This is a genomic window from Corallococcus sp. NCSPR001, from assembly GCF_017309135.1.
Classification (GTDB): Bacteria; Myxococcota; Myxococcia; order Myxococcales; family Myxococcaceae; genus Corallococcus.
Window position 1 is genome coordinate 6,170,241 of record NZ_JAFIMS010000002.1, and the last position, 57,671, is coordinate 6,227,911.

Below are 57,671 nucleotides of genomic sequence, written 5' to 3' on the forward strand. Positions count from 1 at the left end.
GTGAGCCGCTTGGGCAGCTCCACCTCGGCGGCCTCGCTGCCGCCGCCCTCGCTCACCGCCTCCACCTCTTCGTGGGAGGCGCCGGTGGTGATGAGGCGGTACTTCTGGGACGCCTCGCGGTCGTGCTGGGCCTGTTCCGGATCCAACCGCGCGATGAGCTGCCAGAAGAGGGCCGCGTGCTCGCGCTCCTCGTCCATGACGTGCCGCAGGATGGCCTTCGCCTCCTCGTTGTCCGTCGCGTCCAGGTGCGCGGCGTAGAGGTTGATGGCGTCCAGCTCCGCCTCGATGTTGAGCCGGATGGAGCGGGCCAGTTCGGAGTCCGTCAGCTTCCGGGGCACCAGCGAGTGGAACGGGTTCGTCTGCGGCATGAGGACCTCGGCGACCAGGGCCGGGCTGGAGGGCGTGCGCGAGCATCCGTTTGGTCGCGAGCGCGGTCAACCGAATCCCGCGGGGGGTGCGTTGCGCGTGAACACCTGCCTCCGCCATGCTCCCGAGCATGGAGACCCCCTCGCCGCTCGCGCAGCTGCTCCAGGCCCTGGACGCGGGGGACCTGGAGAAGGCACGGCTCGCGGCCGTGGCGCTGCAACGCGCCAACGCCCACACCCACCAGGTCGCCGCGGAGGTCCTCCACGAGCTGCGTCAGCCCCTGCTGGGCGCGAAGGCCTACGCCCAACTGCTGGCCGAGGAGGCAGGCTCCAGCGGCCCGCTGAAGCTGCTGCTCGCGCAGGTGGAGCGGATGGAGCAGATCGTCTCCGACTTCATCCGGCTGGCCAGCGAGCGGCCGGCCCCGCAGCAGCGGCTGTCCCTGGCCGCGCCCATCTGGGCGGCGGCGAAGGTGTTCAGCGTCAACCCGGACTCGGCCCGCATCTCCCTGGAGGTGGAGGCCCCCGAGGACCTCACCATCCAGGGCAACGCGCGGCTGATTGAGCAGCTCACGCTCAACCTGCTCAACAATGCTCGCGACGCCATGTCCGGCCGGGGCCGCGTGAAGGTGACGCTCGCGCGCGAAGGCGCCTCCGCGGCCCTCTACGTGTCCGACTGGGGACCGGGCATCCCGGACGAGCTCAAGACACGCATCTTCGAGCCCTACGTCTCCGCCAGCAAACGCGGCACGGGCCTGGGGCTCGCCGTCTGCCGGAGAATCGCGCAGGAGCACCAGGCGCAGATTGCGTTGGTGCCGCCCACGACGCTGCGCGAAGTGCCGCCCCCGGCCACGGTGTTCCGCGTGCTCTTCCCTCCCACGGACGCGCCGCGCCCGCCGCGCAAGCGCCTGCTGGTGGTGGACGACGAGGGCATCATCCGGATGGTCTTCAAGGACCTGATGGACAAGGAGTGCGAGGTCATTGAAGCGGCCACCGGCGAGGCCGCGCTCGAAATCCTCCGCTCGTCCCGAGTGGACCTCATCGTCACGGACAAGAACCTGCCCGGCATCTCCGGCCTGGAGCTGGCCCAGCACGCGCGGAAGCTGGACCCCGCGTCGCGCGTCATCCTGATGACGGGCTACCCCTCGCTGGTGACGACGCAGCAGGCGCTGCAACTGGGCGTGGTGGACTACCTGCTCAAGCCCTTCGACGACATCCGCCAGGTGCGCGCGCTCTTGCGGCAGGCGCTGTACACGCCGGCCGCGCCGCCCGTCCCCGCCCCCAGCGCCGCTGTGCGCCGGGTGGACGTGCTGGAGGACAACCCGGCCACCGCGCGGCTGATTTCAGAGGCGCTGACGCTCCTGGGCCTGGAGGCGCGCGTCGTCGCGGGCGCGGAGGTGGCCACGATGGAGCCGCCCGTGGGCGTGGTGGTGTCGTGGGACTTCGCGCCGGCCTACGGCAAGAAGGCGCTGGAGCTGGCCCGGGCCCTGAGCCAGGGCGCGCCCTTCGTCGTGCTGGCCGAGCACCTCACCATGGACACGGCGCTGGCGTCCCTGCGCGCCGGGGCCGCCGCGTGCCTGCCCAAGCTGCTCTCCGACACCTCGGCGCTCAGCCGCGAGCTGGGACTGGCCTTCAAGAAGACCGCTTCCTGAAAAAGACTCCAGCCCCGGGCGCCCCGCTCTCGCGAGGCCCACCGGGGCCGGAAAACCCTCTACGGAGCTACGGAGCCTGGATGCCGGCTCAGTAGTCCATGTCGTCGCCGCCGTACTCCGGCATGGCGCCGCCACCCGCGCCGCCCTTGGACTTCTTCTTGGGGCGCTCGGCGATCATCGCCTCGGTGGTGAGCAGCAGGGACGCCACGGAGGCGGCGTTCTGCAGCGCGGTGCGCTCGACCTTCGTCGGGTCGATGACGCCGGCCTTCTCCAGGTCCTCGTAGACCTCCGTGCGCGCGTTGAAGCCGAACGCGCCCGTGCCTTCCTTGACCTTGTTGATGACGACCGCGCCCTCGATGCCGGCGTTGCTGGAGATCTTGCGCAGGGGCTCCTGCAGCGCCTTGCGGATGATCTCCACGCCGAAGTCCTGCTCGCCGCCCAGCTTCAGGCCGTCCAGCGCCTTGAGGCTGCGGATGTAGGCCACGCCGCCGCCAGGGACGATGCCCTCTTCGACGGCCGCGCGGGTCGCGTGCAGCGCGTCCTCCACGCGGGCCTTCTTCTCCTTCATCTCCACTTCGGTCGCCGCGCCGACGTTGATGACCGCCACGCCGCCCACGAGCTTCGCCATGCGCTCCTGGAGCTTCTCGCGGTCGTAGTCGCTGGTGACCGTCTCAATCTGGGTGCGGATGAGCTTGATGCGCCCCTCGATGTCCGCCTTCTGGCCGGCACCGTCCACGATGGTGGTGTTGTCCTTGTCCACCGTGATGCGCTTGGCGCGGCCCAGGTCGGTGAGGGTCAGGTTCTCGTACTTGTGACCCAGCTCCTCGCTCACCACCATGCCGCCCGTCAGCGTGGCGATGTCCTTGAGCATCTCCTTGCGGCGGTCACCGAAGCCCGGCGCCTTCACCGCGGCCACGTTCAGCACGCCGCGGATCTTGTTCACCACCAGGGTGGCCAGGGCCTCGCCCTCGATGTCGTCCGCGATGATGAGCAGCGGCTTGCCCGAGCGCGCCACCTGCTCCAGCACGGGGATCATGTCCTGCATCGACGAGACCTTCTTCTCGCTGATGAGGATGTAGGGGTCGTCCATGACGACCTCCATGCGGTCGCGGTTCGTGACGAAGTACGGCGACACGTAGCCACGATCGAACTGCATGCCCTCCACCACGTCGAGCGTCGTCTCCAGGCCCTTGGCCTCCTCGACGGTGATGACGCCCTCCTTGCCGACCTTCTCCATCGCGTCCGCGATGGTCTGGCCGATGGTCTCGTCTCCGTTGGCGGAGATGGTGCCCACCTGCGCGATGGCCTGCTTGTCCGTGGTCGTCTTGGACATCTTCTTCAGCTCGGCGACCACCACCTCCACGGCCTTGTCGATGCCGCGCTTGAGGTCCATGGGGCTGTGGCCCGCGGCCACCAGCTTCAGGCCCTCCTCATAGATGGCGCGCGCGAGCACGGTCGCCGTCGTGGTGCCGTCGCCGGCCTTGTCGGAGGTCTTCGACGCGACCTCCTTCACCATCTGCGCGCCCATGTTCTCGAAGCGGTTCTCGAGATCGATCTCCTTGGCGACGGTGACGCCGTCCTTGGTGATGGTGGGCGAGCCGAAGCTCTTCTCGATGACGACATTGCGGCCCTTGGGACCGAGCGTCACCGCGACCGCATCCGCGAGGACCCGGACGCCGCGCAGGATGGAATCGCGCGCGGACTGATGGAAGAAGATTTCCTTCGCTGCCATCGTAACCTCCTAGAATACTTGGGGAATTTCTGAGAATGGGGATGGCCGTTAGCACTCGGCCATGTCGAGCGCCAACATAAGGGCCGCATCGACGATGTCAACGGAAAGGGGCAGGCGTGTGGGCCTGAGGACGCCTTCCGGCCCGCTCGGGTGGGGGCCCGGGACGCCCGGGGAAGGCCCTACTCCGCGAAGCGCACGAGGTTGAGCAGTTGCCCCATGTCCAGGGGCTTCTGCAGGGTGATGGCCACGCCCTTGCGCAGGCCCCGGTCGGAGATGTTGGCGTCCGTGCTGGCGGTCATCATCAGGACGGAGATGTTCTGGAAGCGGGGGTCCGCCTTCAGCATCTCCGTGAAGTGGATGCCGTCCAGGTGGGGCATCAGGTAGTCGGTGATGACCAGCCCCACGGGGTGGCGCTCCATGATGTCCAGCGCCTGGAGCGCGTCCGACGCCGAGAACACGGTGTAGCCATGCATCTCCAGGTAGCGAGAGAGCATGGTGCACAGCTCGTAATCGTCATCGACGACCAGGATGTTCACGGGGTTCGGGCCAAAACGGGGCGCTGGAAGGTAACAGCGACGCCGGTCGTTGACAACGCGAAGGGCGGCTTCTTAGCTGCCTGCCCGTATGGCGAAGCGCATGGCGAAGCAAGGGGAGGCGCGGGACATGGACGCGCGGCTGGAGGGGGTCGCGGACGCCTTCGAGGCGAGGGACTTCGAGGCCGCGCTCGCCAGCGCCGACGCCCTGCTCCGGGACGTTCCGGATTCACCAGAAGCCCTGCACTACCGGGCCGCCGCGCTGGTGGAGGTGGGCCGCCTGGAGGACGCCGGCAAGGCCTATGGCGCCGCCCTCAAGCTGGCCCCGGAAGACCTGGAGATCCTCTTCGGCGCGGCGGAATTCCTCGTGTGCCGCACCGGCGAGGACCGCGAGGCGGTGGAGGAGGGGCTGGAGTGGTGTGGCCGCGGGCGGAAGCTGGCGCAGCGGGCGGACGACGTGGAGCTGGTCTACGAATTCCTCCTCCTGGAGGGCATGGGCCTCAACCAGCTGGGGGAGTGCGAGTCCGCGCTGAAGATCCTGGACCAGGCGCTGACGCACATGCCGCGCTCTCCGGACGCGCAGTTGGAGCGGGGCATCGCGCTGTTCGAACTGTGCCGCTTCGCACCCGCGCAGGAGGCCTTCGAGCGGGTGCTCAAGGACGCGCCGGACGAGGCGTGGGCGCACCACTACCTGGGGCTCGTCGCCGAACGGCGCGGGGACGCGAAGGAGGCGAAGAAGCGCTTCGCCCGGGCGCAGGCGCTGGCGCCGGAGGAGCTGCCGCCGCCGGTGGCCCTGGAGGAGGCGGCGTTCGACCGCGCGGTGGAGGACGCGATGCGCGCCCTGCCCTCGCAGGTGAAGCAGTACATGGACAACGTGACGCTGGCGGTGGAGGACCTGCCGTCGGATGAGGACCTGCTGGGTCAGCAGCCGCCGCTGTCGCCGTGCATCCTGGGGGTGTTCCGGGGCACGCCCGTGGGCGAGCGCAGCGTGATGGACGCGGCGGATCACTTCCCGCCCTCCATCGTGCTGTACCAGAAGAACCTGGAGCGCTTCGCGCGCACCCGCGAGGAGCTGATCGAACAGATTGGCATCACGGTGATGCACGAAGTCGGTCACCTGATGGGTCTGGATGAAGACGACCTGTGGGAGCGGGGACTGGACTAGCGCCGCTCTCCCCTGCCCTGATGCGCGCCATGCATGCATGGACGAAGCTGGGGCTGATGGCGGCGGTGCTGGGACTGACGGGCTGCCTGGGCGGCGGCGACGACGACGGGCCGCGCACGTGTCCGCAGGTGGTGGTGTTCGCGCGCTCGGACAGCGAGACGTGCAAGTCCTTCCCGACGCCGTGTGACGTACCGGAGGGGTACGTCGAGTGCTGCGGCGGCCTCTTCGGGGGCTGCGCGGGGAACGTGTCGGGGAACACCTGCGTGGATGATCCGTCTGACACGTGCCAGCCCGGCGGCAGCGCGGACTGCCCGGGCATCTGCCAGTCGACCAGCGGCGGCTGACCGGGTCAGGCGGCGCGCGAGCCCTTGTCCTCGAAGTAGGCGCGGCGGGCTCGGGCGCAGGCGGGGCACTGCCACTGCACCAGGGTGAGGTGGCGGTCGCCCAGGACGATGGCCTCGTGGCGGAGTGAGTCCCGTGGGGCCTCGCGGGTGGCTCCGCAGGCGCAGCGCAGCCGTCCCAGCGTGGACAGCAGCTCCTGCGGGCTGGTGATGGGGATGGCGGACCCGGCGCTGTCGCCCCGGTGGTCGGCGTCGAACTTGCGCGCGAAGGCGCGGCGCCGGCCCCAGGCGCGGCCCTTGCGCCAGAGCTCCACCGGACCGCCCTTCACGACGACGAACATGAGCAGGCCGCAGACCGCGATGACGCCCAGGAGGACGGCGCCGGGGACCGCTGGGGGCTCATGCCGGGCCCGGCGGGCGGACCGGCTCCCGAGCTGGACGTAATAGCCGCGATGCTCCTCGGTGGAGCGCAAGGCCTTCACGTACTCCGCGATGCGCTCCGGCGGGACGGAGTCCGCGAGGCTGCGGTAGCGGTAGTCGAGCACCAGCGTCTTTCCGATGGGGCCCGTGTCGGACTCGAAGTGGAAGGCCGGATCGTCCACGGTGCTGTGCTCCCTGCGACCGGGAAGGGGCTCATCGGCCTTCAGCGTGATGCGGTGACGGGCGAAGACGGGGTGCCCCATCTCGAGCGGAAAGGCGCGGCGGGAGTAGCTCGGCTCCTTGAGGTACTCACGCAAGCCGTGCGCGGCGAAGTCCCGGTGGCCGTCGGCGGACCAGAAATCCTCGATGCGGTAGTACTCGCGCACGACGAGCACGTTCTTCGCGGTGTCGTCGTCCACCGTCAGGGGCTTCTCGACGGCGATCTTCGCGTCCGTCTTCGCGTAGTAGTTGACGTAGTAGCGGGACAGCTCGGCCAGGGACGTGCTCGCGAGCGAGCGGCGCATGGCGTTGGCGGATTCGCCCGTGCGGGTGGTGACCACCTCGAGCGTCGCCGGCCCGTCGCGCTTCGTCGCGACGTACGTCTCTTCCACGAAGACGGAGGGCTCCTTCAGCGTGGGCGCGGGGATGACGGAGAGCGCCGTGGTGCCGGGGGCCACGATGAGGGCCCGGCCGTAGGGAGGCGGTTCGTAGCGGTCCAGTCCGCCGCGCTCCAGCGTCGACGTGGGATCCACCCACAGCTCACGGCCGTCCACGGTGGCGTGGACGATGGCGTGGTCGAACGCGGTGGCGGTGGGACGCAGGCCGTCCAACAGCCGCGTGATGTCCGTGTTCACGAGCGCCGGCTGCGCGTCGATGCCCAGCCCCTTGAGCAGCGCCACCAGCAACAGCGACTTGTCCTTGCAGTCGCCGAAGCGGCGCTGGAGGACCTCGTCGGGCGGATGGGGCTGGTGGGAGTTGGGGCCCATCTCGATGCCCAGGTAGCGCACCTCGTCCTGGACGAAGCGCAGCGCGGCGACGAAGCGCGCCTCGGGCGTGGGCTCCTTCGCGAGCCGGCGGACCTCCTGATCCAGCGCCTTGGAGCGCGCGGGCACCTGGAAGAGGGACGAAGCCCAGCGCGCGACGTCGTTCCAGTCCTTGTATTCGCTCAGCTGGACCCACGGGTAGACAGGCTGCCATCCGGGGACGTGGTCCTCGGAGCGGACGGCGGGCACGTCGCGGCGCTCCAGGATGATCTCCCGTTCGCCGCCCAGCATCGACTCCGAGCGCGACAGGCCCGGCGCCGCGAAGTCGCGGATGAAGAGCGTGCGTCCCCTCCCCTCCGGCCACAGCAGGCGGTAGGAGAAGTGGACCACGCGGAAGGGCTGGCCCGCGGTGACGGCGTCGGAGAAGCGGCCGCCGAAGACGGGGTTGGCCCCTTCGAGGGAGTACGCCACCTCCACCGTGTCGCCGACGCGCACGTCACGCAGGAAGGGCACCACGGAGAGGGCGCCGTTGTAGAGCCGGTTCTGGAGTTCGGTCTCCTGCTGGATGACGCGGGCTTCGGAGGGCTGGAAGACGTCCTCGCGGCGGCCGTCGCGGATGCGCCAGATGCCGTGGATGGTGAGCTTCTGGTAGGTCGGGTCGAAGCGGATCTGGATGTCCGTGACGCGGTCGATGCCCTGCGGCGCGAGCACCTTCCGGGCCGCGTGCACGTACTGCTCGCGCGAATGGCCAGACACGCGCACCTGTTTATCCGTCAGCAGCCAGGCGACGCTCGTCTCGTCATCCCCCGCGGTCTTCGAGCCGGACTCCGGAGGAATGGGGAGCGGCTTCACCCATCTGGCCGGAGGGCCGACCCGGAAGGGCAACGCCGCCGTCGCCGCATGCGCGCTCAAGGACAGACACAGACACAACAGCAGGACGGACACCGGAAGAAGGTCCGGTGCCAGGAGGACGGAACGGAAGATTCGGCGCATGGCGGAAGGGCCTCATCATGGAACCCGGATGACGCGCCGGGCAAGACGCCCCCAGGGAAACCAGGCGAGCGTCCCCGCTCCATTCACCAGTGAAAACCGTCATGCAGGCCAGGCCTGGAATCGCCGAGACACGGGCTAGGGTTGCGGCCCTCGGATGGAAGGCCAAGGAGGCTTGGGATGATGGTCAACGTGAGGCAGGTCGCGACGCGGCTGAAGAGTGCGTTCCTGGCGGACCCGGAGCGGTTCTATACGAACGAGACAGGAGCCTGGGTGGCGGGGATGCCGACGCCCCAGGACATCCGGGTGACGACGGGCCGGGAGCCCTTCTGGATCAACCTGGGCTACTGGGAGCACGTGGAGAAGGTGGACGACTCCAACGTGGAGCGCGTGGGGGAACTGTTCCGGTCCGCGCAGGCGGAGATGGCGCGCCTGTTGGCGAGGACGGCGAAGCTGGGGCCTGGGGATGCGGTGTTGGACTGCGGCTTCGGTTACGCGGATCAGGACCTGCTGTGGGCGGAGGAGTTCAAGCCCGCGAGCATCCTCGGGGTGAACATCACGCCGAACCAGGTGAAGGTGGGCCGGGAGCGCGTGAAGCTGACGGGGCTGGAGGGCGTCGTCCGTCTGGAGGTCGGGAGCGCGACGGCGCTGCCGGGGCCGGAGGGGGCGTTCGACGTGGTGTTCGCGCTGGAGTCCGCGATGCACTTCCGGATGCGGCAGGACTTCCTGCGCGAGGCCTTCCGGGTGCTGAAGCCGGGAGGCCGGCTGGTGATGGCGGACATGGCGCAGAAGACGGACCGTGAAGCTGGAGCAGGACTCCGCGCGCGGCTGCGCTACCGCTACTGGCGCGGGCTGATTGCGTTCCCGGAGGAGAACGTCTGGTCGACGGAGCGCTACCTGTCGGAGCTGCGCCGGGCGGGGTTCCAGGACGCGAAGGTGGAGTCCATCGCGGACGACGTGTACCCGGCGGTGAACACGGCGCTGGTGGCGCTGCGGGGCATGACGCAGCTGGAGCGCAATCCGGGGAGCACGTCCCTGCACCAGGTGCGCGCGGACGTGCACAAGGCGATGCGGATGACGACGGAGCAGCTCCAGTGGCCCGCGCTGTTCAACTGCGACGAGTACGCCGTGGTCTTCGCGCGCAAGCCGTGACCGTGGTTGACGGACCGGGGCGGAGCGGCGGTAATCGGAAGCGGTAGGGCCTCCGGACCTGGTGGCCGGCCCGGTCTTCAAAACCGGTGAGGGGCTGCGAGAGCAGTCCCTGGCGAGTTCGATTCCCGTGCCCTACCGCCACACTTCCTCTTTGATTCCGACGTCCCTCGGATGAGGACTGGAGCAAGGCACACCGAAGTGCTCGCGATCGAGAGCGATTATGGCCCCCAGGGCATCAACGCGGAGGCTGGTCCCGTGGGCACTCGCGGCAATCCTGCTGACAGGCGTGGTGGGGCAGAGCGGATGCACCCATGGGCGTGGTCTTGTCATCGGACGCATTACACCTGAACACTTCCGCTTCAAGACAATCGTCGCGGTAGACGCCGAAGAGATGCGGCCTGATGGCTGGCGGGCTGTCTGCATTCATGCACGCATCACGGAAGGCGGCTCAGGAGCTACCGACGTGTGTAGATTCGAAGTGGGAGTTCCGATCCGCAACATCCAGCAGAGCGAGGTCCCCCTGGAGGTCGCCCAACAGGTTGCTACGTATCTGGCCAACATGGCGGCGCAGGAAATTCTATCCAATGCGCAGCAAGGAGAGATGATCGCCATCCTCTGCCGACGTTTCAAAAACAAGTATGAGCACCTGCTCAGGGAAAACATCGCCGGAGCCCGTGTTTCGGAGTGCACGACCCGAGGCCTGGATCCCGTATATTTCGACATTCCGCTGAAGGGCGAGGCGAATGACTGAAGTGACACGAGAGTCGCTGGTGGAAATCGCCCGGCAATACCATCCCGCTGGCTTCCCCGCGGAGGATGATGATCTGACCGAGTCAGTGCCAGCGCATCAGCGCACACCCGAGCACGCACGGTTCATGGCGGCCTGGGACAAGGCATTGAGCGGGACTGAGTGGAAGAACTTCATGACGGAACTCAGGCGTGCGCTCCCAGGTGAAAACATCGGCGGCGGGACTCAGCCCTATGTCTCGGCGTGCATGCGCTGTTTTCTATACCGAACGGAGCCAATGCCCGGAGGCGAGCGTCTCGCGACCCGCGTTGCTGCCGCAGTCAGCGTGCTTGCACCTTTTTACATTGTATATGCCACCACCCAACTCTGGCGTCCGACCTACACTGCCTATCCCATGCAGGCAGACCGCTCCCCCGAGAGAGAGGGAGCGGGTGCTCCGGCCTTTCACCTTCACCACTTCTCCTCTCCACAGCTGACTTTTGATCCTCCAGCGGCTGTCAGGCCTGAAGCGGATACGCTGGCGCGCAGCATAGAGGAAGTGCTCGGGTGTCGCCCCTTCCCGTTGGCTTTCGCGGGAGTGCCGCTTCCGGAGCTGCGCGTGGGCTTCTTCAATGGTGAAGGTCCCCCGACGCTCCTGGACGCGCTCTTCTCAGATAATCTCGCCCATTTGCCTTGACGGACCGCATTCGATGCACGACCGACTCGGGGGTCAGAACCGTTGGGGGCATGTCGCTCGACGATGCGGCGAACCAAGCCTCGGCGTCCGGGATGCGCATCGACCCGGCGAAGGTGGGAGGCGCCAAGGTGTTCCGCACCTGGGGCTGGCCCGTGGCCCTGATCGTGTCCGAGGAGATCAAGGAGACCCTGGAGCGCGCGGGAATCACCGGCGCGAAGTTCACCGACGTAACGGCCCCTGTACCGCACCGGATTGTTGAGACACCAAGTTGGTCGTAATCAGGCCGCCTGCTTCGATTGCATCAGCGCTCGCCGGGCCTGACTCGGCGAGAGGAAGTTGTGACGCTCCACCCTCCCCGCTCCAGAGGGAAACTGGCCGACCCTCAATCCCCTTGGGCACCTCGCAAATCGGTCTGGCAAGGCTTCAAAACCGGTGAGGGGCTGCGAGAGCAGTCCCTGGCGAGTTCGATTCCCGTGCCCTACCGCCAAATGATTCCGAGGGCTGCGCCTCACCTGCACCATGGAAACCGTACCCGGCCGCGTCCGGGATCATCCAACCCAGTCCACTCGACTGCGTTACCGCTGCGTTACTGCGCAGCAGGTAACGGCGAGGACTCAGCAACTGGCTCCATCAGGGGAACATCACGTTGCCAAACACGACAGTACGCGACCCATCTTCCTCCCAGAGCTTGAGTGAAAAGGGCCCTCGAGTTGTTTCTGCTGAGGCCTCGGCTTCCACAACAACCCGACCGACGTTTCCTCCTGGAATTGGCATTCGCTGCCATACGCGGATCACCTTCAACTCCACGCCAGCCTTGCCTTTGAGCGTTGCACCCTTCGCGAGCCATGGCTGAGCCCCGACCTTCACGTCCAACTTGATGTCCACCGCTACGCCCGTAGTGGAGCGATAGCTCGTGATGTAAGAGGCCGTCAGGTCACGCCCAGAGGCTTGGGAGAACTCAAGGGTCACGACTTGCCCGGCAACACCACGCTCGTCCATTCCTCCGGTGGAGATCAGGCCCGCCAGCCCTCCCGGAGCATCGTGCTCCGCCATCAGTCTTGCGTTCTCATTTTGGCAGCGCAGCAATTCCGCATGCGCCTCGCGGGCTTCCTGCTGGTACGTCTCAATCGTCCGCTTGCCGCGATAGACCTCAATGAGAGACTCGGCTTTTGCCGGATGGATCCGCAAAAGGAAGAATGCACGCAAGGGGGCTGCGCCATCCTTGAATCGCACGACCAGACGAAACCGCTCGCCTGGAGCTACACGCGACGAAGGCACCAGTCGAATCGTGGCTTGCCCCACATCCACCAGTGCAAAGCAATCTCGCCCCTCCAACTCGACACTGTCGCGCATCAGGTCGGAATCGAAGAAGAGAGCCGTCGAGAGTCCAGGACTGATCGCGATCTCGGGTGCGACTTGAACATCGTCCGGCGACAACTCGATGCGTCGTGCGCCCGGCACCGATGCTGAACCCTCTGACTGAGCGACGGCTGTTTCGGCGACGAACAGCAGCCCCAGGAGCACGACGAAAGAAGAAGATGACACTCGGCGATTACTCCCAGCTGGTGCTGTTACTCAAACTCGCTCACCGCCCTCACGTATTCGCTCGTGAAGATACGGCCATTGGAGGGTGAGTCGTTGCCGGGCTCGCGTGCCATTCCTCGTTCCCCGTCTTTCACGTCGTAGACCTCCAGGCAGACAGGAAAACTGTCGCCCTTTGGAGTAGTCGCCGAGGTAAGTCGCCCGTAAACGCGGTCTCGCACGATTAGCCGGCCAGACAGAACCGTCCCGTGCGGCATTTCCTCCCAATCACCGTACAAGAACACCTGGGAAGGGCCTTCCCGAACAGAAATGAATTGCGGGCGGTCACGGGTGAAAACGGCTTCGTGCCTGTCCCCAATGTCGATGCCCAGCTTCGCCATGGCCTTCACTGCACCCTTTGGGCACGGCTCAGGAGGAGGCGCCGGACGCACCTGCGGACCAGGACAGCCCATGAGCGCCGAGCATGCCGCCGCCGTGCTCACCGCACGGGCCATGACGCGCAAGCCCTTCTTCGCGGGCGTGGAGGGAAGCTGAAGGGGCTGCGTCTCTTTGGGCTGCGTCGTCACGGTGGCGGAATCCTCCTGGAGCGTCGCGGGGAGAGCGACGGCCGCAGCGGTGGCCTCCGGCCCGATGGGAACTGCGGCGCGGTCAGCTTGAGGCGACTTGCCAGAGGGCGCTACTTCCTGACGGACGGGGACAGGCCGCGCGACGCGTGACATCCCGAGGCCCCACGCCGCCCCTGACAGGACGAGCACCGCTGCGAGCGCCGCCCATGCGCGGAAGGCCCCGCGCCGCGCAGGCGTCACACGCACGGTCGTCACGGGAGGCGGTGTCGCGTCCACAGCAGCCGCGCCCACCGCAGGCACCTGCTTCCGGTGAACGCGTTTGCCGCGCCGAGGGCGGTGTCGTGGCTGGTGCCGCCACTGCTCGAAGCTGTCGATGTCCTCCCCGTCTGTCGTCGCGGAGTCCTCGTCGTAGGCGTCGCAGAGCGGCACGTCCCACGTCGCATCCGCGCCGCCTAACGCCTGCTCCAGCGCCACGCAGAGAGACTGGGCGCTCGGCGTGCGCGCCTCGGGCGTCTTCTCCAGGAGCTGCATGCACACGTCGCTCAGCGCCCAAGGCACCCGCTCGTTCTCCTCGTGCGGCGGCGTGGGTGCATTGGAGAGAATCGCCTCCGTCAAACTGGCGCCGTCCTCACCATCGAAGGGGAAGCGTCCCGTCAGCAGTCGGTAGGAGACGAGCCCCAGCGCCCACAAATCGTCCGCCGGTCCCGCGGTGTAACGGGCGTCTGGCGCCTCACGATGGGCTCGCAGGAAACGCCACGCCTCCGGAGAGCGGTAGTCCACGGTCCCGGGCGGCAGGATGTCCGCTGTCAGCTCGCGCGCGCCCGCGTAGTCTCCGATGCCGAAGTCCACCACCTTGGCCAGGCCGTCCGAGGCGCGCACCATGACGTTGGCCTCCTTCACGTCCCGGTGCACCACCCCATCCGCGTGGGCAGCTGCGAGCGCCCGTGCCACGCCCAGCAACGCGCGCGCCGCCTGCCTCGCCGTGGGGTTCTCCGCGTCGGCCCAGGCATCCAGCTGACGCCCCTCCACGTACTCCATGGCGATGACGATGAATTGCGGCTGGGCCACCGGCCAGTAGCCATGGCCCAGAATCCTCACCACGTTGGGGTGGCGCAGGCGGGTAAGTATGGAGACTTCGCGCTCCGCCCTCTCCCCCACGCGCGGCAGGTGTAGCAGCTTCAGGGCGAAGCGCTGGCCCTCGCAATGCGCAAGGTACACCGTGCCGAAGCCGCCCTGCCCTAGTTGGCGCTCCACCGTGTAGCCCAGCACCTGGGCCCCAGCAGACAGCACGGCCGGAGGTGGCCCCCGCATCATGGCGACCTTCTTTCGGGCTCCCTGGCCTCTCGCATGCGGCGTCCTCTCAGCGGGGCGCGGACCCTACCAGAAGCGTGAGAAGCCCGGGAATCCCTCCCTCTGGCTGCACGCTCTAGAAAAGACTCGTGGAGTTCATCCAAATCCACCGGACCTCCAGCGTTCACCCTTGGCCGATTTTTGTGCTGCGCGCTGGGCGGCATTCCAGGCGAGCTGATGGGCCACTTGCCCGCTTCCAGCGACTTCCCTGCGCGGCACCAACTCCTCCTTCGCGTGCGCCGGCGGAACGAGCCCCAGCTGCGGGCGTTGCTCCTTCTCCTGCCCGAGCCTCGGTAAGCGGCCCGGCCGAGCGCGCCCTCGGATACGCTGCGCCCGTCATGAATGAGGAACTTGGCATCACCATCGGCACCGAGGCCCGCGCGGCCCGCCAGCACCTGGGACTGACGCAGGCCGAAGTCGCGGAGCGCGTTGGGCTGGTGCACCCAGTCTACAACCGCCTGGAGCGAGGGAAGATGCTCCCCAGCGTCCCGTCCCTCTACCGCCTCTGCCGGGAGTTGCAGGTGTCCCCCGAGAAGCTGATGGGGCTCACCGCGACGGGCGACGTGCGCAAGGGCACGAAGACCAAGCCCAAGGAAGAGGACGCCCCGGAGCTGCGACGCCTCCTCCACCTCGCGCGCAAGCTGGACGCGGAGGACCTCGCAGCCCTCCTCCACGTCGCCTCGGCCCTGGCGCGCTGAAGCTTTACTCCCGCTTCAAGCCCTCCAACTCGTGGGCATCCAGCCCCTCGGGGAAGAAGCCTTGCTCGCCGAATTCCACCTCGTCACGAAGGGCGCTGCCTTCCGATAGCACCTGGGCCCACTCCGCTGCGGCATCCTGTCGGCCGTAGCCCGGGTTGCGCCTCGCCAGGGCCACTCGCATGGCGTCGCGCATGTCGGCCGCCGTAGAGAATCGCTCCTCGGGATTGGCGCGCAGCGCGACATGCAACATTCCCTTCACATCCGGGGACAGTGAGGCCACGGCCTCCTTGACGTTCTCCGGCCCGAAGCTGGCCAACAGCACCTGCATTTGCGTCAGCGGCAGCGAGGGGAGGATCTCCGGCTGGAGGTGAGCCATCCCCTTGAGCGGGCCCGACACGTCCTCCACATCGAAGAGGTGCTTGCCGGTGAAGAGTTCCACCAGCAGGACGCCCAAGCCGAAGACGTCGGAGCGCGGCGTCAGGGGCTTCCGCGTCAGGTACTCCGGCGAGGCGTAGGCTACGTCTCCACGCACGAGGCTGGCGGGTGACTCCTCGCGCCCCACCACCAGCGAGTAGGCCGCGCCGAAGTTCGTCAGCTTCACCTCGCCTTGCGTCCCCACGTAGACGTGCCGGGGATTGACGTCACGGTGGATGACGCCCAGCGACTTGCCGTCCGCGTCCGTCAGAGTGTGCGCATGGTGCAGTGCCTCAGCGATTTCCGCGCCGACATAGAGGGCGAAGGATTCGGAGACGGGACGGCCACGAGCCACGCCCGCACTCACCAGCGTCTCCAGCGATGGGCCGTCCACGTACTCCATGACGACGTGCAGCGTGCCCCGGTGCACCTTGCGGTGGAAAACCGTGGCGATGGCCGGGTGGCGCAAGCGGAAGGCCAGCTGAATCTCCTCCCCCAGCCGCGTGCGCTGCATGAAGGTGGAGGGGTTCGCCAACCGCCGCACGAAGCAGAAGCCGGGGAGCTTGTTGCCCCGTTCCGAGAAGCGCTGGGCCAACATCAGCAACTCCCCTGTCTGCATCAACACCAACTCGCGGACGGCCTCGTATCGAATGCCGTCAATGGTGAAAAGGTGCAGGGGCCTCCCGGGCGTCGGCGGAAGCTGCCTGCGGCACGCGGAGGCTTCGGTGCGCGCCAGGTCGTCGGTCGTCGTGTCGGGCATGGCTCCTCGGGAGGCGGGAGAAGTGGCGCGGCGGCGCCTCCCAAGGAGTTTGAGCGTAGTTAACTTTTAAAGTCCACATTCATGGACTCTAAAAAGCAATAACCGCACCTGGGCAAGAGCGAAGCCCGCCCCTGCGCCGAGCACTACCGACAGCATCACAGCCAGGACAGGGACGGAGCGCGACTGCTGGCGGAGCACCTCGTTCTTCCTAGAAGCGGCACAGTTCGCGGGCCGTAAGGATGCAGCGCTCCGTGGACAGCCAACATCCTTCGGACACCGCCACCATGCGCCCATCCTGAAGCGTCACTGTGACACGGGCCACGTCCAACACTTCGCCTTCCGCACGCGCACTCACTGTGTCGTAGCTCGGCGTAACCTGAAGCATCCCCTCATCTAAATCAGATAAGTCCGAAGGTTTCTCGGAAGACGGCGTGCTCGCGAACGAGTTGCGCGAATCGCTCCACCAACGGGCGGAGTCGTTCATCGCTCATGCGCGGCATGGCCATGAAATAGTAGGTGCCTTGGGTGAAGAGAGAGTGCGTACGCCGCTTCACCGTATTCACCCTCAAATGCTTGTCGTAACCCGGTGCCTCGCCCGCGGCTCCCAGCAGCGTCAGAAGAACCTGGGCCAGGGCACTGACGAGCAGCAACCTGTCTCGACGCTTGGGCGTCTTCACGCGCACCTGCTTCAGCCCCATGCCAAACTTGAGGTCCTTCACGTCCCGGAACGTCTCCTCGATGGTGAATCTCCGGGCGTAGACGTCCAGCACCTCCTGGGCCGTAGCTTCCGTGAGGCTTGATGAGGCTGGCCACGAGCGTCTCCTGGTCGTCCTGCTCGAAGTCCGTCCAGTCCAGCGCGATGACCGCCTCGGTCCGCTCCGCCAGCACGAAGGGCACCCAGGACGCGAAGAGCTTCCAGACGCCGAAGCCTCCATTCGACAGCAGTCGGTCCACCTGCTTCACCGCGCGCTTGGACGTGACGTCCTCTCCACGCGCCCACGCCATGGCCTTGCCGATGGCCGCCACCGACAGGCTCGCCGCCTGCACCGCCCCCAGCGTCGCGTGCGACAGGGACAGGATTCGTTTGACGTGCAGGTCGTCCTCAAACACTTCCGTCAGGAACGCCCGCACCTGCTCTTCGTCGATGGCCACCTTGCGCGTCATGGTGGCTGCCTCTTTGCACTGACACCAGCGCCCTCGCACGCAGCCGCCGAGCGAGCGTGGGCTGATCAACTCGCTAAATGAGGGGATCCCTCAGCTGCCACTCCTGTGGGCGAACTCCTTCATCTTGCTGATAGGTCCACGAGGGTAAAGAGTTGAAACAGGCTGTTCGTCTGCGGGATCGGCACGTCGCGGCCACTCTGGACGAAGAGTCGATGACGTCGTTAACGGTCACCTTTCGGCCCCATGGAGGAAGCGTGGCACCGTGTACGAACAGCAACTCGCGTCCGAGAGAAAACCTCCTTTGTGGCAGGTGCTGCAGTCCGGGCCCACTGCAACTCAAGGCCGGGACGCTGGTGAACGTCCCGTGCGCCCTCTCGACGAACGCTTGGAACTATCCGTTCCGCTTCGCGAAGTCGTCCATGAAAGAAACCAGCGTCTTCACGTGGTCCACGGTCACCGCGTTGTACAGGGACACGCGGATGCCTCCTGTGATTCGGTGGCCCTTCATTCCGACCATGCCGGCCTTGGCGCCTTCGGCCACGAAGGCCTCTTCCAGCTTTTCGTCCGGCAGGCGGAACACCACGTTCATGTACGAGCGTGACGCCTTCTCCACCGGGGCCCGGTAGAAGCCCGCGTTGCGGTCGATGGCCGCGTACAGCAACTCTCCCTTCTCGCGGTTCCAGGCCTCGATCTGCTTCAGGCCTCCCACTCCCTTGATCCACGCGAGCACGTTGCGGCAGAGGTAGATCGAGAAGGTCGGGGGCGTGTTGTAGAGCGAGTTGTTCTCCGCGTAGGTCGCGTAGCGGAAGATCTTCGGGATGTCCTTGCGGCCCTTCGCCATGAACTCCTTGTTCACCAGCACCAGGACGATGCCCGAGGGTCCGATGTTCTTCTGGGCTCCCGCATAGATGAGCGCGAAGCGGCTCACGTCGATGGGCCTCCAGAGGATGTCGGAGCTCATGTCCGCCACCAGCGGCACCTGCCCCACTTCCGGGAAGGTGTGCCATTGCGTCCCGAAGAGCGTGTTGTTGCTCGTCATGTGGACGTAGGCGGCCTTCGGATCCAACTGGAGCTCGGCCTGGGTGGGGATCCGCGTGAAGCGCTTGTCCTTGTCCACCGTGTTCGCGGCGATCCGCGGCGTGCCGTAGTAGCGCGCCTCGTCCACCGCCTTCTCGCTCCAGCCTCCCGTCACCACGTAGTCCGCGGAGCCTCCCTGGGGCAGGAAGTTCATCGGCACCTGCGCGAACTGCTGCGAGGCGCCTCCCTGGAGGAAGAGGACCTCATGCGTGTCCGGGACGGCCAGCAGCTCCTTCACCAGGGCGATGCCCTCGTTGTGCACGGCTTCGAACGCCTTGCCCCGGTGGCTGTGCTCGATGATCGACATCCCCGTGCCCTGGAAGTCGAGCAGCTCGTCCCGGGCCCGCTCCAGCGCCGCCGTGGGGAGACCGGCCGGGCCGGGATTGAAGTTGATGACGCGCATGGCTTGTCCTCTGGGAAGTGAAGCGCTCCGGCATTCTCGCCCGTGGGGCTCCGGGGGTCATCTGCAACGTGGGCTCTGTCGGACGGTGGCCTTCGTCCGCCCGGTGGGGGTGGTAGCGTCCCGGGTGTGTCCCCTACTCCTTTGGCCTCCGCCTTTCTCGCGGCTCCTGGCCGCGCGCCTGCTTCGCTTCCGGAGCCCTCGCGTCTGGAGGAGCTGCTCCGTGCTTCCGTCGACCGCGCCCGGGCTCGCTGGCCCGGGGTGGAGCTGGAGCCGCTCTCCTTCGTGGCGTTCGTCGCGGAGCGGCTGACGTCTCCGACGGCGCTCCTGGAGGCGCTCGAAGGGGCCTCGCCTGCCTTGTCGGAGCTGTACCTGGCCTTCGGGTGCCTGCGACATGACCGCGCCGCGCTCCAGTTCTTCGAGGACTGTTACCTCCGTGACGTCGGCGCGTTTGTGTCCGGTGTGGACCGCTCGCCCGCGTTCGTCTCGGAAGTCCGGCAGGGGCTTCGGGAGAAGCTGTTCACGGGTGAGCCGAAGATCGCGGAGTTCACCGGGGGCGGCGCGCTGGGCGGATGGGTTCGGGTGGCGGCGCTTCGCATCGCGCTCAACTTGAAGCGCTCCGAGGCCCGGGCCGACTCCGCCGCTCAGGACTCCGTCGAGTCCGCGTTCGGTGAACAGCTGGGGCCGGAACTCGAACACCTGCGCTCGCGGTACCGCGAGGCCTTCACGGAGGCCGTGCGCGCGGCTTTGGGTGAGCTGTCCGACCGGGACCGCACCCTGATGCGCCTGTACCACGTGGAGGCGCTGTCCCTGGACGCCATCGCGGCGCTCTACCGCGTCCACATGTCCACCGTGTCCCGGTGGCTCAGCAGGGCGCGGGAACAGGTGGCGGAGACCACGACGCGGCGGCTGTGCGAACGCCTCGGGGTGGGCGCTTCCTCGGTGGACAGCATCGCGGCGCTGGTCGTGAGCCAGGTGGACCTCAGCCTGACGCGGCTGCTCGGTCCGGGGGGCTGAACTTTCGCTGCAAGGTATTTCCCGGCCGGTGTCAGGGCGTCGAAAGGCCCCTCCCGGGCTTCACCGAGGAAATCCTCATGCGCGTCCGTTCCTGGCTGTCCGTCATCACCCTCGCCGCCACCGTCTCCGCCTGCGAGCCGTTCCCCGACGATGCCCCCTCCATCCCCACCGAGGTGCAGTGGCCCGGCGAGAGCTTCTTTCCGGAGGGCATCGCGGCCTCGAAGGACGGCACGCTCTACGCGGGCAGTCTGGGCACTGGCGCCATCGCTCGCGTCAAGCCGGGCTCGCTGGGGGCCGAGGTCTTCGTCCCGGGCCGGCCCGCGTTCGGCGTCTACGGGCTCGAGGTGGATGAGGCACACGACACGCTCTGGGCCTGCACCTACGACGACCTGCTGCTGCCCGCGCAGGCCTCGTACCTGAACGGGTATGCGCTCTCCACGGGCGCCCTGAAGGCCAGCCACGCCATGCCCAGCGAGGTCAGCTTCTGCAACGACGTCACCGTCGATGTCGCGGGCAACGTGTACGTGACGGACTCGTTCGGGAACGCGATCTTCCGCCTGGCCGTGGGTGGGACGGCGCTCGATACGTGGTCCGCGGATGCCGCGTACGAGCCCTCCGAGCCGGGCCTCATCACCCTCAACGGCATCGCCTACGACGGGGCCAACCGGCTCTACGTCGTGAAGAGCGACACGGGCGCGCTGTTCTCCATCGACATCCAGCCGGATGGCAGCGCGGGGGCGCCCGTGACCATCCCGGTGACGCCGGCGCTGGAGACGCCGGACGGGGTCGAGTGGGTGGACTCGGGCCGGCTGTTCGTCGTGGAGAACACGCCGGGACGGGCGTCCCTGGTGACGCTCGGTGAGGGCGCTGGCGCGAAGGAGGTGCTCGCCAACGGCTTCGTGGAGCCGACCGCCGCCGCGCTCACAAAGGACGGCGCGTGGGTGCTGGAGTCGCAGATGGGGTTCTTCTTCGGCACGCCGGGGACCCCGGCCCTGCCCTTCCGCGCGTACCGGGTGGCGGTGCCCCCTCTTCTGCCCTGAGCGCGAACGCTCATAGAGTCGCGCCCCACCATGTCGGGATGTCCGTCCGAGGAAACGATTCTCGCCTTCGTCGAGGGCCGCCTGCCGTCCGAGCAGCGCGGCCTCGCCGAGGCGCACCTGTCCCGCTGTGACTCCTGTGGGTCGCTGCTCGCGGCCGTCGCGGCGACGTGGCACGCGGAGGGCCGGTTCGGGGAGTCGGCTCCTCCTCTCCGCGCGTTCGCTCCTGGGGAGCAGGTGGGGCCGTACGTCATCGTCGACCATGCGGGCAGTGGCGCGATGGGGGACGTGTACCGGGCTCGCGATGGGCGGTTGGGACGGGACGTGGCGCTGAAGGTGCTCCCGGTCCGGTTCGCACAGGATCCGGAGCGCCTGGCCCGCTTCCGACAGGAAGCCCGTGCGGTGGGCGCGCTGTCCCATCCCCACCTGCTCACCCTGTTCGACGTGGGCACCCATGAGGACGTGCCGTACCTCGTCACCGAGTGGCTGGAGGGGGTCACCCTGCGGACCCGCCTGATGCGTGGGCCTCTGCCTCCGGAGCAGGCGCTGCGGCTGGGCATCCAGCTGTCGCAGGGGCTCGCGGCCGCGCACTCGCGTGGCGTCATCCACCGCGACCTCAAGCCCGCGAACATCTTCCTGTGCTCGAATGGCAGCGCGCGGATCCTCGACTTCGGGCTGGCCCGGCTCACCGAGCGGACCGAGGAGGCCTCGCTCACCCAAAGTGGAGCGATGGTGGGCACCGCCGGGTACATGGCTCCGGAGCAGATCCGCGGGCAGGGCGTGGATGCTCGCGCGGATGTGTTCTCGCTCGGCGCGGTGCTTCATGAGGCCGTGAGTGGTTTTGCTCCCTTTGGCGGTGACAGCCCGGTGGAGCGGATGAGCGCCGCGCTCCGCGATGCGCCTCCTGTGCTTCCGGGAGAGCTGGGGACTGTGATTGCACGCTGTCTGGCGAAGGACCCAGGCGAACGGTTCCAATCCGCGCAGGACCTGGCCTTCGCGCTGGAGTCCATCGTGGCTCGCGGTGCGCCCCTGGCCTTGCGGCGCAGGGGATTCCCACGCCCTGCCCTGCTGGCGGCCGCTGCGGCCTTGCTGCTGCTTGTCGCCGGTGGCTTCCTGGTGTTTGGACACAGACCGACGCCCGTGGCGGTGCCCGCGGCGCAGGCTTCACGCCCGACGTACCGCCCCGTCACGTTCCGCCGGGGCCATGTGCTCAACGCCCGGTTCTCCGCGGACGGACACACGTTGATCTATGGCGCTGCTTGGGAGGGCGGCCCCGCGGAGCTCTACAGCGCGCGCACGGAGCGTCCGGTGTCACAACCGCTGGGACAGCGCGCGGATGTGCTCGCCGCGTCTTCCAAGGGGGAGCTGGCGGTGCTGCTCGAGCCGCGGTTCTTCGACGCCGACCATGGCAGCGGGACGCTGGGCTTGATGCCGCTCGCGGGCGGCGCGCCCCGGGCCGTGCTCGATGGCGTGCTGGAGGCGGACTGGGGACGTTCGAATGGACCGCTCGCGGTGGTGCGCCGCGTGGGCGAGAGCTTCCGGCTGGAGCAGCCTCCCGGCACGGTGCGCTTCGAATCCCAGGGGTGGATCAGCCACGCACGCGTGTCTCCTGACGGCGCGCGGCTCGCGTTCCTGTTCCATGAGCATCCCAAGGACGACCGGGGCGGAGTCTGGGTGCTGGAGAAGGACGGTCCGCCCCGGGAGCTCTCTTCGGACTGGGCGAGCGTCCGGGGCCTGGCTTGGGCTCCGGATGGCAAGGAGGTGTGGTTCACCGCCTCCCGGACGGGCGTGGACTCCGAGCTGTTCGCGGTCGACCTGAACGGCACGACGCGGCCGGTGGATCGGATCGCCGGGCGGATGGTGCTGCATGACATCTCCCAGGATGGCGCTGTCCTGGTGGATCACCCGATGATCCGTACGGGGCTGTCATTCGGGCACGCGGGCGCGGAGCGGGACCTCACCTGGTCGGACTCGTCGTTCATGACGGACATGTCCCGCGACGGCAAGACGCTCCTCTTCGCCGAGGGCTCGGAGGTGGAGGGCCCCACCTACGGCGCCTATCTGCGCACCTCCGATGGCGCGCCTCCGGTCCGACTGGGCGACGGCATCCCCATGGCGCTGTCTCCGGACGGCAAGCAGGTGCTGACGGTGCGCTACGGCGAGCGGATGGAGTTCCTGCTGCTGCCCACGGGCGCGGGAGAGCCCCGGTCCTTGTCGCTCGCGCCTGTCACCACGGTGCTCACCGCGCGCTGGTTCCCGGATGGGAAGCGGCTGCTCCTGCGCGCGCACGAAGAGGGACGTCCTGCACGGCTCTGGGTCTTCGAACCCGGCGCCGGAGCCCCCAGGCCCATCACGGCGGAGGGCATGGGCCTCACCGCGGCCATCTCTCCGGACGGCTCACGGCTCGCGGCGGTGGACGCGGCGGGAGACCTGCGCGTGTTCTCCGCGACGGGCGAGGCGCAAGGCACCGTCCCCGGCCGGTTCACGGATCAATGGGTGGTGGGCTGGGACGCGAGCGGAGCGGCGCTCTACCTGCGCAGCGTCTCGCTCCCGGTGCGCATCTCCAGGGTCGACGTGAAGACCGGCGTCAGCACGCCGCACCTGACGCTCCCCGCGGGAGGCGTCATGCCGGGCCTCATCTCCGTGATGACCCTGGCGATCTCCGAGGACGGCAAGTCCTACGCCTACAGCTACAACGAGGCGCTCTCCCGGCTGTTCCTGGTGGAGGGATTGGCTGCCGGGCGGCACTGAAAGCATCCGAGAACCGCGCCGCTCCGGACCGTGCCGAGCCGGGCCGCGCGGTTCCCGTCACTTCACTTCACATCAGGCGCTCTTCAGGTTCTCGTTCACGAAGTCCCAGTTCACGAGGCTGTTGAGGAAGACCTCGACGAACTTGGCGCGCAGGTTGCGGTAGTCGATGTAGTAGGCGTGCTCCCAGACGTCGACGGTGAGCAGGGCCTTCTTGCCGTGCTTCATCGGCAGGTCCGCGTTGGACGTCTTCATGATGGACAGCTTGTTGCCATCCTTCACCAGCCACGCCCAGCCGGAGCCGAACTGCGTGATGGCGGCCTCGGTGAACTGCCGCTTGAACTCGTCGTAGGAGCCGAAGTCGCGGTCGATGGCGGCCGCGATGTCACCCGTCGGCTTGCCACCGCCGGCCGGCTTCATGCAGTTCCAGAAGAAGGTGTGGTTCCACACCTGGGCGGCGTTGTTGAACACGGCGCCGTCGCTGCTGAGGATGACTTCCTCCAGCGACTTGGCGGCCTCGGGCTTGCCGGCGGTCAGCTCGTTGAGCTTGTTGACGTAGGCCGCGTGGTGCTTGTCGTGGTGGAACTCCAGCGTCTCCTGGCTCATGTGAGGGGCCAGCGCGTCCTTCTTGTACGGGAGCTCGGGCAGCGTGAAGGGCATTTGGGGTGCGTCCTTTCCAGGTTCAGTGAGGTTTCAGCTACGCGTTCGCTACTTCGGGGCGGGCCCTGGCTCCGGGTGCGCTGTCAGCGCGCGATACGCCCGGTTCCAGTAGAGCAACGGTTCTCCGTCTACTCCCCGCTGGATGCGCTCCACACGGCCCACCAGCAACAGGTGATCGCCGTAACGGTGCACATCCAACAGAGTGCACGCCAGACCCACCAGGCTGTCCCGCACGAAGGCTCCTTCGTCGAACATCCGGCCTTCGGCCTCCCCCTTCGCGCAGTGGACCGACACGTCGCGTTGGATGGTGGACAGCACGCTCACACTGAAGCGGCGGGCGGCCTCCACCCGCGGAAGCGTGCGGGAGGACTGCTGCAGCGCCAGGACGATGAGCGGAGGCGTCAGGGAGAGGGAGCTGAAGGAGCTGATCGTCGTCGCCGCGATCCCGTCCGCGTCACGGACGGAGACCACCGCCACCCCGCTCGCCCACCGGGACATCGCCTCCCGGAAGTCCAGGGCCGACACCCCTTCAGTACCGCTCTGAGTCATGTGCCGGTCTCTACCACCCGGCCCGCCACCCGGTCAGCACTTCCTCCAATCCATTGGCGGAATACCAATGGGGTGGCAGGGAGGTGTCTGTCAGGCCACAGGGCGTGGTACCGAGACGGACCCTTAGACTTCCATTCATAACCCCACCAGCGATGGGGTGGGAATGCAGTCGTTCGGGCGGTCGCACAGCCACGTTCATCCTCCTGGTTTCAACTGGTCCCGCGCCTGGCGGTATCGACTTCGGTGACAGCCGTTCCCGGGTGGCCGCTGGCGCCGCGTGCGATGAGGCCCAGCACGGGCTTATCGACGAGGCGGGCGGTGGCGCGCGCGTTCGGCTCGTCCATCAGCGCGGAGACCCGTGAGTCCACGCAGCAGCGGTACAGGTGGTTCAGGAGGTCGTCGCGGCGGCGCAGCTGCGGCTGGAAGAAGAAGCACTCCTCCTGGAACACGAGCGTGCGGCCCCGGGCCCAGGCGCCCTCCACGGGCACCAGCGCCTGGGAGCGCTGCCTACCCACGCGGTAGCCGTCCTCGCAAGGAGCCCAGCACCACCACGTCGCCGGGCTTGAGGCGCGAGGCCGCCGTGACGGAGCCGCGCAGCGCCGGATCCAACGGACCCAGTGAGCACCAGAAGCCTCCAGCGCGTCTCCGCGACCTGCGTCCCGGTGGACTGCGCCAAGGTCGCGGTGGCCACCACCTCGCCCATGAGCCGGGTGTCCACCTGCTCGTAGCGGACGATGAGCCGCAGCACGGGTTGCCCCTGCGCCATCAGCACGGCCACCGGCAGCGTCTGCGCGGCCACGGCGCCTGCCGCGACACGCAGCCCCAGCGACAGCGCCAGTCCATCCGGGGCCGGATTGTCGGCGTGGAAGGGGTCGGGCACGGCGAGCGTGGGGTAGATGAGGACGGAGGCGGTGCCGGTGCCGGACAGGAATGGCACGCGCGAAGGCCGGTAGCCTTCATCCACGTAGCCATGCGCGGCGAAGACACGCACGTCGCCGCTGCGCAATGCCACCCGGCCCTGCCAGAGCAGTCCGCTGAGGATCTCGCGAATCACGCGAAACGACCCTTCAGGGCAATGACATGTCTGGTTTCAAACTGCTGCGTCACGGCACCCCCCGGCACCCCGCTGAAGCCGCCCATCTCCCGCTGTGACACGCGAAGGGCGGCGACAATGAACCAAGACATCAGCCGGCGTCAACACTGCACGTTTGTCTGGCTTTTGGATTCTGTGTGTCTATTCCGACGGCGGTCTCGACCCTCGGGGCGGGTGGGACGGGATGGACGTCCGCTGTGTCACACGCCACCTTCCAGGGAGAGGGAGCGGCGGATGCGATTCGTGGACTTCGTAGCCCTGGCCGCTCAGCTGTTCGAGGCCGCGGGCGTAGGCACGATGGTGGTGGGAGCGGGGGTCTCCGTGGCGCTCGTCCTCCGGGACGCACGGAGCGCGCCGCGCGCGCAAGCGTACCGTCAACTGCGCCACTACCTGGGCCGCGCCATCCTGCTGGGATTGGAGCTGCTCGTCGCGGCGGACATCATCCGCACGGTCGCGGGGGCACCCACACTGAGACAGGTGGTCATCCTGGGCCTCATCGTCCTCATCCGGACCTTCCTCAGCTTCACGCTGGAGGTGGAGGTCGACGGCCGCTGGCCCTGGCAGTCCCGGCCACGCAACGAGGACGGTGCCGGTCCTCGTGCGTGAGACGGGTTGGAGAGGGCATGCCCTCCAGCCTGTGCCAGGGGGCGCGGCCAGGCGGCAGCCGCGCCTCCGGGACGGTGTGGATTGCCCATGGATGCTGGCAATGCACACCCTCCAGGTCAGGCCACTCCCATGGTGGGAAGCGGCGTCACGGGGCCCTGCCTCCAAGCTCGCCGGGAAGGCCGGGGTCAAAGGAGGCGTGCGTGGAGAGCCCCGGCGCAAGCTTCGACCCGGATACCATCGATACCCTCTCCGACGCGCACTCCCGGCTGCTCCTCGAGACGCTGGTGGCGAGCACGCCAGTGGGGCTCGCGGTGGTGGACATGGAGCAGCGCTTCGTCCAGGTGAACGACGCGCTCGCCGCCATGAACGGCCTCCCGCGCGCCGCGCACCTGGGGCGCAAGGTGCAGGACATCGTCCCGGAGATGTGGCCCACCCTGCGTCCCCAGTACCAACGCATCCTGGAGGGCGGGAGCGCGCAGACGGTGGAGGTGGTGGGCGCCACCTCCAAGGAGGTGGGCGTGGAGCGCCACTTCCTCGTCAGCTACTACCCGGTGCGCACCAACGCCGGGGTGCTCCTGGGCATCGGCGTCATCGTGGCGGAGGTCACCGAACAGCGCAGGGCCCATGACGCGCTCCAGGCCAGCGAGCAGCGCTACCGCTCCCTGGTGGAGGCCATGGCGCAGCCGGTGTGGTCCACCAACGCCCGGGGCGAGGTGGTGGAGCCCGCGCCGCGCTGGATGGCCTTCACGGGCCAGACGCAGGCGGAGCACCTGGGCCTGGGCTGGCTCTCCGCCATCCACCCGGACGACCGAAAGCGCGTGGTGCGCGGCTGGGTGGAGTCCCTGCGCACGAAGACGTCCTACCGGGGCGAGTTCCGCCTGCGCTTCCACGCGGGAGGCTACCGGGACGTCGTGGGCCGGGCCGTGCCTGTGTTCGGGAACAAGGGCGCCATCCGGGAGTGGGTGTCCACGGCGGAGGACATCACCGAGCGCAAGCAGGCGGAGGCCCAGGCGGAGAACGAACGCGCGCGGCTGCGCTCCGTGCTCACGAGCGCCCCCGCGTCCATCGCCATCCTCTCCGGCGAGCGGCAGGTCTTCACGCTGGTGAACCCCCTCTACAAGGTGCTGTCGGGAGGCGCGGACCTGATGGGCACCTCCATCCGGGATGCCGTGAACGAACGGGGCGTCGAATACTCGCGGCTCCTAGAGAAGGCCTATCACCAGGGAGAGTCGTTCATCGAGAAGGAGGTCCCGGTCGTCGCCGACTTCCAGGGCGACGGGGTCCCGTCGACACGGCGGTTCGACGTGGCGTACCAGCCGCTGCGGGACGTGCAGGGCCAGGTGGACTCCGTGCTGTCGTTCGCCGTGGACGTGACGGAGCGGGTGGAGGCCCGCAGGAAGCTGGAGGAGTCCGCCGCGTCGCTGAGGAACCAGCAGCAGTGGCTGGAGGCGATGCTGGACCGGACGCCCGTGGCGATCATCCTGGTGGAGCCCCGGACCGGCCGCATCATCTTCGCGAACCAGATGGCCCGGCAGATGGCCGGCGGCGAGTTTCCCGGGGGCCTGCGGGAGGAGAACTACACGGGAGGCGAGCACCGCTTCACGGACGAAGCGGGCCGGGAGCTGGCCATGGAGGAGATCCCCGGCATCCGCGCGCTGAGGGGCAATCCCGTGCACGGGGAGCCGGTCGTCTGGCACACGCCCACGGGGCAGTACTCCCTGCTGGTGGAGGCGGGCACCCTCCCCGCCCAGCACGGTCATCCGGAGGCGGTCCTCCTGGCGCTCCAGGACGTCACCGAGCTGCGCAAGACACAGGCCCAGCTCCAGCACGCCGTGTCGCTCCGGGACGAATTCCTGACGGTGGCGTCACATGAATTGAAGACGCCGCTGACGCCCTTGCAGCTCAAGCTCCAATCCCTGGTCAAGGACGCACAGACGGAACAGACGCTGGAGTCGCTGCGGGAGCGCGTGGTGAAGACCGCGGAGACCATCTCCGGGCAGATCCGCAAGATGACCACGCTCATCAACGATCTGCTGGAGGTGACACAACTCACCGGCCCCTCCGCGCCGCTGCAACTGGAGGACGTGGACCTGACGGACGTGGTGCGCGACACGGTGGAGCGCTTCCAATCCCAGGCGGCGAAGGCGGGCTGCGAGCTCATCATCCGCGCGACACCGGGTGTCATCGGCCGCTGGGACCGCCACCGGCTGGAACAGGTCGTGAGCAGCCTCTTGTCCAACGCGTTGAAGTACGGCACGGGGCACCCGGTGACGATTCGCGTGGAGCAGGCCCGCGGCCGGGCGAGGCTGAGCGTGAGGGATGAAGGCATTGGCATCGCGCCGGGGAGCCTCCAGGCCATCTTCGAGAAGTTCACCCGCGCCGTGTCGACACGGCACTACGGCGGTCTGGGATTGGGCCTCTTCATCACCAGACAGATTGTCGAAGCCCACCACGGCACCTTGCGCGTGGAGAGCCAGCCGGGCCACGGCGCGACGTTCATCGTGGAGCTGCCGTCCCCCTGAGCCGGAACACCAGGACCGAGCAGGTCGCCAACCCCATGCATCAGGGCCGGGCCGACCCCATTGCCTGCTCACCTCGCGGCGTATCGCTATGTTTCGTATCGCTGTCTGGGTATGATGTCCGCCGGGGGAGCGCGTCCCGCGCCATCATGCCCATGCCCAAATTCCTGTCAGTGCACGGCGCCGCCGCCGCGGTCCTGTTGAGCGCCCTGCCCGCCTGGGCCCAGTCCGCCCTGCCCGGCTTCGAATTGGAGCACCTGGAGATCAACCCCGGCCGCGGCACCGCGGTGATGCGCAACGGCGAGCTGCTGGTGCCCGGCGGCATGAGCCTGGGGCTCGTCGGCCAGTATCAGCAGCTGCCGCTGGTGCTCCTCAACGGCGAGCGCCGCCTGGAGGCCGTGCGCAACCGCGCGTCCTCCGTCCTCGCGGGCAGCTACGGGGTGCTGCCGTGGTTGGAGGTGGGCGCGCAGGTGCCCGTGGTGTTGTGGCAGCAGGGGGATGATCCCGCACCCCTGGGCCTGACGCCGCTGGCCGCGCAGGGCCTGGGCACCCCGGAGATCCAGGCGCGCCTGGGCCTCCTGTCGCGCCGGGACGACCACCCCGTGGACCTCGCCATGGACCTGGGCGTGGGCCTGCCCATCGGCAGCGCGGCGGTGCTGGGCCGGGACCGGGGCCTGCGCGTGCGCGCCCTCGCGGCCGTGGGCACGCAGGTGGGGTTCCTCAAGCCCGCGCTGGAGGCCGGCGTGCTGCTGCGCTCGCGCAATCCGCTCTCCGCGCCGAGCGCCTCCGGGCAGACGCTGGAGATGCGCCTGGGCGCCGGGGTGACGACGGCCGGACAGGGGCTGCGCGGCGAGCTCGCGGTGAAGGCCGCCTTCGCGTCGGACATGAACCAGCCCTCGGTGGAGGTGCTCGGCGGCGGGCGCATCCCGCTCTCGGAGGGACTGGAGCTGCACGCGCTCGCCGGGCCCGGCCTGGGACGCACGCCGGGCACGCCCATCGCCCGGGTGCTCCTGGGCGTGTCGTTCCGCCAGGAGCCGCCGCCCCGGATGGAGGTGCTCCCGGAGCCCGTGCCCCAGCTGCGCCTGGAGGAGTTCCAGAAGCCGCCGGAGTACGTCCCGGACACGAGCGTGGAGCCGGTGCCCACCCGCGAGCTGCTCCCCCCTGAACCCGCGCCGTCCTCCTCGCCATGACCTTCGAGCCACGCGTCGTGCTCGCCGCGTTCGACGGCACCCAGCCGCCTCCGGAGAGCGTGCCGGCGTGGCTCGCGAAGAGCTGGGAGGATCCGGACGGCTTCGCCGCCGCGATGGCGCCCGTCCACGCTGGACGCGGCACGCCCTTCAAGAGCCGCACCGGCCAGCACCACGACTTCTTCCACGACCTGGTGTCCCGCCACGCCACCTCGGACCGCATCGCACTGCGCGCGTACTCGCGGACGCAGGGCTGGCGCACGCTGAGCTACCGCCAGCTCCAGGAGCAGGCCGCGCGGCGGGCCACCGGCTGGGCGGCGCTGGGGGTGAAGCCGGGCGCGAAGCTGTGCCTGATGCTGCCGCCGGGCCCGGAGCTGATGGTGTCGCTGTGCGCCGCGCTGGGCCTGGGTGCGTGCGTGAGCCTCCTGCCGCCCGGGGCCCGCGCCTTCGTGGCGCGCCGGCTGGACGCGCTCGCGCCCCAGCACATCGCCGCGGAGCCGCACCAGGCGCCGCTCCTGGGCAAGCACGCCGCGCGGCTCTTGCCGCTGCAGACGCAGGTGCCGCCCGCGCTCGCGTCGTACACGTACAAGCCCGCGGAGCTGGTGGGCCTGCTCTTCTCGCCGCTGGCCAACCCCAGCGACGTGCCCGTGCCGCTCACCGCCGGGGACGCGTGGCGGAGCGCGCTGGTGGACGGGCTCTTGACCTTCGGCCTGAACCCAGGGGACCACCTGGCGGCGCCGGGCTTCCATCTGCTCCAGCACCTGCCGGCGCTGTACTTCACCACGCTCCTGCGCGGCGCGACGTACCTGCACGTGGAGCCCGCGGACCTGGAGGTCTCTCCCGCGCTGCTCACGGAGCACCCCGTGCGCGCGCTGGGCCTCACGCCCGCCATGCGCGACCTGGTGGCCCGCGCCCGGCTTCCGCTCAAGAACGTGGGCCTGTGGTTCAGGGATCCGCAGGCGCCCTTCGATTTCCAGGCCTGGCGCGACGCGCTCAAGGCCACCGGGCTGGCCAGCGTGCCCGGCGGCAACGTGTGCGTGGACCCGGCGTGGGGCGGCGCGGTGCTGTGCTCGCACCGGCGCGTGGCGGCGGACGTGCACACGGACATCGCCCCCGCGCCCGGACGCGCCTGGGCGCTGCGCGACTTCACCGACAGCGGGCAGGACGCCCCGGGAGACACGGGGCTCTTCACCCCGCTGCCCGACGCCGGACGGCCGCCCGCGCACGTCGTCCTGACGCGGGTGCGCGGCCAGTACCACCACTTCGGCGGGCGCGAGCCCCGGCGCGAGGGCCGGGTGTTCCTCTTCGCGGAGGTCTCGGACGCCCTGCGTGAGCCTCCTGGCCCCCGGCTGGACGCGGTGGGGCTGGCCGTGCCGGTGAGCGGCATGGCGGGCGCGTACCGCGGCGTGTTGCTCGTCTTCACCGGCGACCTGCCCCCGGGTGTGGAGGTCAGCGAGGCGGACGTGCGCCGCCGCATCGAGCAGGCCCTGGGCGCGGACGCGCTGCCGGACCGCATCGAGCGCTTCGCGCTCCACGCGCGTCGCCAGGACGGTCAGCAGGACGGGCCGGTGGATGAAGAGTGGTGCCGCGCGCAGTACCTCACGGGTTCCCTGAAGCTGAAGTCGGGAGACCCCTTGTTCCAGGCGCTCACGTCGCTGCGCGCCCGGGTGGAGTCACGCTGATGGGAATCCAGGTCGTGTCCGGCGCCATGCTCCAGTGCAGCTTCGGCGTGGCGCCCTCCTCGCTGGTGGTGCCGCCCGTCAACCAGGTGAACGCCACCGCGCCAGCGGCCACCATCATGGACAACATCCCGGGCATGAACGTGCCGCCCTTCGGCATGTGCCAGTCCCTGGCCAACCCCACCGTGGCCGCCGCCACCGCCGCCGCGATGGGGGCGCTCACCCCCATGCCGTGCATGCCCGTGCTCCCCGCGCCGTGGACGCCGGGCTCGCCCACGGTGCTGATCAAAGGCAAGCCCGCGCTCACCGACAAGTCCATGTGCACCTGCGCCTATGGCGGGATGATCAAGATCAACGTGCCCGGCCAGACGACGATGCAGGTGAAGTGACTCACGGCAGGGGCACGTAGCGCAGGGGCGCCTCGCGCTGGGGCAGGCGCACCTCCAGCTCCACCACGTCCTCCGCGCTCCAGATGGCGAACAGCTCCACCAGCCGGCCGCACAGCAGGTCCACCAGCGGCAGCAGCGACGCGTCCATGGGCCCGAAGCCCAGCTGGTACACGTACTTGAAGCCCGCGGCGCTCCGCGCGAAGGGCTTGGACTTCACGGACACCTCCGTGAGCGACGGCAGCAGGTCCCGGAAGTGCCGCTGCGTCCGCACGCCCAGCACGTCCAGGAGGAACAGCAGGTCCTCGCGCCCCAGGAACCGCTGCGTGCGCAGCGCCAGCAGCTGCAACAGCGCCTGCTGCCCGTGCTCCACCGGGTTGTCCCCGCCGGGCGCCACCGCGCCCACCAGGCTCCACGGCACGCCTTCCAGGAAGCGGTCCGCCAGCACCGGCCGGTAGCCCCGCGCATCGAAGCGCGGCGGCAGCGGCTGGTGCCACAGGCCGTCCACGCCCAGCCGCACCGGCTTGAGGAACGCGTCCGGCATGTCCAGCGCCAGCCACGACGTGCGCGCCAGGCCCTGGCCCTCGTGATCCAGCTCGTACGTCTCCGCGCCTCCAGAGATGGCGCCCGGGCGCAGGGGCACCATGCCCTTCGGGGTCAACTGGTACACGCCCGTGGCCGTGTTCAGCCGGAAGCCCATGGACGAATCCGGGTGCTGCACCGCGTGCCGCTCCTTCGTGCCGTCGTGCTCCACGGGCGCGGCCATGGCGCGCTGCAGGTTCACCACCGCCACCGCGTGCGGCACGAACGAGTCCGGCCCCACCACCAGCTCCGACGGCCAGCGGCCCGCCATGCGCAAGGTCAGGGTGAAGCCCTGCCAGTTGCGGGGGGCCGGCGGGACGCGGGCCTCCAGGAACAGCTCCTGCTGCGGGAAGTGCAGCAACTGCCGCAGCCGCTGCAACGGGTGCTCGGACGGCTCACCATCCGCGGGCACCGGCCGGGGCGCGCCAAAGCGCACCGGGCCCGAGTGCGCGTCGAAGGGCTTCACCTCGTGCTCCGCCGCCCCATCGTCGAAGCTCACGGTGGCGGAGCGCACGGAGCTCTTCAGCTGGAAGAACACCGCCAGGGACGCCCGGAAGTCGTTGAGGTGGTTGATGTGCAGCCGCACCTCGCCCGGCGAGTCGTTGCGCGGAAAGCCGCCCTCGAAGACGAGCCGCAGGAGCGCGCCGTCCTCGCCCTGGCGCTCCAGCCGCGCCTGGGTGAGCCGCACGGGCAACAGCCGCACCGGGGACAGCGTGCGCAGGGAGAGCGGCCCGGTGGGACCGCCGCCCGGGCCCGGGTTGAGGAGGAAGGGCGTGCCCCGGGGCAGCTCCGCGGCGTCCACGAAGCGCGCGTCCGGCTCCGCGCGGAACATGGCCATGGCCGGGATGGGATGGAGCAGGTAGGCGAAGTGCTGCTGGAACAGCCGCAGCGTGCTGCGCTCCAACGCGCGCTGCCCCGCCCGGCGCGTGCGCGCGGTGAACAGGGCCATGGCCTCCGTGAGCCGCCGCACGTCCGCGTCCTCGCCATCCAGCGGCGCGGAGGGGTGCAGGGCCGTGTAGCCCAGGCGGAACTTCTCCAGCGCCTGGAGCTCCTCCAGGAACGACGCGTAGAGCGCTTCATCCATCCGCATGGCCTACTCCCCCTCCTGCACGCGCAGGAACATCCGGCCCTCGGTGACTTCGATGAGCTGGGTGTCCTTCTCCAGGGTGCGCTGGATGCGCAGCATGGGCTTCGAGTCCTGATACAGGTGCTGGATGGACGTCTCGCTCTTGTCCGTCTTGCCGAGCAGCAGGTGGTTGCCCTGCGACTCCTTGGGGAGCCGCGCGCCGGGGCGCCACTCCAGGAAGCGGTCCATGCGCGCGTGCTGGTAGTCCAGCGACACCAGCACCCGCGTCCCCTTGTCCGCGGGGAAATAGAAGTGCCCGGGCTGCTGGTGCGGCTCATAGGGGCAGCGCACCTCCTTGTCCCACAGGGGCAGCTTCACCCGGTACGACTCCACCGACGTCTCTTCGTCCTGGCGGATCTGATAGGTGCGCTCCGGCTCCCCGCCCTCTTCACTGACCACCCGCCCCTCCGCGAGGAAGGGCCAGCGCGGCGGCCGGAAGCGCGGGCGCCGGAAGGTGGGATCCGCGGCCTCCTCCAGCGTGGCCTTCAACTTCAGCGAGTAGTCGTTGGTGGCGCTGTCCGGGTCGTGCGCGGCGTCGTCCTCCACGGCGCGCGCGTCCATTTCCAGCGTGTGGAGCCGGTACTGCTTGCCGTGCGTCGCGGCCTGCGTGCTGAACTCCCCCAGCGTGTAGAGCCCGTTGAGCACCAGCGACGCGCGGGGGTAGCTCGCGAAGGACAGCCGCACCTCCGGACCCTCCATCTGCTGGCGGTTCGTCTCCAGCGTCACCCGGTCCGTGAGCGTGTCCTCCAGCGTGGAGGTGACCAGGCATTCGGTGAGGACGCCCGCGATGGCGTCCGCGTTCTCCACCGCCTTGCGCTTCGTGCCGGCGTCCACGTAGCTGTTGAGCACCGACAGCGCGTCCCGCCGCGGCTCCGGGTAGCGCAGGTCCACCTCCGCCACCTCGTCGCGGGTGAACACCAGCGCCTCGCCGCCTTCGGGCTTCGCGGCCGCGAGCGTGTACTTCCCTTCCGCGTAGTCCAGGAACATGCCCGCGTGCATGCGCGCCTGCACCCAGTGCAGGAAGTCCAGGAAGCTGGCGCCGGAGTCGTCATCCGCGCCCAGCCCCAGCGCGTGGAGGCCGTGCTTCGTCCCCGCGGCCTCCCATTCGTAGGCCACATCCAGCCCCCCGGGCGTGTTCGCCTGGATGACCGCCTGCAGCGTCTCATCCACCCACACGCCGCTGGGGAAGTGGCGGCGCCACAGCATCGCGGCCGGGTCCACCAGGCGGATGCGGTAGCGCCGCTGCATCACCGGCGCGTCCTTCACGTTCGCCAGCGAGCGCTCGCGGACGTGGCGCTCCTCCACCCGTCCCATGAGCTTCAGCGGCAGGGCCTCCGCGCCCTCGCGCCCCTCCGCCTGCGCGCCGTAGCGGCGGTCGATGGTCAGCGTCGCCGTCAGGGGCTTGGTGTCGGTGAAGGGGGTGAAGAGCGTGTCCTCGTCGCCGCTCTCCTTGCACATCACCCACCACTCCACCTGGGCCTCGAAGCCGTAGGAGTGCGCCTTCACCGACAGGCGCTTGATGCTGCCCGAGGGCAGCGTGAAGGCCTCGTCACCGGCCTTCAGGTCCAGCGTCATCTTCAGCTGTTCGGTGAACTTCATGGGTCGTCCTCCCCCGCGTCCTCTTCCGGAGGCCGTTCGCGCAGGCGGCGCGAGCCCGGGTCCAGCAGCAGGTCCATGGGCTCGTGGGAGTCACGCAACAGCAGGCGCACCACCAGGCCGGGCGCGCCGCCGGCCGAGGCGGGCGCCTCGTCAATGGACACCACCTCCACGCGCGGCTCGTAGCGCGACAGCGTCTCGCGGATCTCCGCGCCCAGGCCCGCCACGCGCTCCGCGTCCGAGCGGAACCCCGTCTCCGTCAGCCCGAAGCCGGGCAGCACGGAGGCCGCGCCCCGCTTGGCCTGGAACAGGTGGCCCAGGTTGCGCAGCACGGCCTCACGCGGCGTCTCCACCACCCCCAGGAACTTCCGGTGCAGAAAGCCCACGGTCCCCTCCCCGCCTAGCGCCCGGCTGCCTTCGGCGTGCCCATGCTCATGCCCTGCCGGTCGCCCTCGGCGCGCGGCGGCGCGGCCACCGGCACGGACGTGTCGCCCAGGAAGATGAGCTGCCGCAGCGGCTTGCCCTCCGCGCCCGGCAGCCGCTCGTAGCCCAGCTGCCCCCGAGGCCCCAGGCGCACGGTCCGCCCATGCGCGAGCACCGTCAGCACCACCTCCAGTTGCATCCGCGCGGGGGCGAGCAGCGGCAGGATGTGCCGGTGGAAGCGGTGGCGCACCCGCGCGGGCCAGTCCCGCCCGCGCATGTCCGCCTCCTCGTCCGCGAACACCTCCACCTGGAAGCCGCTGATGTCCGTCGCGTACGTCTGGCCCAGGATGCCGGTGCCATCCAGCGGCGTGGGGCCGTGGGCAGGCCGCATGCCGGAGAAGCGCGTGCGGAAGGCGCGGCGGACACACGTCACGCGCAGCTCCGGGAACACCTGCTGGAACAGCCACTGGAGCGTGGCCTGCGAATCCACGCCCACCATGCGCAGGTAGAAGCCCTTCGTGCGCTCCCAGTCCCCCACCAGGCCCGTGTCCCGTTCAGGGTGCAGCGCCTCCACCAGCGCCAGCAGCAGCCGGTGGTCGAAGAAGCGGATGAAGTCGAGGAACGGCTCCGGCTCCGGCAACTGCTCGGCCACCTGGAGGAAGTAGCTGGGCAACAGGCCGGGCGTGGCCAGCAGGCCCAGGTTGAGCGTCACCACCACCCGCCGCACCGGGGAGACGTGGAACGTCACCGCCTCCACCAGCGACGCGGACGCCACCGGCTCCGGGTTGCTTTCGAAGAGCACCCGGTCCCGGCCATAGCCCTGCGTCTCCAAGAGCCGCAACAGCGGCCCCAGGTCGAAGTCCTTCGCGCGGGCGCGGATGCGCCGCTCCAGCGGGGACAACAGCGGCGTGGCGCCGATCATGACCGGGGCCGCCTCACTCGCCCGGCCCCACGAAGGCGCCCAGGTCCACCTGGTAGAACTGCGCCAGGGTGCGCCACTCCATGGTCTCCTTGCGCTCCCAGTGCTCCTGGATGTCCCCCACGTGGCGGTTGAGCAGCGCGCCGAACGACGAGAACAGCTCCGGCAGGTAGCGGCGCGGGTCGAACTCCTCCAGCGTCCGGAGCACGTCGTCGCTCACCATCGCGGCCTTCTGGAAGTCGCCGCGCTCCACCAGCACCTCGAAGGCCTTGAGCTTGTCGCACAGCTCCAGCAGGTGCACCGACCCGCGCAGCTGCAGCGGCCCCGTCGTGCGGGGGAACGGCGAGGGCGGCGTGGCCGCGGCCGCCGCGGAGGCCTTCGCGCCCCGTCCCTTCGCGGGGGCGGCGGGCTTCGCGGGCTCCGGGGCCGGCGCGGGAGCCGCCGCGCGCTCCTGCGTCGTCTCCTTCAGCCACAGCCCCAGCCCCGACAGGCCCTGGGCTCCGTTGCGGAACGCGGGGCCTTCCAGCGCGCCCTGCAGGGCCTGGATGCCGCGCAGGGCGTCCTTGCGCTTGGCGTCCGTGAAGCCCTTCGTCCACGCCTCCCAGCCCGCGTCCCTCTTGCCGTGGTGATACTTCAGCGCGCTCAGCAGCGTCTGGAACAGCCACGTCAGCGCCTTGTTGAGCAGCACCGCGGACTTGGACTTGTCCTTCCCCTCGCCTTGCGCGGCCTCCTCCGCCGCCGCGCGCGCGAGCGACGCCAGCACCTCCATCACCTCCGGCAGGCGCGCGAGTCCGTCCTCGCGCAGCGCCACGAAGAGGTAGTTCGCCGAAAGCCGGACCTCGTAGACCCCCTCCGCGTCCAGGGCCTCGATGGCGTCCGCGGCCTCCGCGTAGGCCTCCCGCTGCACCAGGTCCGCCACCGTGAGGAAGCGCGGGTCATGCGACTCCAGGCGCTCCAGCGTTCCGCCCTCCACGGGGCGCAGGCACAGGCTCAGGTCTCTCATGGTCTGTCTTTCCACTTCATGTTACATGTCTTTCATTCACAAGGACAGACACTCCATGCCCATCGCCAAGCCCGATGTTCTCGAAATCGAATGCAACTGGCAGACCGGGTTTCAATACCGGCCCGGCTTCCGGGGCGCGCTGGGGTACCTGCTGGAATGGAACGGCTGCGGGGGGCTGAACCTGGCGAAGGACCTCACCCTGTTCTCCCCCACGGTGGGGGACTTCGGACCCAAGGCGCAATGCATTGGCCTGATTGAACGGCTGTCCATGAATGGTGCTTCCGGCCCCCTGGAGTTCACCGTGTACGTGGGCCGCGTCACGGCCGCGAACGTGCTCAACCACTTCGCCAAGCCCCTGGACAACCTGCGCCTGAAGCTGGCGTGGGCCATCATCGACTTCGATGAAGCGGGTGACACCTGGTTCGAGGCGGCGAAGCTGAAGAGCCCCGCCTCCGCCGAGGCGCTGATGGACACGGAGAAGGGCCGCCCCAAGGTCTTCCTGGACAACCAGCCCGCCACGCTGGGCGAGGACCTGGACATCCGCTTCCACCGCTTCCAGTTCCGGGTGGTGCCCGCGCCCAAGAAGAGCACCACCCTGGAGTTCGCCACCAACTCCCAGGAGCGCCGCGTCACCAAGTGGGGCTCGGACAAGTAGCCCCCAAGCGGAAACGGGGAAGGCGCTGTGTCCGCCCTCCCCGCCCGCGCTTCAATCCCTTACGACTGGCTGCCTTCGACGTAGCCCCAGGCGTACACGTCCTTGTCCATGGAGTTGTGGCCGTAGTGGATGTTGCACAGGTGCGCCTTGTCCGGGATGAGCTGGAAGGTCATCTGGCAGAACTTGACGTCCGTGACGCCCACGTTCTCCGGCTCACCCACGTGCAGCATCACCTCGCTGCCCTTCTGGTTCAGGCGGGCGGACATCTCGTTGGCGGGGCCACCGGCCTCGTCACCCAGCGGATAGCACTTCTCGAACCACTTGCCCTGGGCGCTGTCCCACTCGCAGATCCAGAACTTCAGCTGACGGATCTCCGTGTTGGTGATGCCGGTGAAGTCCGCCTTGTTCTCCGGCGAGATCAGCACCGTGAAGTCCATGGGGTCGAGCTTGCCGCCCTCCCACTGGAGCTGGGTGATGAGGCCCACCGCGCGCACGGCCTTCTTCGCGCCCACGTCCTCCAACTGCACACCGGCGTAGGCGGGATCGCCCACGAACGGGGTGTAGAAGAGGCTGCTGCTCTTGGGGAAGGAGCCGTCGTCCTTGCCCATCCCCTTGATGTCCAACAGGTAGCCCACCGGGATGTTCTTCTGGGGGCGCTGCTGGATGGTCTGCTGCCAGTCACACGAAATGCCAAGCGGTCCATCACCCATGGTTTCGGTCCTCCAGTTTGCTGCGGGGTTTGTCAGCCGAGCCGCGCATCCACGCGAAGGTCCACGTTCATGCCTTCGAACTGGATGTGCGGGAGGACGGAGAGGTTGCAGTGGTACCAGCCCACCTTGCCGGGCACTTCCGCCACGGTGAGGTTGTAGGCCTTGAAGGGGTAGTAGCGCAGCGTCAGGTCATCCGGGTTCACCAGCGTGGTGACGTACCGGGAGATCCACCGGTCCAACTGCTGCTGCATGTACGCCGCGTTGGCCGTGCTGCCGATGTTCTCGCGCATGATGGCCTTCACGTAGTGCGCGATGCGGCTGATGGAGTACGTGTAGGCCAGGTTCGTCACCAGCTGCGAGTTCTCCGAGTCCTTGGCGTCCTCGAACACCTTGGGCTTCTTGAGGGACTGGACGCTGAAGAAGACGGCCTCCGCGCTGCCCTTCTTGTGGATGAGCGGGATGAAGCCGCCGTTGGCCAGCTCCAGCTCGCGGAAGTCCGGGATGGACATCTCCACGGGCAGCTTCATCTCCTCCTCGCCGCGCAGGTGCGTCAGGTGCACGGGCAGGCCCGCCACCAGGCCGCCGCCCTTGGGGCCGCGGATGTGCTGGCACCAGCCGCTCCCCGCGAACGAGCGCACCAGGTTGCGCGCGAACAGCATGGCCGCGTTGCCCCAGAGGTACTCCTCCTCCTTGTCGCCCTTCACCGCCTCCGTGAAGTTCATGCCCGGGGCCGGGTAGGTCTCCGGGTTGTAGGGCGGCCGGACGATGTAGCGCGGCAGCGTGAGGCCCACGTACGCGGCCTCGTCCGTGTCACGCAGCGCGTTCCAGGCGGAGTACTTGGGCGAGTCCAGCAGGCTGGACACGTCACGCAGTTGGGACACCTCCTTCATGGTGTCGCAGCCGAAGAAGCGCGGGGACACGGACGCCACGAACGGCGCGTGGCTGGCCGCGGCGATCTTCCCCATCGTCTTGAGCCACAGCATGTCCTGCGGCGTGTTGGCGAACTCGAACAGGCCCACCAGCGCGCCGTAGGGGGCGCCGCCGTACTGGTCGTACTCGGCCACGTACAGCTTCTTGAAGAACTCCGAACCGGCGACGTCCGCCGCGTTCGTCTCCAGGTCGCTGTAGGCCTCCTCCTTGGAGACATCCAGCAGGCTCAGCTCGATGTTGGCCTTGAAGTTGGTGTTGCGCACCAGGTCGTTGAGCGCGGTCCACTGCGCCTCCACCTCCTGGAACTCCGGCGCGTGGAGCACGGCGTTGAGCTGATCCGACACCAGCGCGTCGATGGTGCCCACGAGCTCCTGCACCGTCTGCTTGTCGAAGCGGCCCTCCTCCGTGTCCATGTTGTGGACCATGGCCGCCAGGCTGGAGACGAAGCGCTCCTCGGGGGTGGCGTCGTCGGGGATGACCAGCAGGTCGGTCTGGGCGGAGGCGTCGCGCGCGGCGGGCACGGAGCCCAGGCGCACGCTGTTGAGGAACAGCGGAAGGTCCAGGGGCACATCGGCCACGGCGGTCGTCGCGGTGGGGGAAGACGCAGGAGTGGTGGGCATGGAGAAAGGCCTCGTTCAGGAAGGTCGTGGGGAGGGGCTTTCGCCCGGCATCACGTCGTGGGCGGCTGCGGGTTCGTCGCGGCCAGCTTCGGCAGGCTCATCGACTTGAACGCGGCCAGCTCCGTCTTCAGCTTCTGGACGGCCTCCGGGTTCTGCGCGAGCTGGCGCACCAGCTGGCGGAACTCCTTGCGGTTGTCCAGGTTGCCCTGCAGCTCCAGGAGCAGCTTGCGCAGCGTGAGCAGCGCGTTGATCTTCGGCACCTGACGGGCCACGTCCACCGGGCTGAAGGACTTCATCGAGTCCAGCTTGAGGCTCACCTGCAGCGGCGCCGGCGCCGAGCCATCCACCGGGTCCTTCTTGTCCACGCGGTTGGGCACGCTGAAGTTCAGCGTCATGCCCATGTTCTGGATGACCTGGTTCAGGTTCTTGCCATCCAGGTTGCGGATCTCCCGCTGATCCAGGTCCTTCTTGCGGTCCACGGAGGTGCCCTTGGAGAAGTCCCCCATCACCAGCAGCCGGAACGGAAGCGCCTTGTCCGCCCGGGTGCCATTCACCTGGGTGCGGTAGGTCAGCGTGATGCGTGATCTGGGAATTTCGTCGGTGATGGCCATGAGTACCCCCAAGTACTGAACCGCCGTTTGTGAAAGAATTGATAAACCATACGAATACACAAAAGCAATACACCCCCAACACATGACCTGACACGATGGGCCCATAATCACCCGGGGTGACAGGAAGGACCCAACCCATGGCATTGCCTGCCCGCCGGGGCGAGAAACCACACACGGTGGATCAGCCAGGCTCACTTGACGTCACAGGCTTCAGGCCGGTAGCTTTTTCTAAACACTGTCACCCAGCCCGAGCAAGCTTTTGCCGGGCGGTCCCTGTGACAGGAAAACCCTCTCCCGCCGCCCCTGGTCATGACCCCAGACACACTCGCGCGAGTCCTGTGGCAGGAGGGGCAGACCCTGCTGCCCGAACACTTCCGGGCCCAGGAGGAATCCCTCTCCACGGAGGCCCGGCGCTACGCGGGATTCGCGGGCCTGCCGGTGGTGGGCGTGAGCGGCTTGCGTTTCAACGATGTATTGCTCGCCAAGGGCTCGGTGGCGCTGGAGGAATTGACCGCGGTGTTACCGGGTGGCCACCTGGTGGAGGTGCCGGGTAACGCGGAGGTGACACCGCTGTCACTCGAGGAGACAGGGCGCACGCGGGTGACGGTGTATCTGCACCTGTTGGGGGTGCTGGAGCCCCGCGAGGACCTGGCGCCCGCGGGCGGTGAGACGCCCAGCGTGGTGCGCGCGGGACGGCGGCTGTGTCTGTCCCTGGAGCCGGTCGTGGATGACACGGTGAGCAGCCTGTCGCTGGCTGTCTTCACCCGGAACGCGGACGGCCCCTGGCGGCTGTCCTCCACGCACCTGCCGCCGCTCTTGAGCGTGGGGCCCCACCCGTTCCTCGAGCCCCTGTTCGAGCAGCTGGACGGGCTGCTCCAGCAGGCGCAGGGGCAGCTGCGCACGTCGCTGCGCGAAGGCCTGGTGCGGGGTGACCGGCTGGCCAGCGCGCGGCGGGCGCTGTGCGAGGTGCGCAGCCTCCAGGTGCTGCGCCAGGACATGCGCCACGGCCTGCTGCCGCCGCCCTACCCGCTGGTGCAGGCGCTGCGGCGGCTGTACTTCGAGACGTGCTGCTACCTGGAGGCGGAGCCGGACGACGACCTGCCCGCGTACGAGCACGAAGCGCCGGGCCCGGGGATCGCGCGGTGGATGGAGCTGCTCACGCGCGGGTTCCGCCCGCAGGCCAGCCCCATGTCCTACCGCGCCTTCGACTTCCAGGACGGGCACTTCAGGCTGACGCCGCTGCCCAAGGAGACGCCGCCGCCGGACGACTTCTACCTGCTGGTGCGCCGGCAGGAGCGCGACCGGCCCCGCTCCATGGAGGGCGTGAAGCTGGCCAGTCCCCTGCGGCTGCCGGCGGTGCGGCGCCAGGCCTTGAAGGGCGTGCCGTACCGGCACGTGGCCTTCCCCTCGTTCCCCCACGCCTTCGACGCGGACATCGACTGGTACCAGCTGACGCCCCAGAGCGAGGAATGGCAGTCCGCGACGCGCGAGGACGGGCTCACGTTCTTCGCCACGCCCGCGCTCGAAGGGGCGCAGGTGCTCCTCTACTGGCGCAGGGCCTGACGGCGGACCGAGGGGGGAACGGCGCGCATGCCCAAGCTCATCTGCATCATCGACATGGACAAGGAGAAGGGCCTCATCCTCACCACGGAGGACAAGGACGGGAAGATCCTCCAGACGGTGAAGATGGACGGCGAAGCCATCACCCTGGAGGTGAAGGGTGACAGCGCCACCAGCACCATCGTGCAGAAGCAGGACAGCGTCACGGTGACCTGCAAGTCCTTCGTGCTGAAGGCGGAGACCATCGAGGTCACGTCCACGAAGGCCTCGTCGTGGAAGAGCGACGACACGTTCGCGCTGGAGAGCGCCAAGGCCTTCAGCGTCACCACGAAGGACGAGCTGACGCAGAAGGCGGCGAAGGACGCGACCCTCTCCTCGGACAAGGCCGTGACGCTGAAGGCGGCGAAGAAGTTCAGCGTGGAGGGGGACGACATCCAGGTGGAGGCCAAGAGCGGCGCGGTGGCCCTGAAGGCCCCGTCCATCAAGGCGGAGGGCCAGAAGGACGTCGCCATGGAGGGGGCGCAGGTGAACGTGACCGCCAAGGCGAAGCTGGGGCTCAAGGCGGACGGCGTGGCGGAACTCAAGGGCGGCATGGTGAACGTGGGTTAGCGGGGGGCGCGGATGAAGCTCGAGCACTGGCAGGTCGTCTTCACGCAGTACCGGCAGGCCCAGTCCGTGCTGGACGGGTGGCTGCCGCAGTCCGCGCCCGGCTCCGCCGCGGCGGCGGGGCTTCTGGGCCGCGAGGGCCTGCGCCGTCTCCACGACGAACTCCTGGAGGTGATTGAGCGGCTGCGCGCGGGCCTGGGCGCCCACGCCCGCGACGAGGAGGTGCAGGACGCGCTCAAGCCCTTCACGTACCTGGTGGACGAGCGCGTCCTCCTCAGGCTCGCGGACGCGGAGCAGCCGCTGTGGCCGCTGTTGCAGTACCGGCTCTTCGGCGAGGACGGCGGCGGCGAGGCCTTCTACACGCTGGCGGATCAACGGTTGGACCAGCCGGGCTCGCCCGCGCTGCTCTTCGAGATGCTCCACTTCTGCATCACGGCGGGCTTCGGAGGCCGCTACCTGGGCCACACGGCGAAGCTGCGCGAGTACCAGGAGCGGCTGTCCGCGCGCATCGTCACGCCCCCGCCCCCGCCCGCCCCCGTCGCGGCCGGCGAGTCCCTGGGGCCGCTGCTCTACACCTTCCCCGCTCGCTACTACGCGGCCAGCGCCGCGAGCGTGCTGGGGCTGCAGTGCCTGCTCTGGTGGGTGACCCGGTGAAGCCTCAAGCCGCCGCCGCCCAGGCCCCGGCCGCGCTCGACGCCGCGCCCGCGCTGCTCCAGGAGGTGCGCAAGACCCTCGCCGCGCGCCTGGGGGTCGGGCGATACGGCCTGGAGCCCATGCTGGACGAGCTGGGCCAGACGCTGGCCCGCCTGATGCCGGGGCCGGGTGACGCGCGGTTGTCGCCGGAGGAGCAGGAGAAGGCGCGCGCGTCGTTCGCGGGCACGGTGGACACGCTGGAGGACGTCCTGGAGGCCCTGCATCGCTCGGGCCGGGCTGGGCACGTCCTGGGCTGGGGAGAGCGCTGAGCCATGGATGTCATCAAGAAGCTGATCGCCTTCATCCCGCCGAAGTGGAAGCCGTATGCGCTGCTGCTCGTGGCGCTGCTGGCCATTGGCATTCCGCTGTTCCTCGTGTGGCGCGCGAAGCGCAAGAGCGCGCCGGCGGGAGGAGGCGCCGCCGCGCCGGAGCCCCTGGCGAAGAACCGGCTGCGCAAGGTGCGCGAGAAGTTCCTGGCCGGGCTGCCGCTGCGCCACCGCGTGGCGGTCCGCGACCTGCCAGGTGTGGTGGTGCTGGGGCCGGCGGGCGCGGGCAAGTCGCGGCTGATTGAACTGGACCTGGACTGGAAGCGGCAGGCGCGGCAGTTCCTGCCCAGCCTCCTCTCGGACTCGCTGCTCCAGGTGTACCTGGGCGCGGACGTGGTGGCCCAGGAGCTGTCCGCGCAGCTCGTGGAGGACGAGTCGCCCCAGGCGCGAGAGGCGCTGCGCCGGCTGTGGAAGGACAGCTTCGGAAGCGGCCAGCAGGCGCTGGCGGTGCTGGTGCTGGACGCGCGCTGGCTGCAGGACACGCCGCCGGACGAGGTGCGCCGCTCGGCGCAGCTGCTGCGAGGCAAGCTGAACCTGTTGGCGGAGGTCCGCGGGAGCGCGCTGGAGACCCGCGTGTGCCTCACCCACCTGGATGAGCGTGAGGGCTACGCGGACTTCGCGAAGCTCCTGCGCGCGCACCACGTGCCGCTGCGCTTCCCCCTGCCCCCGCCGGGCCAGGAGCCCAGGCTGGGCTCGCTGCTCAAGGCGCAGGAGCAGTACCTGGCGCTGGGCCTGACGGCGCTGCCGGTGGAGTCCTTCGAGCGGCTGGAGCGCTTCTACTCGGAAGGCCACGCGCCCTTCGAGGCGCTGTCGCGCTTCGTGACGGCGCTGATGGAGGGTCAGACGCTGGCGCACGCCCCCACGCTGGCCACGGTATCGCTGTCCTCCGCGGACAAGGACGCCAGGGACCCGGACGTCCTGTCCGTGTCCGCCGAGGCCAGCACGGCGAAGGCGGTCCACGAGCGCTACCTGCACATCCACCTGCGCCGGGCGGTGCTGCTGGGGCTGGCGTGCGCGCTGCCACTGCTGGCCGTGTACGGGCACTTCGCGTGGAGGCTGGGCCAGGCGCGCACCCGCGTGCAGCGCTTCGAGGAGATGGTCCAGCGCATCCGGGACCAGGGGCAGTCGGTGTCCGGAGCCGCGGTGCAGGAGCCGGTGGTCGCCGCGGGCCAGTCCCTGGACTCGTTGTGGCGGGCCATGAACACGTGGCCCCTGCTGCGCTACAGCTTCACCGACGCGCGAGAGGACCTGCGCCAGCGCCTGGCGCGAGGCATCCGCGAGGCCCACATCCGGCCCGCGCTGGAGAAGTGCCACCGCCAGCCGGACACGTGCCGTCCGGAGCAGGTCGTCTACCTGCTGGCCACGTTGCACGGCTCGCGCGAGGAGCCGCTGGGGCAGCTGGTGCTCTCCAGCCTGAAGACGCGCCCGAACTGGAGCTTCGTGTCGGAGGGCGGCGAGGCGGACTCCCCGGGCAATGTGGCCGCGTCGGAGGCGGGGCGCTCGTGGGTGGCGGCGGTGGGTCTGAACGAGTCGCTGGTGGCCGACTACGTCGTCATGAGCAATCCGCCGTGGTCCGCGCCGGACACGCCCGAGGCCAGCTGGGCGCGCTGGCCCTTTCCGGAGCCGCTCACGTTGGAGGCGCAGCTGATGCCGTGGCAGGCGCACCTGCGGCGCTTGCAGGACCTGCTGGCGAACCGGGCCGTGGAGCCGCGCGAGCTGGAGCGCCTGGACGCGGAGCTGGAGTCCATGCAGGACGAGCGCAGGCGGCTCCAGACGCTGCTGGATGACAGCGCGCGCTTCAGCAACCTGCCGCGCGCGTTGGAGCTCCTGGCCGCCTCCGAGGCCCGCGTGGACACCAGCCGCTTCCGGGGCATCCCCTCCACGCTCAAGACGGTGGCGTGGATCAACGACCACCGCGAAGTGCTGACGAACGTGCTGCGCATGGAGGAGGAGGCGTACCTGGGCGTGAAGGCGGTGCAGAAGATGACCGTGGCGGAGCTGCTGGTGCGCGACGGGCTGTGGCTGCCGGGCAACGGCCCCGCGGTGCTCCAGGTGCCGGTGCTCCAGAGCACCTTCGAGTTCCGTCCCAAGGACGGCTCGCGGCTCCTGCACCAGGCGCTCCTGCGCTACCACGAGAAGACGGGGCGCCTGCCCTTCGGAGTGGTGGAGGGCGAGGAGGCCGTGGCGTCGCGGGGCGGAGCAACGCTGGCGGCGGACCGGCTGGAGTTCGACACGCGGCTGCGCCCGCTGGTGGACGAGTTCACCACGCGCATCAAGGGCGCGGGACTCCCGGTGGAGGAGGTGTCGCAGCGCCAGGAGCACGTGCGGCGCAAGGTGAACCAGTTCGCGTTCCAGTACCGCAACCGCCTCTTCCAGCGCGTGTCCACCTACCGCTTCCAGGCGGTGATTCCCGCGCTGCTGGCGGAGGAACTGTCGCGCCTCACGCAGCCGTCCTCGGAGCTGGTGGACATGCTGCGCGACGTGGCGCAGGGCGTGGCGCTGGAGCCGCTGGACGGCCCCTTCTACGAGTCGCTGCGCAACGCGGTGGCGCCGTTCAAGCCCATCGCCACGGTGATGAAGCCAGACGAGACGGGCAACTACACGGCGCTCAACCCCTACCGGGCGCTGGTGGCCCAGATGTCGGACGAGTTGAACGCGGTGCCCCGTCAGGGCGTGGTGCCCGCGGAGGCGACGGCGTCGCTCAACGGAGGCCTGGCCACCGGCAGCGCGCAGCCGGCCAACGGAGCCGCGAGGTTGCCGGAGCTGCTGACGCCGCTGGGGCGCCTGGCCTTCTCGATGATGCTGGAGGACGACACGTCCTACCTTCGCAAGGTGGACGCGTGGTTGGATCAGCAGGGGCTCATCGGAGAGCTGCGGCAGCCCTTCCGCCAGCCGTTCCTCGCGGTGCGAGAGCTGGGACAGCGCGAGATCGAGCGGACCCTGGAGCGGCAGTGGGACGACGCCTCGAGCCGGTTCCTGCGTCCGCTGCTGGGCCGCTATCCGTTCACGCCGGACGCGTCGCAGGAGGTGGACCCGGGAGACCTGGAGGTGCTGCGCAAGCAGGACGGAGCCTTCTGGGAGTTCGCGACGCGGGTGCTGGCGCCGGTGTGCGAGGAGCGAGGCTCGGAGTGGGTGGCGCGAGGCGCGCTCCAGTCGCGGCTGTCGTTGCCGCAGGGGATGCTGCCGACGCTGGGGAGGCTGTCGAGGCTGGCCCGCATGTTGTGGGACACGGAGGGGCGTCCCCGCCCGCTGATGTTGCAGGTGATGCCGTTGCCGCTGCCGAAGGCGCCCACGCAGGGCAGCTTCGTGACGCTGGGATCGCTCAAGTGCGGCAAGACGACGTTCCTCGCGTACAACCAGAGTCCGTCGTGGCAGGAGTTCCCGCTCGCGTGGTGGGACCAGCAGACGGCGTCGCTGATGCTGGAGGTGCGAGCGCCCGCGGACCAGTCGGTGCAGTACGCGTCACTGGAGAAGTCGCGGTCGGCGTGGAGCTGCTTCCGGCTGCTGGAGTCGTCACAGTCCACGGAAGACCCGCAGCACCGCCGTTGGTCATTGAGAGCGCGAGGGGCCACGTCCACGGACGGGGTGATGGACCTGCGCTTCGGGCTCAAGGGTGAGCCCTGGATCCCGTTCCGCGAGGTGCCGCGATGAGGCGCTGTATCCCGTTGCTCCTGACGCTGCTGACCGCGTGTCAGCCAAGCACGCTGCACCTGAGCGTGAAGGCCCCGTCGGGGACGAACCAGGGCCGGCCGCTGTACATGCTGGTGCGCAAGGTGGACCCGAAGCAGTTCGCCGTGGAGTCCTACGGCGAGGTGTCCGCGCGCATCTTCCAGCCGGACGCTGACGTGCTGCTGTCCGCCCTGATCTATCCGGGAACGCTGCAGCGCCTGAAGGTGCCGCTGCCGGACGACGCCGCGCCAGTGGCGGTGTCGTTCCTCTTCACCGCGCCAGACGGCACCTGGCAGCAGTTCGTGAACACCCCCACGCCGGGCTCGCTGGACATCGAACTGCTCGAAGGGCGCATCCGCACGGGAACGCAGCCCGCGGCGCCCAAGGAAGGCGACGACGCTGCGAAGCCGCCCGAGCCGCCCGCCGCCCCGAAGCCTCCACCCTCCTCCACCGCCAAGGCCCCGGCCCTCCACGCCGAGAACTGAGGTCGCCTCATGCAACGCATCCTGCTCATCCTGACGGCGTCACTGTGCGTCCTGACCGCCTGCGGTCCCGAGGCGGAGAAACCACCGGAACCCGGCACTTCCAAGAGCACCGTCGGCGCGGCACTGCGACCGGACGATCCCGTCCCTTCGCTCGAGTTGAACGACACCTCCATCGACTTCGATCCCCAGGCCTCGTGCGTGCCGCGAGAGAACTCGCTCACGCTGACCAATACCGGCACCGAGGATCGCAAAATCTACCGTGCGACCATCACCGGGGGATTCACCTTCAACGGTGTGCACGGAGCGACAGGTCCCGGCTGCAACACCAACTGCAATGTGCCGCCCACGCCGGCCAACGGCACAGGCGCGATGACCGTGAGAATTGGCTTCTCTCCAACCCAGCCCGGAAGCTTCCACGGGACGTTGACGCTCTACACGGATGATCCGGTCGCTCCGACCATCACCGTCACGCTGGACGGCACGGCCACGGGTTCGTTGCTCATCGTCGGACAGACCTCCGTTGTGTTCGGAGCGCAGAAGGTGGGCACACCTTCGTCGCCGTATTCGATAACGATCAAGAACTTGGGCACTGACACGTTCGTCGGGACCCCCAGCACGGAAGCCCCCTTCAGCGTCCCGAGCACGCCTCTGACCATTCCCGCAGGCCACACGGAGAGCGTGGCCGTGACGTTCACCCCCACGCTTTCGGGCGCCGCTTTCGGGACCCTCACCCTGGCCAACATTTCACAATGTCCTGCTCCGCCCACCGTATGGCTGAGCGGGCAAGGCCTGTCGCCGGCCAAGCTGGTGCTGAGCAGCGGAACCCTGGGATTCCCGAACACGACCGTGGGCGACGTGAGCGCTGAGAAGGAAGTCACGGTCACGAACAGTGGCGACTATCCGCTGACGGTGACCCAGCCGCCGTTGAATTCGAACTCTTCGTTCGAAGTGACCCCCATGGGGGGGGACTACACCCTCTCTCCTGGGGAGCCCCAGATCCTGAAGGTGAAGTTCAAACCTGCCTCAGCCGGGGCGAAATCGGAAGACGTGCTCTTCACGAGCAACGGCGAGTCCCCCCAGCCCAAACTCACCTTGTCTGGAACCGCTGTCGCGGCGCCCCTCGGGAAGCTCGTCTTGAGCCGCACCGTCATGGCCTTCCCGCAGACGCCCGTGGGCAGCGCCAGCTCCCAGGAAGTCACGCTCCGGAATGAAGGCGGCAGCCTGCTCAAGGTCACCGCTCTCAATCTGCAGCCAGCGAGCTCGGCCTTCACGGCTGATGCCGCGCTCCCCTTCGAACTCACCCCCGGCGAGATCCGACAACTGAAGCTGACGTTCACCCCGGCCACGTCCGGGAGTGCCTCGACCCGGATGTCCTTCACCAACACGGGCTCCACCGTGCCAACGCTCGACCTGTCCGGAGCCACCCCGCCGGTCGTCGCCACGAAGCTCGTGCTGAACAGCACCACCATCGACTTCGGGACTCGTGACGCGTGTGCTTCAACGGAAGCTTCTGTCATCCTGCGCAATCAATCCGGGTCGAACCTCAACATCCAGAACGCGAGCATCACCGGGGGCTTCTCCCTCGTCGGCCTGTATAAAACCCCGACCACGGCCTGCGGCTTCCCCTGCACTGTTCTTCCCTCGACCCAAGCCAACCCGAACGAGGTCACCGTGAAGGTGGCCTTCGGCCAGAAGCAGCCTGGCGGCTTCCAGGGGACGTTGACCCTCTACACGAACGATCCAGACATGCCCTCGCTCACGGTGGCGCTCAGCGGCACCGCGGAGGGCCCGCTCCTCGTGTTCGAGCAGCCGGTCGTGGACTTCGGCAGGCAGCAAGTGGGCACCCAGTCGCCGCAACGCCAGGTGAAGGTTCTCAACCTGGGCAACAAGACCTTCTCCAACACGCCATCGCTCACCTCACCCTTCAGCTTGACGCCTGGGACCCTGACCATTCCCGCGGGCCAATCCGGGCAACTCGCCGTCACGTTCGAGCCCACATCCAGGATCCAATCCACCGGGACGCTCACGCTCACGAACAGCTCCAGCACCACGCTCTGCCCTACTCCCCCCACGGCCTCGCTGAAGGGTGAAGGCTTCCAACCCGCGACGCTTGCGTTGTCCCGCCCTACCCTGACCTTCGCGGAGACGTCCGTGGGCGCCACCAGCGCCGCCCAGGAGGTCACGGTTCGGAACGACGGCGACGAGTTGCTCAGCGTGACCCAGCTTGCGCTGGAGAAGAATCTCCACTTCGAGCTCAACCCTTCGGGGTCCTTCAGCCTCGCTCCCGGCGATACCCACCTCCTGAGGGTATCGTTCAAACCCACCGCCGCCGCCGCCGGACTTGTGTCGGACACCCTGACCTTCGCCGGCGCTGGCACGGACGCCCCCAAGCTCTCCCTGAAGGGAACCGCGAAGGCAGTGCCCCCAGGCGAGCTCAAGCTGAACCGTGCGCAGGTGGCCTTCCCGCGCACGGCGGTGGGCAACACCAGCGCCGCCCAGGAGTTCACGCTCACCAACGCCGGCGGCAAGCCGGTAACCGTGTCCCAACTGAAGTTTGCTCAAAAGCTGCACTTCGAGGTGGATACCGCGGGCCCGTTCACCCTCGCTCCGGGGCAGACCCAGACGATGAAGGTGACGTTCAAGCCGACCGCCCCCGGGGAGTCATTGCTGGACGAACTGGCTTTCGAAACCACGGATGACCCCAGCGCGCCCAAGCTCGAGGTGTCTGGCTCCGCGACACCTGGCACGGCCTGCATCGGCATCGCGCCCGCGTCGTTCTTGTTCTCGGACCAGGCGGCGGGAGACCCGGTGGGAGAACAGAAGCTGGTGAAGGTCACCAACACGGGCACAGTCGCGGTGACGGTGACGCCCCAGGTGACAGAGGGCGCTCCCCATTACACGGTGAGCTCCACGGCGCCATTCACACTGGAGCCGGGTTCCACCGGGGTCGACCTCTTCATCAAGTTCAAGCCCCTCGCTGACGCAAGTGGCAACGTGGATGGCACGCTCACCTTCAACACCTCCCCCGCCACCAGCCAATCCTGCCTGACCAGCGTTCCCCTGCGTGGCAATGCGCGCAAGACCTCGCTGGTCGTCAATCCGACGTCTCTGGACTTCGGCAGCTGGACCGTGAGCGATAAGCCCCCGACACGGCTGGTGACCCTCAAAAACTCCACGAAATGGCCCGTCAAGGTGAACTCCGTGTCCGCGGCGTCCCTTGCGCCCTACACGCTCACGGGGATTCCCTCGGGAGGGCTGACCGTTGAGCCGAACAGCACTGAAACGTTGACGGTGGCCTTCGCGACAACCACCTGGGGAGAGTCCTTCGCGCGAACGCTCGAATTCGAGACAGATGCCAGCGAGGAGGTGGCTCCCGTTTCAATCACCGGGAAGGCGCTCGCCCCCGAACTGACGCTCAAGGACAACCCCGACGGCACCCTGTTGTTCGAAAACGCGGCGCCAGGAGGAGAACGCCTGGCCTACGCGAACTTGTACAACACCGGCAACCATCCGCTTTTCCTGTCGGAGATTGTCCCGGACAGCAAGACGTTCTTCCAGGTCGTCGACTTCCTGGCCCAGACGGTGGCCCCCGGTGAGAAAACCACGGTGAAGTTGCGCTTCAGTCCGCTAACGAGCGTGGGCGACCTGCAGACCCAGCTGCGGTTCTACACCACCAACAAACGCGAACTACCGCCGGTGCTCATCCTCAAAGGCAACTCCAATGGCCCCAACGCCATCTTCGGAGCATCCGAACTGAAGTTCGGCCATAGTCAGATCAACGTGACGGCCGTGGATGAGAAGAGCCTGAGCCTTCGGAATGAGCTTGGCGCCTCCGAGGCGCTCCGGGTGACGTCGATCAAAGTGTTGCACTTCAACTCGGTGTTCTCGGTGGATCCGATTACCTCCAGCGAACCCGTGCTCAGTCCTGGCTCGACGCGGACGCCTGCCTTCAAGGTGAGCTTCCGTCCGACCGAGGTGGGAACTCGGTACGACGACACCCTGGCCATCGAGTATCGCGGTGTGACCTCGGGTCTCGTTACGACACGGACCTTCCCCTTGAGTGGCTTTGGCGCGGATGCGGAGTTGTCGTCGGATGAAGCCAAGTACAACTTCCCCGCTACGCTCAAGGACGCAACGAGCGAGCACGAACTCATCATCAGGAACACAGGCCTGGTCGATGCCTACATCGAAAGCGTGACGGTGTCTCCGTCCAATGGCTTCCTTGCGGACGTGGTGGGGTGGCCTGAACGGCTCGTCAAGGTAGGCCAGCAACGCAAAATCATCTTGAAGTTCAGCCCCACCACGACCACGGGATCCTTCTCTTCCACACTCAGCATCCGGCTCAGGACCACCCCCGTCAATGCCACGGCCGTTGACGTGGAACTGACCGGGGTGGCCTCCATCGCGAAGCTTGAGTTGGGCCGGAGTCAGATTGATTTCGGAGAGGTCCCACGACACACGACGAAGATCCAGAATGTCACGCTCAAGAACATCGGGTCCGCGAGGCTCACGATCTTCAGCATCCAGGCCACGGACATCTTCACCGTGCAGTCTCTCACCGACAACGGGACCTTCCCCATCATCCTCGAGGGGAATGAGACGGAGAGTGTCGCAGTCAAATTCCGTCCAGTTACAGCGCTGCCGGTGAATGCGACGCTCAAGGTGATGAGCGACTCGGACCAGTCCATGGAGCTCCCCATCTCCGTATCCGGTGTGGGAACCGTGCCAGTGATGGTGCTGCCAGGTGGAGTACCCAAGTTCGCGCCACAGGCCATTGACGTCGAGGGCCCCACCCAGCGCGTCCCGGTGAGGAATGACGGCAAGGCGGACCTGGTGATCTCCTCCATCACAGCCACCGGCGAGTTCTGCCTGCGGCCCGATCCGGTGCCCAACCCCTTGCCGGACTGCTCGACCCCACTGACTGGCTTCACCGTGAAGCCCAGCGAGACCGGCTATTTCTGGATCTCGGCAAAACCTACCGCTCGGGACGAGCGCACCAGCAATCTCATCATCGCGAGCAACATCGAGACAAGTCCCCTCATCATGGACTTGAAGGTGAATGGTATAGGCATCGTGAGCCTGCCCACGGGGGTTATCTTCGGCCCGGTGAACTTCGGCACGTATCTGGACAAGGAGGTGACGGTCCAGAACTCGGGCATCACCCCCGTGATTGTTTCGGTGGACTTCGACGCGGGAGTTTCCGAATTCACCAGCTTGGACCAGAAGCTGGACGTGCCGGCGGGAAGCAGCGCCCAGCTCAAGCTGCGTTTCCGCCCGCTGGGTTCGACGGCGGGACTGAGGTCCGCCGGCGCCAGGTTGGTCGTTCAGGGTGGGGCCCAGATCCCCTTCACGGTGGAGGCCATCGCCACCTCCGTCCGCATGGCGGTGACGCGCACGGACGGCAAGGCGTTTGACGGCACCCTGGACTTCGGAGGGACGCGTGTGAACGCGAACTCGGACTTCATCAATCTGCGGCTGACCCACGTGGCGCCCAGCGGCCCAGCGAGCGCGGGGACCGACGGCGGCGTCGGTTCGGACGAAGGCCAGCTCAGCATCCAGGACCTCGCCGTGGAAGGGGTGGATTCGAAGTTCTTCGTCCTCCAGAAGCCCTCCAAGATGCCCGTCGTGTTGGGACGTAATGGCAGTGTGGACCTGCCCATCCAGTTCCACCCTGATGCCCAGAGGAACTTCAATGCGGTGCTGCGCATCACCTCTGACGACAGCCAGGCGAAGATCCTCTCCGTAACGCTGTTGGGCCGTGGCCGGACGAACCAGCTCAGCCTGTCCACCCCCGCGCTGGAGTTCGGAGCACGAGTCGCGGAGTCCTCGACGTCGGCCATCCGCTCGGTGCGGCTCACCAATGAGTCGCTTCAGCCGCTGCGGGTCGACGGACTGGAGATCATCGGCGCCAGCGAGCATTCGGAGCCGTCGCACTTCAACGTGGAGTCCGGCCCCGCGCTGCCGTTCACGCTGGCAGCCCAGGAGTCGAAGGAGATCTTCGTCAAGTACGTGCCGCGTCCGGACGTCACGTCCAAGGCCAACCTCCTGGTGGTGACAAGCGACCTGGAATCGCCGGAGGCGCAGGTGTCGCTGTCGGGCCGAGGGCTCTCCACGGTGTTCCGAGCGCTCAGTCGCACGGTGGACTTCGGCACCGTGCGCCAGGCGGAGCCGGCGGCGACCAAGGTGGTGCTCACCAACGACACCACCCAGGAGCTGGTGCTGATGCCGCCCAAGGTGGAGGGGCCCCAGGCCGCGAACTTCGTGGTGGTGTCACCCATTCTGGGAGCGGAGGGCCGCACGCTAGCGCAGGGTGACTCGCTGACGTTGGATCTGAAGTACGACACGACCGTGATTGGCGCGTCGAAGGCGGCGCTGGTCCTGGGCACGAAGGACCAGGAGCGCGCGGCGCTGGTGGCCCTGTCGGGGGTGTCGGTGGCCAGCTTCCTGACCATCGAACCCATGGAGCTGGACCTGGGCTGGGTGGACATTGGCGCCACGAGCGCGCCGCGCACGGTGACGCTCACGAACCAGTCCGCGTCGCCAGCGAGGTTGAGCGTGGTGTCGAACAGCAATCCGGCGTTCGAAATCGACGCGAGCGCCCTGGACGCGGAGCTGGCGCCAGGAGCCCAGACGACGGTGGGCGTCACCTTCCGTGGCGAGGTGGGGGGCCCGGCGGAGGGGACGCTGAAGCTGCGCCTGCGAGGCGAGACGACGACGGAGGCCGCGCTCACCCTGAAGGCACAGGCCCGGACCCTGGGCGGCCAGGGCGGCGGCTGCGCCTGTGGAACCAGCGGAGATGGGGGCGCGGCGCTGGCGCTCTTGCTCCTGCTGGGCCTGGGGCTGGCGCGTCAGACGCGGCGGGCGCAGGCCGAGGACTGACGCTCCGGCGAATCCCGGCCCATGGAGGGAAGCCCATGGGCCGGTTGGAGAGCTCCCATCAATCCATCCAGCTGCACTCTGCAGGAGCGGGTGTCATGACCCAGCATGTCGTCAAGGTCGGAGAGTCGCTGTACAGCATCGCCGCGTCCTACCGGATCGCGGACTGGCGCGTCGTCTACAAAGACCCTCGAAACGCCGCGCTCCGGAAGACTCGGCCCAATCCCGACCACATCAAGCCGGGTGACAAGGTCTATATCCCGACATCCAACGTGCTGGCGGTCGCGTCCGGCCCAGGAGCGGCAAAGACACACGCGGCTTCCTCCAATGCGCTTCGCATTGATCTGAACGCACTGCGGATCCAGACTCAGCACATCCGCCAGGACAACACCCGGGTCGCCACACGGCCCATCGTCATGCCCAAGGCTCCACCCGAGCCATGGGCCGAGGACTTCACGCCCGACCATGCGTTCTACGAGTACCTGGCCCATGATTTCTCCTACTTGAACAACCAGGGCGGCGGCACACAGGGTGGCGAGAGGTTCCTGTATCGCGCTGAAACGCCGGAGCTCTGGGGACTGCCGGAGCTGAAGTTCCCGGCGACCTATGCGGTCTCAACCAAACGCCCCTACTCCAAGAAGCCGGGCACCCAGCCCCTCTACTACACCATCGTCCAGATGGAGGGCAGCGACCCTCATAACAAGACCCATGGTGTGTTCGCCTACTGGCTGCAGCCATCCCGTGGAAACCATCCCATCATCGCGGTCCGCGGCACCGAGTTCGAGAAGGCACCCGATGCGGTCGCGGACATGGACCCCGCAGGGGTTGGCGCCACTGCCTTCAAGCAGGCCCGCACGCTCTTCCAGACACTGCTGACGCGCATTGGCCGGAAGGACATCGTTGTCGTCGGTCACAGCCTGGGCGGCGCCATGGCGCAGCGGGTGGCGGTCGACTTCGGGGACTCGGTTCTCCAGGTGGTGACCTTCAACTCACCCGGCGTCGACAGGAAAACGGCGAATCGCCTCAAGGCGCCCAAGGGTCCGCTGGCGACTCACTATCTCACCCAGGGAGATGTCGTCTCACTCGCGGGCGAGACGTTGCTTGCAGGCAACGCCACAATCCTGGAGGGGGCCGCCACGGCGGAACTGCGAAGGCTTCTCAAGGACGGCTCTCTGCGCAAGGTGGATGAGCTCCTCACCGACGTGCTGACCCTCGTCTTCAGAATCGCCGTCAAGAGGGACCTGTTCCCAACGGTGCTCAAGACCTCCAACATCCTGCAATTGTTCGCCGCGGCGACAATCGCCTGGGCCGGAGGGGACGCCAAGGCCGCCCAAAGCGTGGGAGGAGCGCTTGGGGCGCTCCACAGCCAGCGTTTGCTGGGCCCCAACGGGACCACCAAACGCACCCGGCTCACGGTGGGCCCCCAGTCCAACGACAACATCCAAAGCCCCATCGTGGAGGAGATGCGGAAGAAGCGGCTGGGGGTGCTCAACATCCCGGGCCTCTACCAGTCGGTGATGAAGCAGATCGGCGCGCTCATGAAGACACCGGCCACGTCTCTCATGAAGGAGCTTCTGTCTTACGACTCTCCCCTGCCCAAACTCGCTCGCACGCTCCTTCCTCCGCTTGTGACGCTGAAGGTCGCGCTCGATGAAGTGGGGGGAATGCAAGGCCTTGCCATCAAGTCGCTGCATCTTCCTCCTCCAAAGTTCGATGTGAAGATGCTTCAACCAGATCGGCTGACCATGGACCGCGACAACACCTATGTGGCCAGGAGGCTCCCCCTTATCGACCAGAGGAGCCTGGAAAGAGGCCCGGCACAGCGCTCTCCGGGTCCACGGTAAACCCGCCAGGAGGTGGATGATGGACTTCACGGATCTCAAGATCGCCAGGGGCAGTGGCAACTTTCATGTGAATCAGTTCCGGATCCACTTCAGCGTCCCCGGACTTCAGGGCGATCCGCAGAAGCAGCTTCCGTTACTCGTGGGAGAATTCATCAAGGACTTCCCCACGTTCTTCAATGGCCTTGGCAAGAACATGCAGGAGAACCAGGCGAGCGTCGCCTGGTCGACCCG

Annotated in this window: 44 protein-coding genes, 2 tRNA genes and 2 pseudogenes (2 of these 48 cut by a window edge); 28 read left to right on the forward strand and 20 right to left on the reverse strand. The window is 68.2% G+C overall.

Annotation, left to right across the window (positions count from 1 at the left end; translation table 11 throughout):
• Positions 1 to 368, reverse strand: partial view of a demethoxyubiquinone hydroxylase family protein gene (locus JYJ93_RS26610; protein WP_120587325.1) — the 5' portion only. It extends 22 nt beyond the left edge of the window; 368 of the gene's 390 nt are visible here — the first part of the coding sequence; the start codon lies at positions 366 to 368; its stop codon lies off the left edge, out of view.
• A 128-nt stretch (positions 369 to 496) separates the two neighbouring features.
• On the opposite strand from JYJ93_RS26610, the gene sinK reads away from it, so the two are divergent.
• Complete coding sequence (gene sinK / locus JYJ93_RS26615) at positions 497 to 2,014, forward strand: hybrid histidine protein kinase/response regulator SinK (RefSeq protein ID WP_206796337.1); 1,518 nt, start codon at positions 497 to 499, stop codon at positions 2,012 to 2,014.
• A gap of 88 nt (positions 2,015 to 2,102) precedes the next feature.
• On the opposite strand, the gene groL is transcribed toward sinK, so the two are convergent.
• The gene (gene groL / locus JYJ93_RS26620; protein ID WP_206796339.1) at positions 2,103 to 3,746 is read right to left on the reverse strand and encodes a chaperonin GroEL; all 1,644 of its coding nucleotides are present in this window, start codon (positions 3,744 to 3,746) and stop codon (positions 2,103 to 2,105) included.
• A 179-nt stretch (positions 3,747 to 3,925) separates the two neighbouring features.
• Positions 3,926 to 4,282 (reverse strand): response regulator, encoded by a 357-nt coding sequence (locus JYJ93_RS26625; protein ID WP_120546639.1) that lies wholly within the window; start codon positions 4,280 to 4,282, stop codon positions 3,926 to 3,928.
• An 88-nt stretch (positions 4,283 to 4,370) separates the two neighbouring features.
• Between JYJ93_RS26625 and JYJ93_RS26630 the strand changes: the two genes are divergently transcribed.
• Together JYJ93_RS26630 and JYJ93_RS26635 are read left to right on the forward strand one after the other, a co-directional pair.
• The gene (locus tag JYJ93_RS26630) at positions 4,371 to 5,444 is read left to right on the forward strand and encodes a metallopeptidase family protein (protein ID WP_206796341.1); all 1,074 of its coding nucleotides are present in this window, start codon (positions 4,371 to 4,373) and stop codon (positions 5,442 to 5,444) included.
• Positions 5,445 to 5,473: 29 nt separating this feature from the next.
• Positions 5,474 to 5,788, forward strand: a complete 315-nt coding sequence (locus JYJ93_RS26635) for a hypothetical protein (RefSeq protein ID WP_206796343.1) — start codon at positions 5,474 to 5,476, stop codon at positions 5,786 to 5,788.
• Between the two features lie 5 nt (positions 5,789 to 5,793).
• Here JYJ93_RS26635 and JYJ93_RS26640 read toward each other — a convergent pair whose 3' ends face one another.
• The gene (locus JYJ93_RS26640; protein ID WP_206796346.1) at positions 5,794 to 8,181 is read right to left on the reverse strand and encodes a DUF3857 domain-containing protein; all 2,388 of its coding nucleotides are present in this window, start codon (positions 8,179 to 8,181) and stop codon (positions 5,794 to 5,796) included.
• A gap of 177 nt (positions 8,182 to 8,358) precedes the next feature.
• Here JYJ93_RS26640 and JYJ93_RS26645 point away from each other — a divergent pair, with 177 nt between their 5' ends.
• From JYJ93_RS26645 to JYJ93_RS26670, 6 genes and pseudogenes are all read left to right on the forward strand, one after another.
• On the forward strand, positions 8,359 to 9,330 hold the full coding sequence (locus JYJ93_RS26645) for a methyltransferase domain-containing protein (RefSeq protein ID WP_206796347.1): 972 nt from the start codon (positions 8,359 to 8,361) through the stop codon (positions 9,328 to 9,330).
• Positions 9,331 to 9,372: 42 nt separating this feature from the next.
• Positions 9,373 to 9,471, forward strand: a tRNA-Sec gene (locus JYJ93_RS26650).
• Between the two features lie 145 nt (positions 9,472 to 9,616).
• Positions 9,617 to 10,081, forward strand: a complete 465-nt coding sequence (locus JYJ93_RS26655; protein WP_206796349.1) for a hypothetical protein — start codon at positions 9,617 to 9,619, stop codon at positions 10,079 to 10,081.
• Positions 10,074 to 10,754 (forward strand): hypothetical protein, encoded by a 681-nt coding sequence (locus JYJ93_RS26660; protein ID WP_206796351.1) that lies wholly within the window; start codon positions 10,074 to 10,076, stop codon positions 10,752 to 10,754. Before JYJ93_RS26655 ends, JYJ93_RS26660 begins: the two co-directional genes overlap by 8 nt.
• A gap of 89 nt (positions 10,755 to 10,843) precedes the next feature.
• A pseudogene (locus JYJ93_RS26665) lies at positions 10,844 to 11,032 on the forward strand (DUF1629 domain-containing protein); the annotation flags it as partial.
• 115 nt (positions 11,033 to 11,147) lie between these two features.
• A tRNA-Sec gene (locus tag JYJ93_RS26670) sits at positions 11,148 to 11,241 on the forward strand.
• Between the two features lie 143 nt (positions 11,242 to 11,384).
• On the opposite strand, the gene JYJ93_RS26675 is transcribed toward JYJ93_RS26670, so the two are convergent.
• Both JYJ93_RS26675 and JYJ93_RS26680 read right to left on the reverse strand, forming a co-directional pair.
• Positions 11,385 to 12,299, reverse strand: coding sequence for a DUF2381 family protein (locus JYJ93_RS26675; protein WP_206796355.1), 915 nt, complete (start codon positions 12,297 to 12,299; stop codon positions 11,385 to 11,387).
• 26 nt (positions 12,300 to 12,325) lie between these two features.
• Positions 12,326 to 14,131, reverse strand: a complete 1,806-nt coding sequence (locus JYJ93_RS26680; RefSeq protein WP_330166734.1) for a serine/threonine-protein kinase — start codon at positions 14,129 to 14,131, stop codon at positions 12,326 to 12,328.
• Positions 14,132 to 14,550: 419 nt separating this feature from the next.
• On the opposite strand from JYJ93_RS26680, the gene JYJ93_RS26685 reads away from it, so the two are divergent.
• Entirely contained in the window at positions 14,551 to 14,910 is a 360-nt protein-coding gene (locus JYJ93_RS26685; RefSeq protein WP_206796357.1) for a helix-turn-helix transcriptional regulator, read from the forward strand.
• Between the two features lie 4 nt (positions 14,911 to 14,914).
• On the opposite strand, the gene JYJ93_RS26690 is transcribed toward JYJ93_RS26685, so the two are convergent.
• The 3 genes and pseudogenes from JYJ93_RS26690 to serC all read right to left on the reverse strand — a co-directional run bounded on the left by JYJ93_RS26690 (position 14,915) and on the right by serC (position 18,728).
• Positions 14,915 to 16,084, reverse strand: a complete 1,170-nt coding sequence (locus JYJ93_RS26690) for a serine/threonine-protein kinase (protein ID WP_206796359.1) — start codon at positions 16,082 to 16,084, stop codon at positions 14,915 to 14,917.
• Positions 16,085 to 16,482: 398 nt separating this feature from the next.
• Positions 16,483 to 17,248, reverse strand: a pseudogene (locus tag JYJ93_RS26695) (hypothetical protein).
• A 391-nt stretch (positions 17,249 to 17,639) separates the two neighbouring features.
• A complete protein-coding gene (serC, locus tag JYJ93_RS26700; RefSeq protein ID WP_206796362.1) occupies positions 17,640 to 18,728 on the reverse strand; it encodes a 3-phosphoserine/phosphohydroxythreonine transaminase in 1,089 nt (362 codons plus the stop codon).
• A 141-nt stretch (positions 18,729 to 18,869) separates the two neighbouring features.
• Here serC and JYJ93_RS26705 point away from each other — a divergent pair, with 141 nt between their 5' ends.
• The 3 genes from JYJ93_RS26705 (at position 18,870) to JYJ93_RS26715 (ending at position 23,530) form a co-directional block, all read left to right on the forward strand.
• Complete coding sequence (locus JYJ93_RS26705; protein ID WP_206796363.1) at positions 18,870 to 19,742, forward strand: sigma-70 family RNA polymerase sigma factor; 873 nt, start codon at positions 18,870 to 18,872, stop codon at positions 19,740 to 19,742.
• Between the two features lie 77 nt (positions 19,743 to 19,819).
• The gene (locus JYJ93_RS26710) at positions 19,820 to 20,782 is read left to right on the forward strand and encodes an SMP-30/gluconolactonase/LRE family protein (RefSeq protein WP_206796364.1); all 963 of its coding nucleotides are present in this window, start codon (positions 19,820 to 19,822) and stop codon (positions 20,780 to 20,782) included.
• Between the two features lie 30 nt (positions 20,783 to 20,812).
• The gene (locus JYJ93_RS26715) at positions 20,813 to 23,530 is read left to right on the forward strand and encodes a serine/threonine-protein kinase (protein WP_206796372.1); all 2,718 of its coding nucleotides are present in this window, start codon (positions 20,813 to 20,815) and stop codon (positions 23,528 to 23,530) included.
• A 72-nt stretch (positions 23,531 to 23,602) separates the two neighbouring features.
• Here the strand turns inward: JYJ93_RS26715 and JYJ93_RS26720 are convergent, their stop codons facing one another.
• The 3 genes from JYJ93_RS26720 to JYJ93_RS26730 all read right to left on the reverse strand — a co-directional run bounded on the left by JYJ93_RS26720 (position 23,603) and on the right by JYJ93_RS26730 (position 25,251).
• A complete protein-coding gene (locus JYJ93_RS26720; protein ID WP_206796373.1) occupies positions 23,603 to 24,187 on the reverse strand; it encodes a superoxide dismutase in 585 nt (194 codons plus the stop codon).
• A gap of 48 nt (positions 24,188 to 24,235) precedes the next feature.
• Complete coding sequence (locus tag JYJ93_RS26725) at positions 24,236 to 24,736, reverse strand: flavin reductase family protein (protein ID WP_206796374.1); 501 nt, start codon at positions 24,734 to 24,736, stop codon at positions 24,236 to 24,238.
• 209 nt (positions 24,737 to 24,945) lie between these two features.
• Complete coding sequence (locus JYJ93_RS26730) at positions 24,946 to 25,251, reverse strand: hypothetical protein (RefSeq protein ID WP_206796375.1); 306 nt, start codon at positions 25,249 to 25,251, stop codon at positions 24,946 to 24,948.
• Between the two features lie 812 nt (positions 25,252 to 26,063).
• Between JYJ93_RS26730 and JYJ93_RS26735 the strand changes: the two genes are divergently transcribed.
• The 5 genes from JYJ93_RS26735 (at position 26,064) to JYJ93_RS26755 (ending at position 32,209) form a co-directional block, all read left to right on the forward strand.
• A complete protein-coding gene (locus JYJ93_RS26735) occupies positions 26,064 to 26,435 on the forward strand; it encodes a DUF1622 domain-containing protein (protein WP_206796376.1) in 372 nt (123 codons plus the stop codon).
• 200 nt (positions 26,436 to 26,635) lie between these two features.
• Positions 26,636 to 28,957, forward strand: a complete 2,322-nt coding sequence (locus tag JYJ93_RS26740; RefSeq protein ID WP_206796377.1) for a PAS domain-containing sensor histidine kinase — start codon at positions 26,636 to 26,638, stop codon at positions 28,955 to 28,957.
• Between the two features lie 146 nt (positions 28,958 to 29,103).
• Positions 29,104 to 30,144, forward strand: a complete 1,041-nt coding sequence (locus JYJ93_RS26745; RefSeq protein ID WP_206796378.1) for a hypothetical protein — start codon at positions 29,104 to 29,106, stop codon at positions 30,142 to 30,144.
• On the forward strand, positions 30,141 to 31,823 hold the full coding sequence (locus JYJ93_RS26750; RefSeq protein ID WP_206796379.1) for an AMP-binding protein: 1,683 nt from the start codon (positions 30,141 to 30,143) through the stop codon (positions 31,821 to 31,823). Before JYJ93_RS26745 ends, JYJ93_RS26750 begins: the two co-directional genes overlap by 4 nt.
• Positions 31,823 to 32,209, forward strand: coding sequence for a DUF4280 domain-containing protein (locus tag JYJ93_RS26755; RefSeq protein WP_206796380.1), 387 nt, complete (start codon positions 31,823 to 31,825; stop codon positions 32,207 to 32,209). Before JYJ93_RS26750 ends, JYJ93_RS26755 begins: the two co-directional genes overlap by 1 nt.
• Before the next feature lies 1 nt (position 32,210).
• Here the strand turns inward: JYJ93_RS26755 and JYJ93_RS26760 are convergent, their stop codons facing one another.
• Genes JYJ93_RS26760 through JYJ93_RS26780 form a run of 5 tightly spaced genes read right to left on the reverse strand, consistent with a single transcriptional unit; the run spans position 32,211 to position 37,855 of the window.
• A complete protein-coding gene (locus tag JYJ93_RS26760) occupies positions 32,211 to 33,878 on the reverse strand; it encodes a type VI secretion system baseplate subunit TssF (protein WP_206796388.1) in 1,668 nt (555 codons plus the stop codon).
• Positions 33,879 to 33,881: 3 nt separating this feature from the next.
• Complete coding sequence (locus JYJ93_RS26765) at positions 33,882 to 35,513, reverse strand: hypothetical protein (RefSeq protein ID WP_206796391.1); 1,632 nt, start codon at positions 35,511 to 35,513, stop codon at positions 33,882 to 33,884.
• Entirely contained in the window at positions 35,510 to 35,896 is a 387-nt protein-coding gene (locus JYJ93_RS26770; RefSeq protein WP_206796399.1) for a GPW/gp25 family protein, read from the reverse strand. The genes JYJ93_RS26765 and JYJ93_RS26770 overlap by 4 nt, the downstream gene beginning before the upstream one ends.
• Positions 35,897 to 35,910: 14 nt before the next feature.
• Complete coding sequence (locus JYJ93_RS26775) at positions 35,911 to 36,855, reverse strand: hypothetical protein (protein ID WP_206796408.1); 945 nt, start codon at positions 36,853 to 36,855, stop codon at positions 35,911 to 35,913.
• Positions 36,856 to 36,868: 13 nt separating this feature from the next.
• A complete protein-coding gene (locus JYJ93_RS26780; RefSeq protein WP_206796410.1) occupies positions 36,869 to 37,855 on the reverse strand; it encodes a type VI secretion system protein IglI family protein in 987 nt (328 codons plus the stop codon).
• A gap of 55 nt (positions 37,856 to 37,910) precedes the next feature.
• On the opposite strand from JYJ93_RS26780, the gene JYJ93_RS26785 reads away from it, so the two are divergent.
• Positions 37,911 to 38,510, forward strand: coding sequence for a hypothetical protein (locus JYJ93_RS26785; protein ID WP_206796412.1), 600 nt, complete (start codon positions 37,911 to 37,913; stop codon positions 38,508 to 38,510).
• A 59-nt stretch (positions 38,511 to 38,569) separates the two neighbouring features.
• On the opposite strand, the gene JYJ93_RS26790 is transcribed toward JYJ93_RS26785, so the two are convergent.
• Genes JYJ93_RS26790 through tssB form a run of 3 tightly spaced genes read right to left on the reverse strand, consistent with a single transcriptional unit; the run spans position 38,570 to position 41,381 of the window.
• Positions 38,570 to 39,220: a hypothetical protein gene (locus tag JYJ93_RS26790; RefSeq protein ID WP_206796414.1), complete on the reverse strand. Its 651-nt coding sequence runs from the start codon at positions 39,218 to 39,220 to the stop codon at positions 38,570 to 38,572.
• Positions 39,221 to 39,252: 32 nt separating this feature from the next.
• On the reverse strand, positions 39,253 to 40,770 hold the full coding sequence (gene tssC / locus JYJ93_RS26795) for a type VI secretion system contractile sheath large subunit (RefSeq protein ID WP_206796423.1): 1,518 nt from the start codon (positions 40,768 to 40,770) through the stop codon (positions 39,253 to 39,255).
• Positions 40,771 to 40,820: 50 nt separating this feature from the next.
• Positions 40,821 to 41,381, reverse strand: coding sequence for a type VI secretion system contractile sheath small subunit (gene tssB / locus JYJ93_RS26800; protein ID WP_206796433.1), 561 nt, complete (start codon positions 41,379 to 41,381; stop codon positions 40,821 to 40,823).
• 309 nt (positions 41,382 to 41,690) lie between these two features.
• Between tssB and tssK the strand changes: the two genes are divergently transcribed.
• The 9 genes from tssK to JYJ93_RS26845 all read left to right on the forward strand — a co-directional run.
• Positions 41,691 to 42,944, forward strand: a complete 1,254-nt coding sequence (gene tssK / locus JYJ93_RS26805) for a type VI secretion system baseplate subunit TssK (RefSeq protein WP_206796445.1) — start codon at positions 41,691 to 41,693, stop codon at positions 42,942 to 42,944.
• A gap of 27 nt (positions 42,945 to 42,971) precedes the next feature.
• Positions 42,972 to 43,550, forward strand: a complete 579-nt coding sequence (locus JYJ93_RS26810) for a hypothetical protein (protein ID WP_206796447.1) — start codon at positions 42,972 to 42,974, stop codon at positions 43,548 to 43,550.
• A 12-nt stretch (positions 43,551 to 43,562) separates the two neighbouring features.
• Positions 43,563 to 44,201, forward strand: a complete 639-nt coding sequence (locus JYJ93_RS26815) for a DotU family type IV/VI secretion system protein (RefSeq protein WP_206796456.1) — start codon at positions 43,563 to 43,565, stop codon at positions 44,199 to 44,201.
• Entirely contained in the window at positions 44,198 to 44,509 is a 312-nt protein-coding gene (locus tag JYJ93_RS26820) for a hypothetical protein (RefSeq protein ID WP_269012391.1), read from the forward strand. Before JYJ93_RS26815 ends, JYJ93_RS26820 begins: the two co-directional genes overlap by 4 nt.
• Positions 44,510 to 44,512: 3 nt before the next feature.
• Positions 44,513 to 48,217 carry a type VI secretion IcmF C-terminal domain-containing protein gene (locus JYJ93_RS26825; RefSeq protein WP_206796458.1) on the forward strand — a complete coding sequence of 1,235 codons (3,705 nt, stop codon included), beginning with the start codon at positions 44,513 to 44,515 and terminating at the stop codon, positions 48,215 to 48,217.
• A complete protein-coding gene (locus JYJ93_RS26830) occupies positions 48,214 to 48,720 on the forward strand; it encodes a hypothetical protein (RefSeq protein ID WP_206796461.1) in 507 nt (168 codons plus the stop codon). The genes JYJ93_RS26825 and JYJ93_RS26830 overlap by 4 nt, the downstream gene beginning before the upstream one ends.
• Before the next feature lie 9 nt (positions 48,721 to 48,729).
• Positions 48,730 to 55,599 carry a choice-of-anchor D domain-containing protein gene (locus JYJ93_RS26835; RefSeq protein ID WP_206796468.1) on the forward strand — a complete coding sequence of 2,290 codons (6,870 nt, stop codon included), beginning with the start codon at positions 48,730 to 48,732 and terminating at the stop codon, positions 55,597 to 55,599.
• A gap of 95 nt (positions 55,600 to 55,694) precedes the next feature.
• Positions 55,695 to 57,440 (forward strand): alpha/beta fold hydrolase, encoded by a 1,746-nt coding sequence (locus JYJ93_RS26840; RefSeq protein ID WP_206796470.1) that lies wholly within the window; start codon positions 55,695 to 55,697, stop codon positions 57,438 to 57,440.
• A 16-nt stretch (positions 57,441 to 57,456) separates the two neighbouring features.
• On the forward strand, positions 57,457 to 57,671 hold the beginning of the coding sequence (locus tag JYJ93_RS26845) for a hypothetical protein (protein WP_206796473.1). 772 nt of this gene lie beyond the right edge of the window; the window shows 215 of its 987 coding nt (coding positions 1-215); it begins with the start codon at positions 57,457 to 57,459; the stop codon falls past the right edge of the window.

Coding starts and splice junctions, on each gene's coding strand:
- JYJ93_RS26750 (WP_206796379.1), top strand. CDS start 30,141: ATGACCTTCGAGCCACGCGTCGTGCTCGCCGCGTTCGACGGCACCCAG.
- JYJ93_RS26840 (WP_206796470.1), top strand. CDS start 55,695: ATGACCCAGCATGTCGTCAAGGTCGGAGAGTCGCTGTACAGCATCGCC.
- JYJ93_RS26825 (WP_206796458.1), top strand. CDS start 44,513: ATGGATGTCATCAAGAAGCTGATCGCCTTCATCCCGCCGAAGTGGAAG.
- JYJ93_RS26710 (WP_206796364.1), top strand. CDS start 19,820: ATGCGCGTCCGTTCCTGGCTGTCCGTCATCACCCTCGCCGCCACCGTC.
- JYJ93_RS26790 (WP_206796414.1), bottom strand. CDS start 39,220: ATGGGTGATGGACCGCTTGGCATTTCGTGTGACTGGCAGCAGACCATC.
- JYJ93_RS26835 (WP_206796468.1), top strand. CDS start 48,730: ATGCAACGCATCCTGCTCATCCTGACGGCGTCACTGTGCGTCCTGACC.
- JYJ93_RS26745 (WP_206796378.1), top strand. CDS start 29,104: ATGCCCATGCCCAAATTCCTGTCAGTGCACGGCGCCGCCGCCGCGGTC.
- JYJ93_RS26780 (WP_206796410.1), bottom strand. CDS start 37,855: ATGAGAGACCTGAGCCTGTGCCTGCGCCCCGTGGAGGGCGGAACGCTG.
- JYJ93_RS26690 (WP_206796359.1), bottom strand. CDS start 16,084: ATGCCCGACACGACGACCGACGACCTGGCGCGCACCGAAGCCTCCGCG.
- groL (WP_206796339.1), bottom strand. CDS start 3,746: ATGGCAGCGAAGGAAATCTTCTTCCATCAGTCCGCGCGCGATTCCATC.
- JYJ93_RS26735 (WP_206796376.1), top strand. CDS start 26,064: ATGCGATTCGTGGACTTCGTAGCCCTGGCCGCTCAGCTGTTCGAGGCC.
- JYJ93_RS26830 (WP_206796461.1), top strand. CDS start 48,214: ATGAGGCGCTGTATCCCGTTGCTCCTGACGCTGCTGACCGCGTGTCAG.
- JYJ93_RS26640 (WP_206796346.1), bottom strand. CDS start 8,181: ATGCGCCGAATCTTCCGTTCCGTCCTCCTGGCACCGGACCTTCTTCCG.
- JYJ93_RS26630 (WP_206796341.1), top strand. CDS start 4,371: ATGGCGAAGCGCATGGCGAAGCAAGGGGAGGCGCGGGACATGGACGCG.
- JYJ93_RS26685 (WP_206796357.1), top strand. CDS start 14,551: ATGAATGAGGAACTTGGCATCACCATCGGCACCGAGGCCCGCGCGGCC.
- JYJ93_RS26635 (WP_206796343.1), top strand. CDS start 5,474: ATGCATGCATGGACGAAGCTGGGGCTGATGGCGGCGGTGCTGGGACTG.
- JYJ93_RS26785 (WP_206796412.1), top strand. CDS start 37,911: ATGCCCATCGCCAAGCCCGATGTTCTCGAAATCGAATGCAACTGGCAG.
- serC (WP_206796362.1), bottom strand. CDS start 18,728: ATGCGCGTCATCAACTTCAATCCCGGCCCGGCCGGTCTCCCCACGGCG.
- JYJ93_RS26725 (WP_206796374.1), bottom strand. CDS start 24,736: ATGACTCAGAGCGGTACTGAAGGGGTGTCGGCCCTGGACTTCCGGGAG.
- tssB (WP_206796433.1), bottom strand. CDS start 41,381: ATGGCCATCACCGACGAAATTCCCAGATCACGCATCACGCTGACCTAC.
- tssC (WP_206796423.1), bottom strand. CDS start 40,770: ATGCCCACCACTCCTGCGTCTTCCCCCACCGCGACGACCGCCGTGGCC.
- JYJ93_RS26660 (WP_206796351.1), top strand. CDS start 10,074: ATGACTGAAGTGACACGAGAGTCGCTGGTGGAAATCGCCCGGCAATAC.
- sinK (WP_206796337.1), top strand. CDS start 497: ATGGAGACCCCCTCGCCGCTCGCGCAGCTGCTCCAGGCCCTGGACGCG.
- JYJ93_RS26815 (WP_206796456.1), top strand. CDS start 43,563: ATGAAGCTCGAGCACTGGCAGGTCGTCTTCACGCAGTACCGGCAGGCC.
- tssK (WP_206796445.1), top strand. CDS start 41,691: ATGACCCCAGACACACTCGCGCGAGTCCTGTGGCAGGAGGGGCAGACC.
- JYJ93_RS26775 (WP_206796408.1), bottom strand. CDS start 36,855: ATGATCGGCGCCACGCCGCTGTTGTCCCCGCTGGAGCGGCGCATCCGC.
- JYJ93_RS26645 (WP_206796347.1), top strand. CDS start 8,359: ATGATGGTCAACGTGAGGCAGGTCGCGACGCGGCTGAAGAGTGCGTTC.
- JYJ93_RS26760 (WP_206796388.1), bottom strand. CDS start 33,878: ATGCGGATGGATGAAGCGCTCTACGCGTCGTTCCTGGAGGAGCTCCAG.
- JYJ93_RS26810 (WP_206796447.1), top strand. CDS start 42,972: ATGCCCAAGCTCATCTGCATCATCGACATGGACAAGGAGAAGGGCCTC.
- JYJ93_RS26765 (WP_206796391.1), bottom strand. CDS start 35,513: ATGAAGTTCACCGAACAGCTGAAGATGACGCTGGACCTGAAGGCCGGT.
- JYJ93_RS26715 (WP_206796372.1), top strand. CDS start 20,813: ATGTCGGGATGTCCGTCCGAGGAAACGATTCTCGCCTTCGTCGAGGGC.
- JYJ93_RS26720 (WP_206796373.1), bottom strand. CDS start 24,187: ATGCCCTTCACGCTGCCCGAGCTCCCGTACAAGAAGGACGCGCTGGCC.
- JYJ93_RS26755 (WP_206796380.1), top strand. CDS start 31,823: ATGGGAATCCAGGTCGTGTCCGGCGCCATGCTCCAGTGCAGCTTCGGC.